We start from the raw sequence: 57,671 nt of genomic DNA, 5'->3' as shown, positions 1-57,671 counted from the left end.
CGTGAGCCTGCACGCCACGCCCGCTGAAGTGGACGACTGCCGCAAGCGCATCGAGGCCCTGGAAACCGAGCTGGGCATCATCGCCCGCGAGAAGGCCATCGGCATCGACATCGGCAAGCGCGAAACCGACGCCACCGAATTCCTGGCCGCCGAGCGCACGCGCCTGGCCGGCCTCGAAGAGCGCTGGAACAGCGAACGCGCTTTGGTCGATGAGTTGCTGGCCCTGCGCGCCAAGCTGCGCGCCGGCATCCGCCCGGTCGAAGGCACGGGCAGCCCGCTGGAGGCCGCGGCCGAAGCCGTGGCGGCCGTGGAAGCGCCGGTGCAAAGCGCCGAGCAAGCCGAAGCCGAGCGCACCGCCCTGCTGGCCCAGCTGAAAGAAGTGCAGGACAAGCTGACCACGCTGCAAGGCGAGACCCCGCTGATCCTGCCCACGGTCGACTACCAGGCCGTGGCCGCCGTGGTCGGCGACTGGACCGGCATCCCCGTCGGCCGCATGGCCCGCAACGAGATCGAAACGATCCTGAAGGTGTCCTCGCTGCTGGCCCAACGCGTGATCGGCCAAGACCACGCGATGGAGATGATCGCCAAGCGCATTCAAACGTCGCGCGCCGGCCTGGACAACCCCAGCAAGCCCATCGGCGTGTTCATGCTGGCCGGCACCTCGGGCGTCGGCAAGACCGAAACCGCGTTGGCCCTGGCCGAAGCCCTGTATGGCGGTGAGCAGAACATCATCACCATCAACATGAGCGAATACCAAGAGGCCCACACCGTGAGCACGCTGAAGGGCGCGCCTCCCGGCTACGTGGGCTATGGCGAAGGCGGCGTGCTGACCGAAGCCGTGCGCCGCAAGCCCTACAGCGTGGTGTTGCTCGATGAGGTCGAGAAGGCCCACCCCGATGTGCACGAGATGTTCTTCCAGGTGTTTGACAAGGGCTTCATGGAAGACGGCGAAGGCCGCTTCATCGACTTCAAGAACACCCTGATCCTGCTGACGACCAACGCCGGCACCGATTTGATCGCCGGCCTGTGCAAGGACCCGGACCTGATGCCCGACCCCGAAGGCATGGCCAAGGCCTTGCGCGAGCCGCTGCTCAAGATCTTCCCGCCCGCGCTGCTGGGCCGCCTGGTCGCGATCCCCTACTACCCGCTGTCCGACGCCATGCTGGGCGAGATCGTCAAGCTGCAGCTCAAGCGCATCAAGAAGCGCGTCGAGGCCCGCTACAAGATCCCCTTCAACTTCACCGAAGACGTGATCAAGCTGGTCGTGTCGCGCTGCACCGAGGGCGAATCGGGCGGCCGCATGATCGACGCGATCCTGACCAACACCATGCTGCCGGATGTCTCGCGCGAGTTCCTCACGCGGATGATGGAAGGCCAGGAGATCAAGGGCGTGAGCGTTGGCGTGACCAACGGCGAGTTTTCCTACGACTTCAACTGAAGTCCAAGCAACTCAACAAACACAGGAGAGTGACATGGCTGGCTACGTGTACAACTGGGGTGATGCCGACATCACCGATGCAATGACGTCCGTGAAGTGCGCGGGCATGATCAGCGAACCGGGTGGAGATGGCTACGGCGGCACCAACTGGTGCTTCACCATCGTGGGCGGGTCGGGCGAACAGTGGCACGCCCACCTCAGTGGCGGCGCGGATGGCCGCACGGTCAACGTGCTGCGCTACAAGAAATCCAGCACCGACCCGGGTGGCGACAACGCCATCAAGTTCCTGGACAAAGGCTCGGGCTTCCCCACCAGCAAGGCGAACATGAAGCGCCTGGCCAGCACTTGCGGCACCGACTACCCCCAGTTCAACAAGCTGTTGACGGCGCTCTCCCAGGCCCTGGAGACCTACGTCATCGCCACACCAAAGTAAGGCCACACCATGAACGTCTTCACCGAGGTTTACAACAAATCCGTCGAGCTGCTGAAAGCGCCCGCCCTGGACGAGAGCTGGAAAGCCATCGAAGCCAACCTCAAGACCTTGCTTGAGGACGACGGCCCCAACGCCGGCAAGGCCAAGGTGCTGGACGACCTGCGCGACCAGCTGAGGAAAGCCAGCAAGGGCAAGGGCGTGGCCAAGACCGCCATGGCCGAAGAAATCATCAAGGCCAGCAAGACCAGCGCCGCGGGCTACCAGGACCGCGCCGCGCTCCTCAAGACCATGCAGCACTTCCACATGGTCGCCAAGAAGGGCGGGCAAAGCATCTGGGTGGTCGATCCGCCCAAGGCTTTTTCCACCTGGCCCTACGACCAGCTGGCGGGCAAGAACGAGGCAGATTTGAAGACGGAGCTGGCGGCCGACACCGAAGTGTTCGGCTCGGGCAACCGCAAGATGATGTCGGACTCGCTTCAGCTGGCCCGCAAGTGGTCGGCCGACGTGCAGATCAAGCTGGGGTCGCCCGACGCCAAGACGCTGGAAAAGGTCAAGCGATGGTTCCACGCCGAAGGCGCTTCGGCGGAGAACGTGGCCGCCACCGCCGCCACGCTGGCCGAGGGCTTCAAGAAGATCCACGCCACCTGCAACTCATCGCGCGTGATCTTCTCGGACCGTCCCCACCTGCGGGCCAGCGGCACCTGGGACAACGTCTACGCTTCCGTCAACGCCGCCGACGTCATGCCCGTCATCTACATCTTCCAGGTGTTCCTGAAAGCCGGCAAGCGCAATGCCCTGGGCAGCATCCCCAAGCTGTGGCTGTGCGCCCTCACAGTCGTGCATGAATTGACGCACAAGCTGGTGCGGACCGAAGACATCCGCTACGACGACGATGGCCTCAAGCCGGGCGACAGCTTCACCGCGGAACAGGCCTTGAAGAACGCCGACAGCTGGGCTTACTTCGCCGCCGACATGGTCGGGGCCCTGAGCAAAGGCACGATCACCAAGGTGCTGGTGTGAACCGGCGAGGAAACAAGGCCATCCGGCACGCGGCCTGCCTGGCCGTGGCCGCGCTCGGCATCACCGCCTGCAGTTGCCCGCCCCAGGCACAGGCCGGCGAACCACCCACCCAGGCCGCCAGCGCTGGCGGCCGTCAGGAGAGAAGCATGGAAAGTGCAAAACGCAGGGTGCCTCAAGTGGCGCCCGTCACCTCAGGCGGCATCCGTTATGAAGCCTTGAAGGGCGCTCGCTCGCGTGGCTTTGCGCAGAACGGCGGCATCATCGCGGCCATCGACACCGCCACGGGCCAAGAGCTCTGGACGCTGGTTCTCTACCAGACCCAGTACGACCCGCAGGAAGAGGCCGATGTGCAGGACGTGTTCATCACCAGCCTGGCCCTGAGCAAGGACGGCCAGCAATTGCTGGCCAAGAGCGAGAACAAGAAGTCGTACTCGGTGAACCTGGCCGACCGGGCCATCACCGTCTTGCCCTGACACACAAGCCAGCCCTTCGTCTTTCAAACCGCCCCCTCAAGGTAGTACCCATGCCTCCACCCAGCACACTGTCCGCGCACGACATCGGCATCAGCGCCCTGAACGAGGCCAACCGCACGGTCCTGGCCCGGACCTTCCAAGGCACCAAGCTGCAGTTCGGCTCGGTCAACAAAGCCTCCACCGTCAAGAGCCTGATGAAGTCGGCCAAGGGCGTGCGCTCGTCCGGCAGCAAGCTGGCCGGCGGGACGACCAAGGCCGCCAGCAGCGGCGGGGGCGGTGGCGGCGGGGCGGTCAAGGGGGCCCTGGGCCTGCCCGGCGTTGAAAAGGCGGTGAAAGAATTCATCGTGCAGTGCGCCGACCTGGACGGCATCCACGAAGTGATCGAGGCCCTCACCGCCCAGGTGCTGCAGGACATCCTCGCCGAGATCGTGCCCGTGCTGGGCATCCTGGTCAGTGGCGGCAAGCTGGCCAAGGCGGCCAAGGCCGTGGCCGACGACGGCCACAACCTCTACAAGTTCAACGATTACGCCTCGGGCATCCGCTCGGGCGATCCACTGGCGGCGGCCCAGGCCGTGAAAACGCTCATCCAGCGCGACCTGGCCAAGCACTCGGTGCAACTGGCGCAGCAGTCCCTGGCCACGGGCGCCAAGATCGCGGGCCTGCTGGCCGACATGGGCACCGCCACCACGGTGGGCATCGGCCTGGCCAACGCCCTGGCCAGCCTGGGCCTGGAGTTGTACGCGCTGGGCGTCGCCATCAAGGAAATGCGCGCCGGCAACCGACGCCTGGGCACGCCTGAGACGCTCGACCTGACCGTCTTCGACGAGTGCCCCATCCTGGGCTGCTACCTGCTCACCTGCGCGGACACGTCCGCGGTGGCCAACTTCTTCGTCAACGACATTGGACAACCCGGCTGGATGGACAAGGTCGAGACGCTGAAGAAGACACAGATGGACCCCTTGCTCAAGATCGCCAGGAAGAGCATTGGCGGCGCGAAGATCCAGTTGACCGGACTGAGCCAGAACAAGGGCACCTTCCCGGACCCGGGCTTCTACGCCAGCATCCGCCGCAAGGCCAACCAGTTGCTCTCGTCCAAAAAGTGAGCACGGCGTGCGTGGTCTGCGGCACCGTGCTCAAGCGGCCGCCCACCACGCCCCCAAGCCCTTACCCCATTTGCCACGCGGTGCCCTGCCGCATGGTCATCGAACAGGCTGGCTCGATGAGCGCGGCGGCTTTTCAGCAGCACCTGCTCTGGCGGTCCCGCAACATCCGGGCCCAGAAGGCGCGTGCCCAGGCCGAGGACCTTCGCCTGAAGGCCAAGTTCGAGGCCGAGGACCAGGAGAACGCCCGCTGGTGGAGCCGGCTGGAAAGGCTGGCCCCAGGGCAGCACCCGCCCGATCGCTTCCTGCCCTTGACCTTGCCCCTGGGACCCGGCCGGCGCAGCAACCTGGCCGAGCGTCGACGCCGCCACTACCGGGATCTGCTGAACCAGCTCATTGCCCAGGCCGTGTCGAGCCAGGATGCGCCACCCGACCTGGCGGAGCACTTGGCACCGGCCGACCAAGGCCCGGCGGCGCGCCTGTCAGAGCAAGTGTGCACCTTGTGCAAGGGCGGCTGCTGCACCAAGGGCGGCGATTCGGCCTACCTGTCGGTGAACACCATCCGGCGCTTCATGGCCTTGCGCCCTGAATTGCGCCCACGCGACGTGTTGTCGGCCTACCTGGACCGGCTCAGCCACCGGACCCAGCAGGGCTCGTGCATCAACCACACCGACCGGGGATGTGGCTTGCCGCGAGAGATGCGCTCGGACGTTTGCAACCACTACTTGTGTGGCGCGCAAAAGGAACTGCACCACCGGCTGGAGGATCAGCCGCCGCTGCTCGGCGTGGTCGCCATCCAGCGGCAGCAGGACCATTGGCACCGACACGACCCGGACTGCGCCAACCCCATCGTGGGTGGCGCCACGGTGACCGAGGCCGGCATCACGCCATGGCCCGAAGCCCCATGACCCGCACCGCGTTGCGGTGTTTGTGGCTGAGCAAGGGCATCAGGCCCAGGGCCAGCAGGCGTTCGCCCACGCCCTCGCTCAGCTTGACCTCGGCGCAGGGCAGCAGTGTTTTTTCGCCATCGCGCTCCAGCACATAGGCGGGCAGGTCTTCCACGTCGAGGTGGTCGCCCAGTCGCATGGCCCAACCTTGCGCCATGAAAGACTGGCCCACCAATTGGGCACAGGCCAGCGCGCCCGATCCCCACAGGCAGGACTCGTGGGCAAAGCCTGGCGCCATTTCTTCGAAGGCGAAGGCATCGATGGCGTCGGTGGCTTGGCCATGCGGCAGGCGCAAGAGCACGCGGGGCGCGGCCAGGCGCACCGATGCGGCCGCCGGACTTTGCCGGAAGGCTGTCCAGCGGGCCTGCGCCTCGGCCGACATGCCGGGCCAGTCGGCCGGGTCCCCCACCGCGCCGAATGAGTCGAGCCCGACCACCGAAGCGTGTGCCGAGGCCATGAAGCTGCCCGACACGCCTTGGGCCAAGGTCCCCAGCGCCGAGAGCAGCGACAGGTCGTTCGCCGTCGGGCCAAAGGCCTGCAGGCCGACGACCAGCGACCACGTGGGCGGCTCGTCGGCATCGCCCTGCTTCATCAGGCTGCGGGCCAGCGGCGTTTGCCCCGCATCACCCTGCGCGGCATCGGCCTGCAGCTCGGCCTGGCTGACGTCCAGCAAATGCAGTTGAAGGTCTTCGTTCAGGTCCAGGCTGCGGACCAGGCCTTGCACGCCGCGCCAGGCGGCTTCCAATGATTGGAAGGCGGGATGGTGCAGCACCGCGCGCATCTGCGCACCACGGGCCTCGTCGCGCGCCGCCTTCGATTGCAGCTGGGCCGGGTCCACCTGCGGCGCCAGGGACGGCGCGACGATGCGCTGGATCAGCGCATCAAGGCCCGCGTTGACCGGTGCCTGCGGCTCGGGCCGGCGTCCCAGCAGGCGCTCCAGGGCTGAGGCATCGCTTTCGCCGGCGGGCGCCACGGTCGAGGCCAATGGTGCGGCCACCAACACGGGCTCGGGCAACTGCCGCAGCAACTGGTCCGGGTGGAAGTCGTCCACCGAGGCAAAGCTCAGGGCCAAGGGCGCGGGCCCGCTGCCATCCAGGGCCAAGGACAAGGCGGGCGCCATGCGCCGCATCACCGTGTCGAGGTTGTCGATGTCCACCGATTGGGGCGTGCGCTGCCCCAAGGGTTTGGGATTGACAAGACCCCGCAAGCCATGCCCGCTGAAGTCGCCCAACACCACGATCCGGAAGGGACCATCGCGCCTCACTGGCGCCGACGTGCCCGTGCCGGGCGCGCCAAACGTGAATCCAAAATCCATTCGTCCTGTCATGGCTCAGCTCCGAAATAATTGCCGACATAATGAGACATGCCCGCCAAGAATCGCCCGAGTTTGCCCGGAAAAAAACTTCAGCATGTCAGCCTGAAGGACGCCTTGCCGATTGCCATGCAATTGCATCAGAACGGCCACCTCGAAGCCGCGCAGCAAATGTACGAGCGCATCCTGAAGCTCACGCCGCGCCAGGCCAACGCCGTGCACTTCCTCGGGGTGCTGAACCACCAGCGGGGCCGCAGCGAACAGGCCGTCACGCACATCCGCCGGTCCATCGAGCTCGACCCCAAGGTGCCCGACTGGTACAACAACCTGGGCAATGTGCTGCTCGAAGCCAAGCGCCTGCCCGAGGCCGCCGATGCCTACGAGAAGGCGGCCGAGATGTCGCCCGGCAACGCCACCATCCTGAACAACCTGGGTGCGCTGCGCCGCGCGCAAGAGCGTTTTGACGAGGCCGAGATCGCCTACACCAAGGCCCTGGCCCTGGACCCCAAGCGCCCTGAAGCCCACAACAACCTGGGCAACCTGCTCCGGCTGCAAGGCAAGACGCAGGAATCGCTGCAGCACTTTTGCGAAGCGCTGATCCTCAACCCCAAGCAGCACCATGCCCGCAAGATGCTGGGCGTGGCCTACTACACGCTCAAGCGCTTCGACGAGGCGGCCCAGGTCTACCGCGAATGGTTGCGGGATGAACCCGACAACCCCGTCCCCAAGCACTACCTGGCCGCCTGCACCGGCGAAAGCGTGCCCGAGCGCGCCGACGACGCCTACGTCGAAGCCACCTTCGATGAGTTCGCCGAGAGCTTCGACGCCAACCTGGAAACCCTCACCTACCGCGCGCCCCAGTTCGTGGCCGAGGCCGTGGCCCGGCTGGGCGGCGCGCCCGCCAAGCAATGGCAGGTGCTGGACGCTGGCTGCGGCACCGGCTTGTGCGGGCCGCTGATCGCGCCTTATGCGCAAAGGCTGGTCGGCGTCGACCTCTCGGGGCAGATGCTGGCCAAGGCCGCGCCCCGTCAGGTCTACGACGAACTGCTCAAGGCCGAACTGACCGCCTTCCTGCAGGCACAACACCAAGCCCATGACCTGATTGTGTCGGCCGATACCCTGTGCTACTTTGGCAATCTGGACGCCGTGTCACGGGCGGCCGCTGGCGCCTTGCGCCAGGGTGGCTGGCTGGTGTTCACCGTGGAAAGCCTGGAAGGTGGCGACCCTGGCGAACAGCACCACCTCAATCCCCATGGCCGCTACAGCCACCGCCGCGCTCATGTCGAGCAGGCACTGGCCCAAGCCGGCTTCGTGAACATGGCCGCCGAACCGATTCACCTTCGCAACGAAGGCGGCGTGCCTGTGCAAGGCTGGCTCTTCACCGCACAACACCCTTAACCACAGGACATCACCATGCCCGCAATACCCCGTGTGATGGAGATCAGCACGCCCCTGGGCAAGGACGTGCTGCTGCTGCGCTCCATGTCGGCCACCGAGTCGCTGGGCCAGCTGTTCGAGTTCAGCATCAGCGCGCTGTCCGACGACAAGTCCATCGCGGTCAACGACCTGCTGGGCAAGCCGATCACCGTCAAGCTCGAACTGCCCACGGGCGGCGAACGCGAGTTCAGCGGCATCGTCACGCGCTTCGGCCAGACGGGCTTCGTGGGCCGGCTCTTCGAGTACCAACTGGTCGTCAGCCCCTGGCTGTGGCTGCTGACGCGCACCCACGACTGCCGGGTCTTCCAGAACAAGTCGGTGCCCGACATCCTCAAGGTGATTTTCGAAAAGTACTCCTCGGATTTCTCGGACAAGCTCACCGGCAGCCATCCACCCCGCACCTATTGCGTGCAGTACCGCGAAAGCGACTTCAATTTCGTCAGCCGGCTGATGGAAGAAGAAGGCATCTACTACTACTTCGAGCACAAGGACGGCAAGCACACCCTGGTGCTGGCCAACAAGGACACGGCCCACACGCCCTACCCCGAGCATGCCGACATGGTCTACCGCGAGTCCCTGTCCGGGGCCATCGACCTGGAAGCCATCACGCGCTGGCAGTTCAACCACGAGATCCGCACCGGCAAGGTCTCGCTGACCGACTACAACTTCACCACACCGTCGACCAACTTGCTGGGCAGCGCCGAGCACTCACGATCGCACGCGCACGCCACCGGCGAGGTCTACGACTATCCCGGCAAGCACCTGGTCAAGGCCGATGGCGAACGCTACGCCAACCTGCGCCTCGAAAGCTACCAGTCGCTGCACGCGCAGGTGTATGGCGAAGGCAATGTGCGCGGCCTGGCCACGGGCTACCGATTCACCTTGAACGAGTTCCCACGCGAGGACCAGAACCGCGAGCACATCGTCACGTCCACCCGCATCCAGATGGGGTTTGGCGAGTACGAAGGCCAAAGCGGCGCGGCACCCTACTTCACCTGCCAGTTCACCGCGCTGGACAGCCGCGAGGTGTTCCGCTCACCCGAACGCGCCATCCGCACCCGGGTGGCCGGCCCACAGACGGCCATCGTGGTCGGCCCCAGCGGCGACGAGATCCACACGGACGAATACGGCCGCGTGAAGGTCCAGTTCCACTGGGACCGTGAAGGCACCAAGAACGAGAACAGCTCCTGCTGGGTGCGCGTGTCGTCGCCCTGGGCGGGCAAGAACTGGGGGATGATCAACATCCCCCGCATCGGGCAAGAGGTGGTGGTCGATTTCCTGGAAGGCGATCCGGACCAGCCGCTCATCACCGGCCGCGTCTACAACGCCGAGCAGACCGTGCCCTACAAGCTGCCCGACCATGCCACGGTCAGCACGATCAAGAGCCAGTCCAGCAAGGGCGGCAGCGCCAGCACCTCCAACGAGCTGCGCTTCGAAGACAAGAAGGGCTCGGAACACGTCTGGCTGCAGGCCGAGAAGGACTTCCTGCGCAACGTCAAGAACGACTCGTCCCACTCGGTGGGCCACGACGAGTTCGTGACCATCAAGAACGACCTCACCGAGAAGGTCGGCAACGACCACCAACTGGAGGTGGGCAAGGACTTCAAGCACAAGGTCGGCGGGGACATGCACCTGCAAACGGCCACCGACCTGATGATCAAGTCGGGCGGCCAGTACAGCCTCAAATCCGCCAAAGACCTGGCGGGCGAGGCGGGCACCGGCGTGTCCTTCAAGGCCGGCACCGACGTGCACATCAAGGGCGGCATGAACGTCACCCTGGAAGCCGGCGTCACGCTCACGCTCAAGGCCGGCGGCAACTCCATCGTGCTGAGCCCGGCGGGCGTGGCCATCGTGGGCGCGCCCCTGGTCAACATCAACTCGGGCGGGGGCGGCAGTGGCGCGCAACCGGTGGCGCCCGCCGCGCCAGCCGACCCGGCCGCGCCCAAGGACTTCGCGGACCCTCTGGCGTCCTGATCCGCCATGAGCCGCTGGACCAACTGGCTGGGGCCACTCGACTGCACCGACAACCTCAAGGCCTTGATGGAGGCCTACGAGATCGGGGTGATGGAAATGCCCGGCGAGGTCTACAAGGAGACCGGCTACCAATTGAGCCAGTTCCTCGACGCCCTGATCCCAGGCTTGATCCAAGCATTGATCGCGCTGGCGGCCAGCACGGCACTGGGCGGTGCGATCGGTGCCGTGGTCGGGGCCTTCTTTGGTGGGGCGGGCGCCATTCCCGGCGCGGTGGGCGGTGCCGCCGTGGGTTTCGACCTGGGGCTGGCGGTGCTGGGCTGGTTGGGACTGGGCTTCCTGGCCTATTCCATAGGGCACAGCCTGGGCGAACTCACCGCCCTGCTGGAGCTGGCCGTGCGCCGCGCCTGGGATGCCCCGAACTCGCCACAGCCTCGCATGCAGATTCGACTGGCGGGCAAAGACTTCGCCCGCAGCGGTGCGATCCTGATCCGGCTGGTGCTGCAAGGCATCGCCATGTGGTTGACCCAGAAAGGCGTCAACAAGATTGGCGAGCTGGTCGCCGAGTTGCGCAAGAGCAAGCTGGGGCCGCGCTTCGCGGCCTGGGTGGAAGAAAACGCAGAAGCCTTGATGCGCGACCCGCGGCTCAAGCCGCACAGGGGGCAGGGCTCGGCGGCCAAGGAGGTGGTGTCGGAGGCGCAGTCGCCGAGCAAATTGGCGAATCGACCAAAGGAGGAGGCGCCACCACCACCACCACCACCACCACCACCACCACCACCGCCACCGCCTCCTCCCCCTAAGAAGACCAGGCTTGACCGCCTGAATGAACTGGCGACCGACCCCGCCCAAGGTGGCAAGGTCACGCCCAAGACCCTGCGTGAGGCTGAGGTCGGCTTGCAGCTTGAAGAACAGGGCAAACTACCCAGCCCCATCACCCGGGATCCCACAGGGTCCTCAGAGTTCATTGATGCCGCAGGGCAAAAGTGGGACGTCAAAGGCTTCAACTCCCAGTACGCGCCCAAGGGCTACAACACCCCGGCCGCCGTCCAGAAGATCAGCGCCGAGGTCGCTGCGGGCGAGAACGTCATCGTCGACACCGCAAAGATGTCGGCCGAACACGTCACGGAACTGCAGCATGCACTGGACGTTGTGGGACTCGCCAAGAACGTCATCTTTTTCTAGGTGCCAGAGATGAGAAAACTGAATAAGCCAGAGTTCGAAGCCTTGGTGGCCGGGCAAAAAACAGGTCCTCAGGACAGCCCCGAGAATGACCTCCGCGACATCGAGGTGTCGGACATCCCCGTCCAGAATCTGGACGGCGTCACCATTGCCATGAGCCGCTTGTCCGGACTATCGTTCGGCCTGGGCAGCAGTTTGCAAGGTGCAACCTGGATCGGCAACGAGATCCTGGACTGCACCTTCTCGGACACCGCGATGAATAAAAGCGAGCTGCTGGACTGCGTCATCGAAGCATGCCGGCTCAATCGCACAAGCCTGTTTCGGGCCGATTGGTCCGGCTCGGTGTTCAAGCGTTGCACCCTGGAAGGGCTGGATCTTTCCACAACCTGCCTGATCAACACCTTGTTCGAGGACTGCACTTTCACGCAGGTGCAGCTTATGCCAGGGGAAATTCTGAACGGTCGGCAAACCGTGGCGTTCGACCCCATCGGAAAACGGCAGAACACAGGGGCCTGAATGGACGACCTGTACCAAGGCACGCTCAGATCACCCAGCAGACCCTGAAAGTCCTGCCCTGCTGAGCCAGGCCCCGGCCTTCACCCGCGCCTTGCGCTTGCGGGCCCAGATCAACACCCCGGTGACCGACAGCATCGCGATCATCAAGCCCATGAACGACAGCAAAATGCGCCCGGGCAGGCCGATGATCCGGCCCGAGTGCAAGGGGAACATGCTCTGCATGAAGATGTCGCCCGCGCTGCCCGTGCCAGGAACGGTGGCCCCCGCGGGCTCCCCGGTGCGTGAATCGAAGTAGAGCCAGGGATTGCCCAGCCCACCATCGCCATGGCTGTTGCCGACCTCGAAGAAGCCCACGCCCCACACCCCGAACTCGGGCGACAGGAAGACCCCGCCCGCCGGCGCCGTCCAGCCACGGTCGCGGGCCTCGGCCTGCGCCTTGGCCACCACGGCGGGCAGGGACACCAGGGGCTCGATGGGCTTTTCCGGAGGGTGGGGCACGCGGCTGTCGAAGGGCGAGGCAGACAAGGTCGAAAACACCGACACCAGGGGCCGCATGACCTGGCCGCCCAGGTTCATCCCGACAGAGGTGATGGCCAGCATCAGCACCAGCAGGTAGACCCACATGGCGCCCGAACGGTGCAGGTCGAAATTGAGCTTGTGGCCGCCCGAGCGCCAGCGGATGGCAAATGACCGCCGCCAAGCGCCCCAGTTGGGGAACGAGATCCACAGGGCAATGCCCGTGTCGATGACCCAGGCGATGGCGATCAGGCCCATCAGCCACACGCCGAAATCGATGCCCCAACCTTCGGGGATGTGCATGCTGTAGTGCAGCTTGTACAAGAAGGGCAGCAGGTTCTCGCGCGAGAGGGACACCTCGCCCCACTGGCGCCTGCCCTGGATGTCGCCCGTGACCGGGTCCACCGCCACTTGGTTGTAGCCAGGCTCGAAGAGCTTGCCCGTCGCCGGGTCAGGGCGCGGCGACACCGAGGCCGTGAAGGTGTGGCCGGGCTCGATCGCCATCGGCATGAAAGTGACGCGCACGCGCGGGTCCGCTGCTTCGATCCTGGCGGCCAGGTCCAGCACGGGCAGGGCCTTGCCCTGGGTGCGGGCCTCGTACAACGCTGGATTGAGCCACGAGTCCAGCTCATGGTCCCAGGAAATGACGGCGCCCGTCGCCCCCGCGATGAACAGGAAAAGCGCCGCGGTCAGGCCAAACCAGCGGTGCAGCAGTACGAGCAGGGGTCGCATGTCGGGCGGTCCAGAAGGGAGACGTCAAATGCGCGATTCTAATGCGAATGATTTGCGTTATGCAGCAACACCCTGCCAGCTTCTTGCGCAAACCCCCGTCAAAACGGACGCTTTTTTCGCTAACCTCGGGGGCCAGCCATTTGGAGTGCCTTTTGTCCACCCCGTCTTCTTTGCCCCAGCAAAAAGCCACCTTGTGGACCCAGCCCGATGCCCATGTCTATGCGGTGATCGACGCCTCGCAGGTGCCCGGCCTGACCGCCCGACTGACCACGGCCGACATCAAGGGCTGGGACTGCCTGCACCGCGGCGCCCTGCCCCCCGACGAAGCCGACAAGGCGCCCTACCTGGTCGAGTTGAAGCCTGAATCGCCCTTCACCGACTGGCTGCTGCAAGAGGCCAGCGCCACCATGGAAAACTGGGGCGTGCTCGTCGTCAGCGCGCTTGGCCTGCGCGCCCTGCGCGAACACCTGCGCGACCTGAACGAGGCCAAGACACCGCAAGGCCAGCGTTTCACCCTGCGCTGGTACGACCGCCGCATCCTGCGCGCCCTGCTGCCCAGTTGCTCGGCGCCGCAACTGCAGCAGTTTTTCGGCCCCATCACCGCCATCGCCCTGCCCACCGTGCGCGACTGGACCTGGTGGCGAGAAAGCGTCGGCCAGTTGATGACCGACACGCGAACCCTGGCAGGATGAGCGCCCCATGCTGTCCCTGAGCCCTCAACAGATGGACCTGCTCGCGCAGGTCTCGCGCGAACGCTTCGTGCAACGCGTCGCCACCTATTTCGCCTTGCAATGGCCCGCCATGCTGGAGCGGCTGGGCGACCGTTACGGCGCCTTCATCGACCTGGCCGTGCAGCACGCGCAAAAGCACGGCCTGGCCGAAGGGCCCTGCGTGGCCCGCTACGTCAACCTCTGGTTCGTGTGGGGCCCGGCCTTTGAAGACAAGCCCGGCTTCGACTGGGCCCAGGCCATCCTGCAAGATGCCAAGCGCAGCGAGTTCACCAAGCCCCACCAGCTGGTGCGCCGCACGCTCGATGAACTGCAACGACTGCACGCCGCCAACGCCGGGCGCCCCAACGCTGCAGGCCTGGCCCCCGCTGATTTCGACGCATCCGACGCCCGCGTGGTCAAGGACCTGGCCGACCTGGGCCGGCTGGGCGATGTGCTGCCCAGCACCCACCATGTGGGCCGACTGAACTGCGACCTCGACGCCATCGACATCGGCACCATCGACACCGCCTGGCGCCACGAGTACCGCCTGAGCGACAAGGACTGGCAACGCGCGCCCGGCCCCGCGCCCGCGCCGCGCCTGCGCATCGACCCACAGCAAGCCGCGCCCACCAAGCCATTGGCGGTGCTGACCCACGCCCCTGGCGAAGGCGGCCTGGCGCGCCTGCAGGTCAAGGCCCGTGCGCTGGGTGGCTGTGGCGACCACACGCACCCCCGCGTCGCCTTCACCGGCCAGCACGGCCTGTGGGAATGGCGTGGCCACGAAGCCAGTGCCGTGAGCTGGCCCGTGCATGCGCCACCAGCCTTGCCCACACCCGATGGCCTGGTCACCGGCATTGCCCGTGAAGACGCGCCCCAACCCTTCACCTTGCAGGTGTCCAGTTGCGGCCTGCGCGACCATGGCGCCCCCCTTGGCGAATTGACCCTGCCCGTGCTCAGCTACCCGGCCGACCAATGGCTGCTGGAACTGCGCCACACGGCCACCCCCGCCACCTGCCGCCTGGAGCGCGACGGCATCGCGCAAAACGCCAGTGCCTGGCAGCGCGGCTTCGCCCAATTGCACGATGACTTCAAGACCAGCACCGACCAGTTGCTGCTGGCCTTCGAACGCACCAGTGGCGCCACCGCCGCACAGATCGACCTGAACCCTGCGCTGATGGCGGGCCAGGCTGGCCTGAGCTGGGGTTGGCGCGAAGGCCCGCAAGGCTTGGCCGACACGCCGGTGATGCGACTGGAAGGCTGGCTCGACATGGTGGCCTGCGCCTTGCAGTTGCAACTCAGTGGCGAACTCAGCCTGGCCGGTGCCAAGGCCCGCCTGCGGCTGCGCGCGCAAGGCAGCACTCTCTTGCGGTGCCGCGTGCAGCGTGACGCCGCCCTGCCCTTGCTGCCCGAGGTCCTGGCCCCCACCGTGGTCAAGCTGCGTTATCCCTTTGAACTGGAGATGGACCCCATCGTCACGCCAGACCACGTCGCCCTGCACCCCACGGCGCCGGCCACGGGTGCCATCGTCGGCGAGGCCGGCCTGCGCGCCAAGCCCGGCCTGGGCGGCGCGCAGCTCTACCTGCAGCTGAAGATCGAGCCGGTGGCCACCACCCTGGCCATCGTCGACCCCGTGCTGGGCGTCTCGCGGCAGGCCCGGCCGCTGCTGCCCGCCATGACCTTGCTGGATTGGAGCCTGGGCTGATGGAACGCTTGCTCCTGCTCCGACTCGAGGCCGCGGGCTGCCAGGCCGAGGCCGTGCTCAATGGCGTGCCCGTGGCCAGCGTCGACGCGCGCACCACGCCCGGTACCCACGTGGCTTGCGTGCCGGTGCACGAATACACCCTGGCCGGAGGCAACCGCCTGAGCCTGGTCGTCAACCCGCACCCGACCAACCTGCCTGTGGGCCCCATGCCGCCGCCCACGCCCAACGTGGCCGATGGCCAGACCTGGGTCAAGCTGCGCTTGCTGTTGCCGCGCCAAGGCCAGCCCGCCAGCGAGAACTCGGCGCGCACCTTGGCCCAGCTGGACTGGGGCCCGGCCGAGCACGAGGTCTTCGAGACCCCCTTGGTGCTGCACCAGACCATGGAGCTGCCCGTGACCTTCCCGCGGTGGCGCTGGCTCGACGCCCCCGTGCCCGAACTCACGCCCGCCTTGAAGATGCAGGCCCTGGCCTTTGTGCAACGCCTGGCCATCGACCTGACGCGCAGCGACCCGGAAGGCTTCATCGCGGCCGCCCGCTTGCGTTTCGAAGAGCTGGGCCTGGCCTACCAGCGCGATCCCGCGGTGGACGTGGCGCGTTTTCGGGCCCATGTGCAGCAACTGGGGGCCAGCAAGGCCTTGCGCATCACGCCCCCCACCGCCGCCGACCTGGTCTTGCGGCCCGTGGCCGATGGCCGCCTGCTCGACTGCCTGCGCCCCGATGGCCAACCCATCCTTCGCACCATGCCCACCGAATCCGGCACCACCCACGCCTGGCCCGTCAAGCTGGCCGTGGTGGATGGACAGTTCTACGTGTTGAGATAAGCTGCCAAACGTGATCACCCTCACCATCCTCACCTTCAACGGCGGCCCCACCGAGCGCCTGTCGGCCACCTTCGATGAACTCGGCGGCACCATCGGCCGGGCCGAGACCAACCAATTGGTCCTGCCCGATCCTGAGCGAACCATCTCCCGCGTGCACGCACAGGTCGCTTTTCGCAATGGCGGCTTTGCGCTGGTCGACCGGGGCAGCAACCCGGTGCTGGTCAATGGCCGGGCCTTGGGCAATGGCGCCGAGGCACCGTTGAAAGCAGGCGATCAGGTTCAGATCGGTGGCTATGTGCTGTCGGTGGAAGCCAGCGCGGGATCGGCCGGCGCCGCCCCGGCGGATCCCTTCGCCGACCTGATGGGTTTTGGCGGGGGCATGGCCGCGGGCGCGCCCGCCTTTGCCAACACGGCCCCGATGGACCCCTTCGCATCGCTGGCCCCCGCCAGCAGCGGTGGCGCGGGCTCAGCCTGGGCCAGTCCGGCGCCCAGCCCCTTGTTCGGCTCGCCAAGCCACGCGCCAAGCCCCGCACCCAGCAGCGCCCCCGCTGGCGGCATCCCGCTGGACTGGGATCCCTTCGCGCCCGACCCCACCCCGGCTTCGAACGACCTGGGCCGCAGCCTGGGCGCCGCCCCCGCCAACTTGCCCGATGACTTCGGCCTGGGCCTCGGCAGCACGTCCACCGCGCCCTTGATCCCCGACGTGGGCATCCGACCCACGGCCGCCGAAGACTCGCTCGACAACCTCTTCGGCCTCGGCCCGGCCAGCCACCGCAGCGGCGACCCGCTGGCCGGATCGGCCCTCCAGGACCCGCTGTCCAAACCCAACACCGCCCAGAACACCGACCCGCTGCGCTCGTTCATGAGCGGCCCGGCCTCGGCCGGCCAAGACGCCATGGCCGACAACGTGTCGGAACTCAACACGCCCTTCATCGCGCCCAAGGTGGTGATGCCCGCTGCGCCACAGGCCAAGCCGCCCGCCGTGCCTGCAGCACCCATCGGCGGCCCGGCTCTGCAAGGCGCCGTGCTGTCCTGGGGCGACCAGGCGGGTGGCGCCGAGAGCCGCACCATCATCCGGCCGGCGAGCAAGCCTCCAGCGGCGCCCATGCCACCCGCCGCGGCTTATACCCCACCCATGCCAGCCGCTCCGCCGCGCGCTCCCGCCACCAGCCCCGCCATGGCCGGCAGCACCGACGTGCAAGCGCTGCTGGCGGCCTTCCGCGAAGGCCTGGGCGTGCCCAGCCTGCAGATCGACGCGCTCACGCCCGAGCTGATGAAGCTCATCGGTCAGTTGCTGCACGAATCGGCCAAGGGCACGGTCGACCTGCTGGTGGCACGCGCCGCCCTCAAGCGCGAGATCCGCGCCGAGGTCACCATGATCGTCGCGCGCGAGAACAACCCGCTGAAGTTCTCGCCCTCGGTCGAAGTGGCGCTGACGCACCTGCTGACCCCGCCCGCACGCGGCTTCATGCAGCCGGCCCCCGCCATGCGCGACGCCTATGACGACCTGCGCGCCCACCAGTTCGGCTTTGTCGCCGGCATGAAAGCCGCGCTCGAAGGCGTGCTCAAACGCTTCGACCCGGCCATCCTGGAAAGCAAGCTCACGCAGAAGTCGGTCATCAACAGCCTGCTGCCCGCCACGCGCAAGGCCAAGCTCTGGGAGGTCTTCCAGGAGCTGTACGGCCAGATTTCCGAAGAAGCCGCCGAGGACTTCCACGACCTGTTCGGCCGCGAGTTCCTGCGCGCCTACGAGGCCCACATCGACCAGCTCAAAGACGGCCAGCACTGACTGAAAGAAGCCCGCCCGTGGAACTCGAAATCGCCATCATCTCCAAGCAAGGCGGCCGCAGCTACAACGAAGACGCCTGCGGCCACTGGAACTCCGACCGCCACCTGTGCTGCGTGATGGCCGATGGCGCCGGCGGCCACGGTGGTGGCGACATCGCCTCCAAGCTGGCCGTGCAGAACGTGCTCAACAGCTTCGCAGCCCAGCCTGGCCTCACCTCACCACAACTGCGCGAACTGGTCGTCGGCACCAACCACGTCATCCTCGACCACCGCATCGACGGCACCGTGCAAGCCAACATGCACACCACCGTGGCCCTGCTGGCCATCGACTTCATCGACCACACCGCGCTGTGGGCCCACGTGGGCGACTCGCGCGTGTACTGGTTCCGCCAAGGCCGCATCCAGACCCGCACGCGCGACCACAGCCTGGTGCAGGCCCTGGCCGATGGCGGCCTGATCAAGCCCGAAGACATGCGCACCCACCCCAAGCGCAGCGAACTGCAATCGGCCCTGGGCACGCCGGCCGAGTACCTGGAGGTGGGCGTGCCCGACCAGGCCGTGGCCATCGAGGATGGCGATGTCTTCCTGCTGTGCACCGATGGCCTGTGGGAGTACGTGGACGACGCCGTGCTGGAGCAGACCTTGACCGACGCCACCACGCCGCAAGCCTGGCTCGATGTGCTGGAAGCCACCGTGCTGACCAACGCGGCCCACAAGCCCAGCCACGACAACTTCAGCGCGCTGACGGTGTGGACCGGCGCCACGCCCGCCTGAGCCACTTCAAAGGAGCCCCGACATGCCCCAACAAACCTGCATGGGCGCCATGATGAAGTGCACCTTCGGCCTGGCCCCCAGCACCTTGATGCCCACGCCCAAACCCATCATGACCAGCCACATGATCGCGGCCAACATCATGGACAACAAACCCATCGTGAACATCCCGCCCTTCGGGATGTGCACCTGCCCCGGCAACCCCACGGTGGCCGCCGCCACCGCCGCGGCCCTGGGCGTGCTGACCCCCATGCCCTGCGTGCCCAACACGCCTGCGCCCTGGGCGCCAGGGGCGGCCACGGTGATGTTGCAGAACTTCCCGGCGCTGGACAACGTGTCGATGCTCACCTGCATCTGGGGCGGGGTGATCACGTTTGCGAATGCGGGGCAGACCACGCACATGATCCCTTGAAGTCCTTCACCGCTTCCTGAAAACGGCCCTATTCCACGGAAACCCCCACTGCTTTCCGAAAAAATGGGCCGCGCACCACCCTGGGCCTACATCCGCCCGCCAGCTTGACGTTATCAGCAGGGCATCAATCCTGAAGTACTGACGACTGATGTGAACCACTCACTTCCCATCAGATTGTTCAGGAGCTTCCATGGCCCGTCCCTTTCGCCCGACCACCCTGGCCGCGTTGACCGCCGCCTTGCTGCTGCCCCTGGCCTCGCGCGCCGAAGAAGCCGCCATGGCCACCGACCGCCCTGACATCGTCGAATCCAGCGCCGTGGTCGGCCTGCACCGCTTCCAGGTCGAAACCTCTTTCGCGTCCGAAAGCAACAAGGTTGATGGCGTCAAGACCACCACGCGCATGACGCCCACCCTGCTGCGCTATGGCATCACCGAGAACACCGAGCTGCGCCTGGAAACCGACGGCTTCCTGCGCGATGGCCAGGACCACGGTTTCAGCGACGTCTCGCTGGGCCTGAAGTGGCACACGCACGATGGCGATGACGCCACCGGCAAGCCCGCCATCGCCTGGCTCTTCCACGCCGACCTGGACAGCGGCAGCCAGGCCTTCCGCGGCCATGGCGTGCGCCCGTCGGTGCGCATGGTCGCCGAGTGGGAACTGCCCCACGACCTGTCGCTCGGCATCATGCCCGGCGTGCTGCGCGACACCAACGACGATGGCCGACACTTCGTCGCCGGCATCTTCGCCGTCACCTTGGGCAAGTCCTGGACCGACGATTTCCGCACCTTCGTCGAAGTGGCCGGCCAGCAACTGACCTCGACCAAGAACGGCGGCGCGGTCGTCACCTACGACGCAGGCATGGCCTACATGCTCAGCCCCACCATGCAGATCGATACCGCCGTCTCGATCGGCGCCAACCACCACACGCCAGACCGCCTGTGGACGGTCGGCTTCTCGGTCAAGTTCTGACCCCTTGCACGCCTTCAAAGGGCCCCCAACATGAAACTCACCATCCGACAGAAGTTGCTGGGCTTCAGCCTGACGGGCCTGGGCCTGATGCTGTTGATCGGCATCACCGGCTATTCGGCGGTCTACAAGCTGACCTCGGACAACAGCCAGATCGCCACCATCGGCACAGCCTTGCGCGCGCAGATGGAGGCCGACATGATGCACGACGCCCTGCGCGCCGACGTGCTCAGCGCCATGCTGGCCTCACTGCAAAAGGACGAAGTCGAGGAGAAAGCCACCAAGGCCGCGCTCACCGAGCACATCCAGAATTTCCGCGAGTCGTTCCAGGCCCTGGACGCGCTGCCCCTGGACGACGCCATCGTGAAGGCCTCTGCCCAGGTCCGCCCGGCCTTGAACGCCTACCTGGCCAGCGCCACCGAAGTCATCGGCCTCGCCTTCAGCGACCGCGACGCGGCCCAGGCCAAGCTGCCCGCCTTCAAAACGGCTTTCGAAAGCCTCGAGAAATCCATGGGCGATTTGGGCGACCTGATCGAAGCCCAGAGCAAGACGGCCCAGGCCGCCAGTGAGCACACGGCCAGCATCGCACGCGGCGTCATGGTCGGCGCCGTGCTGGTCGCCAGTGTGTTTTTCTTCGTGATGGGGCACCTCGTCAGCCGGGGCGTGGTGCTGCCCATCGGCCGCGCGGTCAAGGTGGCGCAATCGGTGGCCAGCGGCGACCTGACCTCGCACATCGACACCCGTGGCAATGACGAGACCGCCCAGTTGCTGACCGCCCTCAAGGCCATGAACGACAGCCTGGTGCTGACCGTGGGCACCGTGCGCCAGAGCAGCGAGAACATCGCCACCGGCTCCAGCCAGATCGCCACCGGCAACGCCGACCTGAGCCACCGCACCGAAACCCAGGCCAGCAACCTGCAGCAGACCGCCGCCTCGATGGAAGAATTGAGCAGCACGGTGCGCCACAACGCCGACACCGCGCGCCAGGCCTCGCAACTGGCCAGTTCGGCCAGCGACGTGGCGGCCAAGGGCGGCAGCGTGGTCGCCCAGGTGGTGGACACCATGGCCCAGATCACCGAGGCCAGCCGCAAGATCAGCGACATCATCGGCGTGATCGACGGCATCGCCTTCCAGACCAACATCCTGGCGCTGAACGCCGCCGTGGAAGCGGCCCGCGCCGGCGAGCAGGGCCGCGGTTTCGCGGTGGTCGCCAGCGAAGTGCGCAGCCTGGCGCAACGCAGCGCCAACGCCGCCAAAGAGATCAAGGGCCTGATCAACGACAGCGTGGAGAAGGTGCAGACCGGCTCACGCCTGGTGGACGATGCCGGCCAGACCATGGGTGACATTGTGAACCAGGTGCGCCGCGTGACCGACCTCATTGGCGAGATCAGCTCCGCCACGCACGAGCAGACCAGTGGCATCGAACTGGTGAGTGGCGCGGTGAGCCAACTGGACCAGGTGACTCAGCAGAACGCCGCCCTGGTGGAAGAATCAGCCGCGGCGGCCGAGAGCCTGAAGCACCAGGCCGCCGAGTTGGTGAAAGCCGTCAGCGTGTTCCGGCTGGCCCAAGGCTGAGCCAGCCTTCGGGTCGTCAGGTCAGTTTTGTCGGCCGATCTCGACGCGGCGGTTCTCTCCCGAGAACGGGTTGCTCGCGTTTTTCAGATCCTTGGTGCCCACACCCACCGAAGCCAGCAGCGAAGCGTCCACGCCCTGTTCAACCAGGTAGGACTTGACCGCATCGGCGCGCTTTTGTGACAGCACCAGGTTGGCCTCGGCCGAGCCGGACGCATCGGCATGGCCTTCGATCTTGACCAAGCTGCCCGAGCCCTTCTTGGACTTGAGCACTTCGGCGAACACGTCCAACTGCTTTTTCAGCGAAGGCGGCACTTCGGCCGAGCCCAGCTGGAAGGACGAGGCCGGCAGGGAATAGCGCACGGCGGGCTTGAACCCCATGCACTTGAAGCCGTTGGCTTCCAGTTCCTTGCAGGCGTCTTCGGGGAACAGGCCTTCCTTGATGGCCTTGGCGTCGGGCACCTTGGTGCCGATGTCCAGCGCGCCATCGGCATGGGCGGGGGAAACCACGCCGCCGGCCAGCACGATCAGGGCGGCCACAGCGGGGACTGCGAAAGTAGCGAATTTCATGGGGCAATCTCCCGAGGTCAAACAATGGAGGCGCCCCGGACACGCCGGGGGCTCAAGCTGACATCATAGAGACTTCAGCGTGCACTGTCCGCCCTGAATCGAGGGGGACGGGCCCGGGCTGCGTCTAGTGGGTGACAGGGGTGCGGTGCAGGTGCAGGCCGCTCTGGGCGCCATGCAGGCTGCCGTCGCGACCCATGTCGAGGTGCTCACCGGTCGCCAACTTGTACTCGACGACGCCCGTGGGCTCCCATTGCACGGCCGTGTCCAGCCAAGGATAGGCTCGCGCCAGCAGTTCGTAGCCGTAGACCTTGTGCGCCCGGCCCTGGGCGTCCTGGGCCGAAAACGATTCCAGTCGGTGGAGCTTGATGTCCATGGTGTGGTCCCTCCATGAAAAGCGGCCCGGCGGGGCCGAAGTCAACCTGTGGTGATTTTGCGCCGCGCACCCCGAAACTGCACGCGATTTTTGAGGTGCTAGGGGGGTCTCCCCGCCCTGCAATGCCCCTTCCGTAACGTACAGTTCAAGATCAGCCCTACACACGATTCGGATATGACCTGGCACAACAAGGTGGTTTGGACGGAGGGCATGTTCCTCCAGCCGCAACATTTCCAGCAGCACGATCGTTACCTGGCACATCAGCTGGATGCCCGATTGGCTTCCAGTCTCGGCTACGGCTGGGGTTTCTATTCCCTGGTGCTCGACGAAGCCGCCCTGGCGCAGGGCAAGATCGCCCTCGCCTCGGCCAGCGGCGTGCTGCCCGATGGCACCGCTTTCCACATCCCTGGCCATGACGCCGCACCCGCCGCGCTCGACGTGCCGGCCGATGCCCGCAATGAACTGGTCGTGCTGGCCGTGTCGCTGGCCCGCCCGGGCGTGGCCGAATCCGACGCCGAAGATTCGGGCGGCTCCATGCCCCCGCGTTTCCGCGTGGCCGAGGTCGATGTGGCCGACACCAACGCCACCGCCGAACGCGACGCGCCCTTGCAGATCGGCCGCCTGAACCTGCGCCTGATCCTGGCGCGCGACGCCAGCGAGGGCTACACGCACCTGGGCGCCGCCCGCATCGTCGAGCGCCGCGCCGACAACCGCCTGATCCTCGACACCACCTACGTGGCGCCCACCCTGCACGCGCCCAACAACGCCATCCTGGACGGCTATGTGCGCGAGATCCACGGCATGCTGCACCAGCGCGGCGAGGCCCTGGCCGCCCGCATGGGCCAAGGCGGCCGCGGCGGCGTCGGTGAGATCGCCGACTTCCTGCTGCTGGAAACGGTGAACCGCAACGAGCCCGTTTTCGTGCACCTGCAGAAGCTGTCGGTGCTGCACCCCGAGCGCCTTTACGAAACCTGCCTGAGCCTGGCCGGCGATCTGTCCACCTTCCGCGACAAGCGCCGCCCCGCCAACCTGCCCGAGTACAAGCACGACGACCTGGCGCCCTGCTTCCGCGCCGTCATGCAAGATCTTCGCCAATCGCTGTCGATGGTGATGGAGCAGACCGCCATCCCCATCGAGCTGCAGGACCGCAAGTACGGCATCCGCGTGGCCACCATCCCCGATGTCGAACTGCAGCGCAACGCCAGCTTCGTGCTGGCCGTGGGCGCGCAGATGCCGGCCGATGCGCTGCGTGTGCGCTTTCCCACGCAGGTCAAGATCGGCACGGTCGAGCGCATCCGCGACCTGGTGAACCTGCAACTGCCGGGCGTCACCTTGCGGCCACTGCCGGTGGCCCCGCGCCAGATTCCCTACCACGCGGGCTTCAACTACTTCGAGCTGGACACGCGCGGCAACGACATGTGGAAGCAGCTGGAAACCTCGGGCGGCCTGGCCATGCACATCGCTGGCGAGTTCCCGGGCCTGGAGTTGCAGTTCTGGGCCATCCGCGGCTGACGCGGCCGCCAAGCCAATCATTCAAGCGGTCCCTTGACCTTGCGTTCCTGAGGTTGCCATGAGCGAAGAAGATCCGTTCGCCGCGTTCGAATCCGACCGCACCATCATCAAGCCCAGCGCGGGGCGCAAGCCGGGGGCGGGTGCTGCTCCCCCTGCGGCGGCCGCGCCTTCTTCTGCGCCCATTGGTGGATTGCCGCCGGGTGCCGGCTCGGTCACGCTCGACGCGCTGATGAGCGCCAGCCTGAACCCGCTGGTCTCGGCCGCCGCACCCTTGCTGAACGCCGCGCCGCGCATCCGCGCCATGGCGCAGCACCCGAATCCCGCCGGCTTGAAAGACGCGCTGGCCGATGGACTCCGCAAATTCGAGGCGCAATGCCGCCAGCGCGGCCTGCCGAATGAACAGGTGATCGCCGCGCGCTACGTGCTGTGCACGCTGCTGGACGAATCGGCCGCGAGCACGCCCTGGGGCAGCTCGGGTGCGTGGTCGGCGCAGAGCCTGCTGGTGCAGTTCCACAACGAGGCCTGGGGTGGCGAGAAGGTCTTCCAGCTGATGTCCAAGCTGGCCGAGAACATCGAGACCAACCGCGACTTGTTGGAATTGCTGTACGTGGCATTGGCCTTCGGCTTCGAAGGCCGCTACAAGGTGCAGACCGATGGCCGCGCGCAACTCGACAGCGTGCGCGTGCGCCTGGCCGACCTGTTGCGCAAGAGCCGTGGTGGCTACGACAAGACCTTGTCGCCGCACTGGCAGGGCGTGCCCGCGCAGACCACTCGGCTCAGCGATGGCCTGCCCATGTGGGTGGTCGGCGCCATCGTCGGCGTGCTGCTGATGTTCGCCTTCATCGGCCTGCGCTTCGGCATCAACAGCCAGTCGGACGCGACCTTCTCCGCACTGCAAAACCTGGACGTCAAGGCCGCGCCAGTCACCGCGCCACCACCTCCTCCGGTGGCGGCGCCGGCACCGCGCCTGGCCGGCTTCTTGAAGCCCGAGATCGAAGCGGGCCTGGTGGCCGTCACCGACCTGGCCGACCGCTCGGTGGTGGTCATCAAGGGCGATGGCTTTTTCGAGCCCGGCAGCGCCGACATCGCCGACCGCGTCAAGCCCCTGCTGGTGCGCATCGCCGATGGCTTGAACGGCGTGCCCGGCCAGGTGCTGATCACCGGCCACACCGACAACCAGCCGATCCGATCGGTGCGTTACCCCTCCAACTGGCACCTCTCGCAAGAGCGGGCCAACTCGGTCAAGGCCATGCTGGCCACCAACAAGGTCAAGCCCGAGCGCATGCGCGCCGAAGGCCGGGCCGACGCCGAACCGGTCGAGGACAACGCCACGCCCGCAGGCCGCGCCAAGAACCGCCGCGTGGAAGTCACGCTCTTCGTGCAACCCGCCGCTGCTCAATGATTTTCAGGATCGCCGCATGAAAAAGCTGCTGCAAGTGCTCTTGCACCCCCTGCTCCTGGCTGTGCTGGGACTGCTCGCGCTGTCGGCCATCGTCTGGTGGGTCGGGCCGCTGATCGCCATTGGTGAGTCACGCCCTTTTGATTCAGTGTGGGTGCGTGTGGCGATCATCGCCGTGCTGTTCCTGCTGCTGGCGGCCAAGGTGGCCTATGGCGCCTGGCAGCGCAAGCGCACGAACGCGGCGCTGGTGCAAGGCATGACGGGCGGGCCTTCGGCGTCTGACCGTGAAGTGGCCACGCTGAACGAGCGCTTCACGCAGGCCATGGGCGTGCTGCAAACCTCGCGCAAGCCTTCGCTGTTCAAGCGCAGCCAGCACCTGTACGAACTGCCCTGGTACATCTTCATTGGCGCGCCGGGCTCGGGCAAGACCACGGCCTTGATGAACGCGGGCCTGAACTTCCCGCTGGCCGAGAAGCTGGGCCAGGCTTCGGTCAAAGGCGTGGGCGGCACGCGCAATTGCGATTGGTGGTTCACCGACGAGGCCGTGTTGATCGACACCGCCGGCCGCTACACCACGCAAGAGTCCGACAGCAAAATCGACGCCGCCGCATGGGATGGCTTCCTGGCCCTGCTGAAGAAGACGCGTCCGCGCCGCCCACTGAACGGCGTCATCCTGACGGTCAACATCCAGGACCTGCTGCAACAAGGCGTGCATGAGCGGCAAGAGCACGCGGCCAAGCTGCGCGCCCGCCTGCAAGAGCTGCACGACAAGCTGGGCTTGAGTGTGCCCGTGTACGTGCTGGTCACCAAGGCCGACCTGATCGCCGGTTTCAACGAAAGCTTTGGCGAGCTGAACAAGGAAGAGCGCGATCAGGTGTGGGGCTTCAGCCTGCCCTACAACGCGGAGGCACCGCTGCAAGACAAGGACACGCCGCTGGGTGATTTCAATGGCGAGTTCACCGCGCTGGAACAGCGCCTGCGCGACCGCCTGATCGACCGCATGGACGCCGAGCGCGAGGTGCTCAAGCGCGCCGCCGTCTTCGCCTTCCCGCAAGAGTTCGCCAGCCTGAAGCCTGTGCTGTCGGATTTCCTCACGCAGGTCTTCACAGGCGGTGGCCAGTTCGAGCAACGCCCGCTGCTGCGCGGCATCTACTTCACCAGCGGCACGCAAGAAGGCACGCCCATCGACCGCGTCATGGGCACCCTGGCCCGCGCCTTTGGGGTGGAGCGCAAGGTGGCCTCGCTGTCCAGCGGCAAGGGCAAAAGCTTCTTCCTGCACCGCCTGCTGCGCGACGTGGTCTTCGCCGAGCAAGGCCTGGTCGGCGTCAACAAGAAGGAAGAACAACGCCGCACCGTGCTGCGCATCGCCGCCCTGGCCGGCATCGGCGTGCTGGCCACCGCACTGCTGGTGGGCTGGGCCGTGAGCTACAGCCGCAACAAGGCCTACATCGCACAGATCCAGGGCAAACTGCCCGAACTGCAGCAGGCCGTGAACGCCATCCCCCCTGCCAACACGGGCGACGTGACGCCACTGCCCGCCATCCTCGACCTGGTGCGCAATGCCGCCCACCCCGCCGAGTTCGACATCGCCCACCCGCCCTTGCTCAACACCTTGGGCCTGTACCAGGGCGACAAGCTGGACGCGGGCGCGCAGCAAGGCTTCAACCACCTGCTGCAGCACGCGCTGATGCCGCGCGTGGCCAAGCGCCTGGAAGAGCGACTGCGCGGCGCCAACAAGGACAACCTGGAGTTCGCCTACGAGGCGCTCAAGGCCTACCTGATGCTGTACACGCCCGACAAGTTCGACGCGGACACGCTCAAGGCCTGGATCAGCATCGACTGGGAAGTGAACCTGGCCAACAGCTTGACGCCTGAGCAGCGCGCGGCCTTGAATTCGCACCTGGACGCGGCCTTGGCGCAAGGCGCGCCACAACCCACCGTGGCCATGGACGCCAACTTGGTGGCCAGCGTGCGCGACATGCTCGTGTCATACCCATTGGAATACCGCGTCTACAGCCGCCTGAAGCGCGCGCAGACCGGCGCCGACATCCCCGAGTTCACGGTGGCCAGCGCCGCTGGGCCGAACGCCGCACAGGTGTTCGAGCGCACCAGCGGCCAGCCATTGACCAAGGGCATCCCGGGCCTGTTCACGCGCGATGGTTACCAAAAGGCCTTCCAGAAATCGGTCGAGAAAGCCACGCTGCAACTGGCCACCGAAGAAGGCTGGATCCTGGGCACCAAGACGGACCCCGCCAAGCTGCGCGACATCGCCTTGACGGGTGAGCTGCCCAAGCGCGTGCGCCGCCTGTACCTTGAGGATTACGTGAAGACCTGGGACGCCTACTTGGCCGATGTGCACCTGGTGAAGCTGACGGGCCTGGACCGCAGCATCCAGGTGGCACGCGTGGTGTCGGCCGTGGATTCGCCGCTGGCCGCCTACCTGCGCGCCGTGGCCCGCGAGACCACGCTGGTGCCCGCGCCTGCTGCGGCCGCGGGGGCCAATCCCTTGACCGATGTGGCCAATAAAGCCGAGGCCGCCCGCAAGGAACTGGCCGCGCTCAGCGGTGCGCAGCCCCTGCCCGCCGCCGACGTGGCCGCCGGCCCGATCGAGCGCATCGTCGATGACCACTTCGCCGAGATCCGCCGCCAGGTCACGGGCCAGCCCGCGCCCATCGACGAAACGATGAAGATGTTCAACGAGGTCTACGTGCAACTGTCGGCCGTGGACGCCGCCGCCAAGAGCAAGTCGCCCCCGCCGCCCGCGGGTGGCGCTGACCGCATCAAGGCCGCGGCCGGCCAGCAGCCCGAGCCCATCAAGTCGATGCTGACCGCCTTGTCGGATGCCGGCGCCTCGCAAAGCCGTGTGGCCGAACGCGCCAGCCTCAGCGACGAGATCAAGCCCATCGCCGAGTTCTGCGCGCGCGCCATCGCGGGCCGTTATCCCTTCAGCGCCAGCTCGCAAGCCAACGTCATGCCGGACGACTTCGGCCAGTTCTTCGGCCAAGGCGGCCTGATCGACGACTTCTACCAACGCAAGCTGGTCAACCTGGTCGACACGGGCACCAACCCCTGGTCGCTCAAGCCGCTGACCGATGGCACGAAGCCGCCATCACCACCGGCCCTGGCCGACTTCCAGCGCGCTGCGCGCATCAAGGACGTGTTCTTCCGCAGTGGCGGCAAGGCCCCTTCGTTCCGGGTGGACATCCGCGCGCTGGAGTTCCTGGATGGTGGCAAGGAACTGAACCTGGACATCGATGGCCAGGTCACCAAGTTCGCTGCGGGCAACACCACGCCGGTCACCGTCAACTGGCCCAGCCAGCGCGTGGCCTCGCAGATCAAGCTGTCGGCGGGTGGCGCGGGCGTGACCTTCGATGGTCCGTGGGCGCTGTTCCGCATGTTCGACCGCTTCGAGGTGCAGCCCTCGGGCCAGCCAGAACGCTTCACCGTGGTGGTGAATGTGGATGGCAAGCGGGCCAAGCTGGAAGTGACGTCGAGCAGCGCGTTCAACCCCTTCCGCTTGCGCGAGATCCAGCAGTTCAGGTGCCCGGGGGCTTTCTAAGGGGGGGACTGCACGCGAACGCTGGCCGCCAGGCTCGGCCCCAGCACCTCGCCCAACCAGGCCATGAAGGCCTGCACACGCTTGGGCAGGTGGCGCCGGTGGGCGTACAGCAGTGACACAGGCATCGGGGCTGCAGTGAACTCGGGCATCACGGCCACCAGCTTGCCTTGGGCGATCCACTCATGCATGCCCAGCGCGGGCGCCTGGATGAGCCCCAGGCCGGCCAAGCAGGCGGCCTCATAGGCATCGGCACTGTTGACCGTCACCGCACCCGGCATGTCGTGGAAGCGCACCTCGTCGCCATCCATGTATTCCCAGCCCAAAGGCGGCGAACCCAAGGTGCTTGTGTACTTGACCAGGCGGTGGCGGGCCAGATCAGCCAAGGTGCGCGGCGTGCCATGCTTTTGCAAATAGGCCGGGCTGGCACAGTTGACCAAGGGCAACTCGCCCAGCTTGCGTGCCACCAGGCCTGAATCGCGCAAAGAACCCACGCGCAGCTTGCAGTCCATGCCTTCGCGGATCAGATCGACCCGCCGGTCGGTGGTGCTCAACTCGACCTCCAAACCGGGGTGCGCCGCCAGGAACTCGGGCAAGCGGGGGATGACGACTTTGCGCGCCAGTCCGATGGGCAGGTCGATGCGCAGGCGCCCGCGCAAAGCCACCGGGGTTTGCTGGAACAGGGCCTGCAAGTCGTCCGCATCGGCCAGCAGGGACTGGCAACGCTCGAAGAACTGCTCACCATCGGGTGTCAGCCGCACGGTGCGCGTGGTGCGCTGGAACAGGCGCGTGCCCAGTTGCGACTCCAGCTGCGACACGATGGTGGACACGCGCCCCTTTTGCAGGCCGAGTTGTTCGGCCGCGCGGGTGAAGCTGGTCAGTTCGGCCACTTTGGCGAAGGTGCGGAGGGCATCGAGTTCCATGGCCGCATCATGCCGCATTGTTCTTATTTGCAAAACAGTCAGATCTGCGATGCGCACTTTATCGCCACATTGTTCTCTTCTAAAGTCCATTCATCGACGCAACGTTTTCCTTGAAAGGCCCTGATCATGAACACCACCACAAACCACACCCCCATCTCCCTGATCACTGGCGGCAGCCGTGGCCTGGGCCGCAACGCCGCCCTCAAGCTGGCCGAGCAAGGCAGCGACGTCATCCTGACTTACCGCAGCAATGCGGCGGAGGCACAAGAGGTCGTCCAGCAAATCGAAGCAGGGGGCCGCCGCGCCGTGGCCCTGCCGCTGGACGTGGGCCACAGCCAAGGCTTCAAGGCCTTCGCCGACCAGGTGAAAACCGCGCTGGCCACCACCTGGCAACGCGAGCGCTTCGACCACCTGGTGAACAACGCCGGCATCGGCATCCACGCCAGCTTCGAGGCCACGACCGAAGCGCAGTTCGACACCCTGGTCAACATCCACCTCAAGGGCCCCTTCTTCCTCACGCAGACCTTGCTGCCCCTGATCGCCGATGGCGGGCGCATCCTCAACGTGTCCAGCGGGCTGGCGCGCTTCAGCCTGCCGGGCTACGCGGCTTATGCGGTCATGAAGGGCGGCATCGAGGTGCTGAGCCGCTACCAGGCCAAGGAGCTGGGCGCGCGTGGCATCGCGGTCAACACCATCGCCCCGGGCGCGATCGAAACCGACTTTGGCGGCGGCGCGGTGCGCGACAACGCCGAGCTCAACAGCTTCGTGGCCTCGCAAACCGCCATGGGCCGGGCCGGCGTGCCGGACGACATCGGCGGTGCGGTCGCCTCGCTGCTGTCGCCCGGCAACCGCTGGCTCACCGGCCAGCGCATCGAGGTGTCGGGCGGCATGTTCCTGTGAGCGTCCGGCCAGGCCAGGGGAATGCCGGCGTCGCTGGCCGCCAAAGCGGACCTCGGTTCAACCACACTGACCGGCGTCCGGTGCGGCCGCGCTGGCCCCCCGCGCGGGCACGGACATCACCCAGCCCCGCAAGGTCCTGACGACGACCCGGCCACAGCGGTCTTCAATCACCTCGCCGCGCTCCATCTTCTCCACGCCACCTTCGGAGTAGCGCACGGTCTTGTGGGCCTTGGCCTCGGTTTTGGACCGCCCGGCATCGGCCACGCCCAGGCGCAAAGACTGCGCGAACAGGCGAACACTTTCATCCTTGAGCAGGACGCCCTGGTCGGCACCCCAGAGCGCCTGAAGGTCCGCGGCCTGCCTGGCTGGAGACACCACTCTGACGGTGTTCTGGTAGAACTCGCCCGGCGCGGCGTCGGGCTTGCGGATGCGCAGCAGGTTCTCGAGCACGATGGCTCTGCGGTCCTGGGTCATCGTGAACACCGGCATGCTGTCGATCACCCACCCCGGTCGGTCCTCGGACGCCGCGTCGATCAACTGGCGCGGCTCGCCCATCGACGCCTGGTCCAGGCCCTTCTGCATCAACTCCCGGTGGTGAAAGCTTTGCAAGATGTCCTGGTAGGGCGCCAACACCTGGTCTGCCTGCTTTTGCAGCTTGGTGAGTTCGGCGGACTTCACGGATTCCATGATGACGCCGTGCGTGACGATCGCCGCCAAAAAACCCGCGACGCCCAGGCCTGGATAGACCATGGCCCCTGCGTCCCCGCCCGCGCGGTCGAGGCTCGACACCCCATGGAAGGTGACCTGGTCGGTTTTGGGCAAACGCAAGGCCCAGGGGATCACCGGAACCAGGACCGGCGCCGCGGCGGGCTGAACCACCATTTCGGCCGAAGGGCTGCCCACCGGTGGCGGCACCTCCAGGGTTTCGGCCTGCGCGCCCGCCCCCCAAGCCACCATGGCCATGGCCAGGCCGGACCACTTCAGCGCGTTCACTTCGCGGCCACAGGCACGGGGGCCACAGGCACCTCGGCGGCCTTCAAGGCGTCGCTCAAGGGGTTGAGGAACTGGTCCTTGCCAAGCTCAAGCACCTGGAAGTAGGCGTTGGTGAGTCCGGGGAAGGCGGTCGGCTCGTCCCACTCTCCGCTCGCGGCGCGCGTCACGTTCACTTCGCGGTACCACTCGTAGGCATTGGTCTTCAGGTTGACCAGGTAGCCTCGGCCACGCAACAAGGCCTTGGGGGCGCCCACGGGGATGTAGGACGAGTAATTGCGCGTGAAGCCCACGGTGTCGATGGTGAAGACCACCAGCTTGTCCACCGAGTATTTTCGCGACAGGGCCGAAAAGTCCTTGCGGGCGATGTCGGGACCGGTGGCGCTGCTGCTCGACAGCGCATCCAGGTCCAGGTTGTCGCCGATCACGACCGCGTCCACGCCCTTCTGGCGCAGCAGGTCGACGGCCTGGTTCTTCAAGGTGGGCAGGTCTTCGTGCGTGAGGGTCTTGGTGTGCGACGTCAGCGACGAATTCATCATCTCGGCGCCAGCCAGGCACAGCAGGCAATCGGCACCTGGGAAGAAAGTGTTGACCTTGGGCAAGGCAGACATGACCACGCCAACGCGGCCGCTTTGGGGGCTCAGGGCCGCAGGCGCCAGGGCCACGGGTTTTTGAGGGGGCGATGCACAACCCGCCAGCACCAGAACAACCACGGCCAAAGCCGATGCGAATCGAACGTTCATTGAAAACACTCCCTGACCACAGATACAAGATGAAACAACCTTGCCATTCTGCTATAGGCCCCCCTGCTCGACGACCACCCAGCCAAGGGGTTCGCCACCCAGGGTTTCCAAGCACCCCTTACAGTCCATGGCTCGACCACGACGCCACGGGCGCATGTTCACTTTCTACCGAGCTTCCTTTCGCCAATTGCTGCTGGCCGCCTTCCTGCTGATCGCCGGCCTGCTGGCGGCCGCCTCGCTGGGCGGCCTGTTCACGCTGGAACGCCTGATGGTGCAGAGCCGCTCGGCGGCCGAACGCGCCGTGCAGCTCACGGCCGGTGCCCAGCACCTGGCCGAGCGCAGCGTGGCCATGGAACGCGCTGCCCGCCAGTACATGGTGCTGGACGACCCCGTGCTGTTGCGCCGTTTCGAGGACGCCAGCAAGGACGCCAACCGCGTGCTCGAAGAACTGCTGACCCAGCAACTGCCGCCCGCCCTGGTCACGCGCTGGCGCGGCCAGCATGCCGTCATCACCGACCAGTTCAACGGCCCCAAGGCCACCGCCCACCAGCGCGAACTCGACCTGGCGGCGCAGTTCCGCGAACTGGACCTGACCAACGCCGCCATCGCCGAGCAGGTGCGCAAAGACAGCGAGCAACGCAACCACCGCCTGCAAGACGAACTGGAAGCCGGGCGCGCAGCCCTGGCCCGCCAGGTGCTGATCGCCATCGCCCTGGCCGTGCTGATGGCGCTGGGCTTTGGGGTCTGGCTGGCCCGGCCTTTCAAACGCCTGGAGCGCGCTGTCGTCGGGCTGGGCGAAAACCGCCTCGACCAGCCCGTCAGCATCCAGGGCCCGAGTGACGTGCGCTCGCTGGGCCAGCGCCTGGAATGGCTGCGCCTGCGCCTGCGCGAGCTGGACGACGACAAGTCGCGCTTCCTGCGGCATGTGTCCCATGAATTGAAAACGCCCTTGGCCGCCCTGCGCGAAGGCGTGGCGCTGCTCGAAGACGGCGTGGCCGGCGAACTGAGCGCCGACCAGCGCGAGATCGCCAAGATCCTGGGCCACAACACCGCGGCCTTGCAAAGCCAGATCGAGGACCTGCTGCGCTTCAATGCCGCCGCCTTCGATGCACGGCGCCTGAGTCGGCGCAAGACCGACCTGGCCCAGCTGATCCACGGCCTGGTCGATGCCCAGCGCCTGCAATGGCAGGCACGTCAGCTGCGCGTCGACATCGACGGCGGCCCCTTGCAGGTCGAGGTCGACCCCGAGAAATTGGCCACTGCTTTGGGCAACCTTTTGTCCAACGCCATACGCTTCAGCCCCCTCGGCGCTACCATCCGGTTCTCTCTGACCCGGTCACCCGGCGTGGCCCGAATCGACATCGTGGACCAAGGCTCCGGTGTTGCCGACAGCGACAGCGCCCGGGTGTTCGAACCTTTTTACCGCGGAGAACGCCAGCCCGAAGGCGCCGTGCGCGGGACCGGCATCGGCCTGTCCATCGTGCGCGAATATGTCGAGGCGCATGGCGGCCGCGTGGACCTGCTGCCCGAAGGACCGGGCGCCCATTTTCGAATCGAGCTTCCGAATGCCCTCACCTGATCGCCTGCCCAGCTTGACCCGCTCACGACAGCGTTGCCTGGCCGCGTGTCTGGCATTGGCCCTCGGCGCCGTGGGCTGCACGGCGGTCAAGCCACCGCCCGCGCCCCAGGTCGCCGAACCGCCGCCCGCCCCCGAGATCGTCTATGTGCCCACGCTGGAAGCGGTCGACAGGGCCGCCCGGCACCTGCTGGCCTACCAGGAGACCCTGTCGCGCCTGCCCACCGCCGACCTGTCGCGCGAACTCGGCCGCCTGGGCGATGGCGCCAGCTCCATCCAGGCCACCATGGACCTGGCGCTGGTGCTGGGCCTGACCCGCGCCCCTGGCGACCTGGCCAAGGCCCAGAGCCTGCTGGACCAGGTGCTGGGCAACCCTTCGACCGAAGCCCAGGCCTGGCACGGCCTGGCCCGCCTGCTGGCCGCCCGCTATGCCGACCAGCGCCGTGCCGAGGACCAGATCGAACGCGTCAACCAGCAATTGCGCGATGCGCAGCGCGACAACCAGCGCAAGCTCGACCAGATCAACGAAAAGCTGGAGGCGCTGAAGTCCATCGAGCGCAGCCTGAACAGCCGCAACAACGCCGGCCCCGGTCCGGCCGCGCCCCAGGCCTCGTCCGCCAAACCCGCGGCCAAGCCATGAGCGCCCACGTCCTGCTGGTCGACGACGATGCCGACATCCTGCGCCTGCTGTCCATGCGGCTGACCGCAGCCGGTTACCGCGTCACCGCCGTCGAATCGGCCGAAGAGGCCCTGTCGCAACTGGCGATGGAGCGGCCGCAGTTGGTGCTGAGCGATGTGCAACTGCCCGGCAAGGATGGCCTGGCCCTGTTCGACGCCATCCGCGCCAAGCACCCGTCGCTGCCGGTGATTTTGCTGACAGCGCACGGCACCATCCCCGACGCGGTCGAGGCCACCTCGCGCGGGGTCTACACCTACCTGACCAAGCCCTTCGATGGCAAGGCACTGCTGGAGACCATCGGCCAGGCGCTGGCCCTGGGCTCGGCGGGCGACGCCGGCAAGAGCAACGCTGCCAACGAAGCCTGGCGCGAAGACATCGTCAGCCGGTCCAACGTGATGGCCGAGCTGCTGGCCGAGGCCAAGCTGGTGGCGGGCTCGGACGCCAGCGTGTTGATCCGCGGCGAAAGCGGCAGCGGCAAAGAGGTGCTGGCCCAGGCCATCCACCGCGCCAGCCCGCGTGCTTCACACCCATTCGTGGCCGTCAACTGCGGCGCCATCCCCGAGAGCCTGCTCGAATCGGAATTGTTCGGGCACATCAAGGGCGCGTTCACCGGGGCGGTGGCCAACCATGCCGGCCTGTTCCAGGCGGCCAATGGCGGCACCTTGTTCCTGGACGAAATCGGCGACATGCCCGTGGCGCTGCAAGTCAAGCTGCTGCGCGTGCTGCAGGAGCGCGTGGTTCGGCCCGTGGGGGCCAGCCAGGCCATCCCGATCGACGTGCGCATCATGTCGGCCACCCACCGCGACCTCGACGCCGCCATGGCCGAAGGCGAGTTCCGCGAAGACCTGTACTACCGCCTCAATGTGGTGTCGCTGAGCCTGCCGACCCTGGCCGAGCGCCGCGAAGACATCCCCCTGCTGGCCAACCACTTCCTGGCCAAGCTGGCGGCCAAGTACAACAAGCGCGTCAACGGTTTCGCGCCGGATGCCGTCAAGGCCCTGGCCACCGCGCCCTGGCCGGGCAATGTGCGCCAGTTGCACAACGTGGTCGAACAGGTCAGCGCGCTGGCCACCACGCCGCTGATTCCCCTGGCGCTGGTGCAGCGGGCTTTGCGCGTGCCGAGCGCCGAGGTTCTGACCTTCACCGAGGCGCGCCTGCGCTTCGAGCGCGAGTATCTGGTCGACCTGCTCAAGCTGACCGACGGCAGCGTGGCCGACGCCGCGCGCCTGGCCGGCCGCAACCGCACCGAGTTCTACCGCCTGCTGCAAAAGCATGGCTTGACCCCGGGCGTGTTCCGCGCCGATGGGCCAGTCGCTGATTAGCGACAAGACTTTTCCTTTCTGAATCAACAACTTGGCAGGCCTTACCGACTGCCGAGTCGGGTTTGCCCGACGCTTTTTGCGCTGCATTGCGGCATTTGCCGACAAATTGACTGAATGCACAGCGTAAGTGATTGATTTACATGGAATTTATGGCGTGGCACACACATTGCGATAGGAAGGTCAATCCGACTTTCTTTCTCCGCTTTGAGCCACGCCATGACCACCGCCAAACCCCGCACCGCCACCTGGACAGTCCATGCGCTGTTCAGTGGCCTGTTGGTGGGCGCGGCGCTGCTGGCCTTCGCGGGCCAGGCCAAGGCCTTCGGTTTCAAGGACGTGGCAGCGCAGGCCCAAAAACTGGCAGAGCAACCTCACCAGCCTCACCCATCGACCCTGCCGGATGAGCTGAAGGCCCTCAGCTACGACCAGTCACGCGACATCCGATTCAAGCCCGAACGCGCCCTGTGGCGCCAGGACAAGCTGCCCTTCGAGCTGATGTTCTTCCACCTCGGCCGGCTGCAGAACGAGCCCGTGCTGATCAACGAGATCACGCCCGACGGCAAGGCGCGCCACATCGCCTTCAACCGCGACGATTTCGACTACGGCAAGAACAAGCTGTCGCCGCAGACCTGGGGCGATGTCGGCTACGCGGGCTTCCGCGTGCACTACCCGGTGAACACGGCCAACTACAAGGACGAGGTCATCGTCTTTTTGGGCGCCAGCTACTTCCGCGCGATCGGCGCCCAGCAGCACTACGGCCTGTCGGCGCGCGGCCTGGCCATCGACACCGTGGGCGGCCAGAAAGAAGAGTTCCCGCGCTTTTCGGAGTTCTGGATCGAAAAGCCCAAGGCCAATGCCAAGTCGCTGGTGGTTTACGCGCTGATGGAATCGCCCCGCGCGACCGGCGCCTACCGCTTCGAGGTCAAGCCCGGCGCGGACACGGTCACCGACGTGCAGTCGCAGCTCTACCTGCGCGGCCCGGTGGCCACGCTGGGCCTGGTGCCGCTGACCAGCATGTTCTTCTCGGGCGAGAACCAGCCCCGCCCCGGCGACATCCGCCCCGAGGTGCACGACTCCGACGGCCTGATGGTGGCCACGGGCGACGGGGAATGGCTGTGGCGCCCCTTGGGCAACCCCAAGCGCACGCTGGCGACCTCGTTCGCGATGACGTCGCTGCGCGGTTTCGGCCTGATGCAGCGTGACCGCAATTTCGCCAGCTACGAAGACGCCGAGGCCCGCTACGACCGCCGCCCCAGCGCCTGGATCACGCCGCAAGGCCACTGGGGCCCGGGCCGCGTCGAGCTGGTGCAGCTGAACACGCCCGATGAGACCAACGACAACATCGTCGCCTACTGGGTGCCCGAGAAGCTGCCCGCGCCCGGCCAACCCTTGAACCTGAACTACCAGATGCGCTGGCAGAGCGAGCAACAGCAGCGCCCGCCCACCGCCTGGGTGACGCAAACGCGCGTGGGCCGCGGCCTGAACGAGCTGGCCGCCAACGAGCAGCAGTACTTCATCGACTTCGCAGGGCCAGCGCTCGACAAGCTTCCCGCCAACGCGGTGCTCAAGGCCAGCGTGAGCAGTGATGCCAACGGCGAAATCGTCGAACGCAATGTGTACCGCAATGGCGGCAGCCGCACCTGGCGCCTGACCTTGCGCATCAAGCAGATCAAAGAGTCGCAGCCCGTTGAGCTGCGCGCCTTCCTCCAACACGGCAACGACACAGTGAGTGAAACATGGACCAACGTCATCCCTCCCCAATGAGCAGTGCGTCCCGGTCAGCCAAGGCCGCGAGCGCCTTCGGGCCCAGCATGCCCCCGCATGCGCGGGGTTCGATGGTGCCCAGGCCCTGGCGCGGTTTCACGCGCGGGCTGGTCGATGCCGTCCGGGGCCGTGCCCATGGGCATGACACCAGCGCCAACACCGGCATCGCCGTCGCCGCCTGGGAACAGGCCGCGCGCGCCCGCCGCCGCGTGCTGCTGGCCTTGATCGTGTTGAGCACGGCCCTGTCGACCACCGTGCTGGCCTGGTCGCAACCCACCTACGAGCACCCCGCGCTGCAATGGGCGCAGATCGGCTTGTTCTCGCTCTTGTTCGCCTGGGTGTCGGCGGGCTGCATCACCGCCGTGATGGGCTTCTGGGTGCTGGTCAAGGGCGACAAGCACGCCTTGTCGAAGAACACCGCGAGCAATCGGCCACTGAGCCCCAGCGCCCGCACCGCCGTCATCATGCCCATCTGCAATGAAGACGTGAGCACCGTGTTCGCCGGCCTGCGCGCCACCTGCGAATCATTGGCCACCACGGGCGCCGACCGCCTGTTCGACGTCTTCATCCTGTCGGACAGCAGCGACCCCGCCGTGCGCGCCGCCGAACTGGCCGCGTGGTCCGAATTGCGCGCCAGCCAAGGCAGCGACCGCATCTTCTACCGCTGGCGCCAACGCCGCACCCAACGCAAGGCCGGCAATGTGGCCGACTTCTGCCGCCGCTGGGGCAAGAGCTACCGCTACATGGTCGTGCTCGATGCCGACAGCGTGATGAGCGGCGATTGCCTGGTGACCCTGGTGCGCTTGATGGAGACCCACCCCACCGCCGGCATCCTGCAGACCGCCCCACAAGGCGTGGGCCTGAACACCGTGCATGCGCGTGGTCAGCAGTTCTCGTCCCGCGTGACGGGCCGCCTCTTCACCGCGGGCATGCAGTACTGGCAATTGGGCGAGGCCCACTACTGGGGCCACAACGCCATCATCCGCGTCGAGCCTTTCATGAAGCATTGCGCGCTGGCCCCGCTTGAAGGCCAGGGCGGCCTGAGCGGCGAGATCATGTCGCACGACTTCGTCGAAGCCGCGCTGATGCGCCGCGCCGGCTACCACGTCTGGCTGGTGCCCGACCTGGTCGGCAGCTACGAACAACAACCGCCCCACATCCTGGCCGAGCTGCAACGCGATCGCCGCTGGTGCCAGGGCAATCTGCAGAACGCCCGCCTGATCACCGAGCCCGGCCTGCACGCCGTGCACCGCGGCATGCTGGTGACCGGTGCCATGGCCTACCTGTCGGCTCCGCTGTGGCTGGTCTACGTGGCGCTGGGCGCGATGCTGTGGCTGGTGGGCGGCAACGTCTTCTTCACGCCGGACGGCAACCTGACCCTGGGCGTGATGAGCCTGTGGGCCGGCACCATCGCGATGCTGGTGTTGCCGCGCCTGCTGGGCGTGGTGGCCTTGGTCATGAAGGACGAACAGCGCTTCTATGGCGGCACGGGCAAGCTGGTCAAGAGCGCCTTCATCGAGTTCGGCCTGTCGGCCATGCAGGCCCCGCTGCGCATGGTGGCGCACACGATCTTCGTGGTCGCCGCACTGACCGGTCTGAAGCTGGAATGGAAGTCGCCCCCGCGTGAAGCCACCGACGTGAGTTGGCAAGAGGCCCGCCAAAGCTTTGCCAAAGCTGGCATGAGCGTGCTGGGCGTGGCCGCCGTGCTGGCCCTGGTCCACCCACCCGCCCTGCTGTGGCTGCTGCCCGTCGGCATCCCCTTGCTGCTGGCCATCCCCTTCACCGTGTTGACCAGCCGCACCGCTTTGGGCGAGAAGGTTCGCCAGTCCGAACTGCTGTTGGTGCCTGAGGAGTCTTGGACCCCCTCGGTGCTGCGCCGCGCCTGGAACTACGCGCAACAACCTGCCCAACCACTGGGCTGGACCGAGGTGCTCGAGAACCCCCGCCTGTGCGCGGTGGTGAGCGGGGCCATGGGTTCGCGCCGCACCTCGCAAGGCCTGCGCGGCCATGCCCGCCGCGAGCGCATCGAACAACTGGCGACCCAGGGCACCAAGCCCACGCCGGCCGAAGTCATGCGCTTCTTGAGCGAGCCGGGCAGCCTGCAGCAACTGCGCGCGGCGGTGCTGTTCCCACGCGCGGGCGCTGAATCACGCCTGTCGTCTTCCTCGCACGCTTGATCCGACGCGGGCCGGCCTCTTCAGCGGGGCCGGCGCAGCATCGGGAAAATAGGCGGCGAACTGCCCACCTGGAGCCGCGCCAGCACCTCGAAACCATGCCGCTCGTACAGCGGCACATTGCGTGGGTTGGTCGACTCCAGGTAAGCCAGTTGGCCATCGCGGTCGCACGCCGCCAAGGCGTGTTTCATCAATGCCGCACCGTGGCCCTGGTTCTGCCGAGACGGGTCCACCCCGATCAGGGGCAGGTACCAATGCGGCTCCTTGGGGTGGTGCAATCCCATCTGTTCCAGCAGCGGGAAGACATCGTTCTCAGCCTGCGCAGACACCGTGCTTTCAACGATGTCCGTCACCGCTTCGTCGTCCATGTCGGCGCCCGGCGGCAACCACAGCGCGGCACCGGCAAAGCCTGGCGCGACGTGGGCACTGCCCAAGGCAAACGCCCGCCCGCCAAACGCCTTGACGAAGGGCGGGAAGTTCCGCAAGTAGTGCTGGGGATCGGGCCAGGTCCAGCGCACAGCCGGGTCCGTGCTGAAGGCGAGCACGAGGGCGCTGATGACGGCGGCTTCGTCCGAGGCCGTGGCGGTTCTGATCATGGTGACGGGCTTCCCTGATGAAGGCGGGGCCATCGGGAGGGCCCGGGCGCCACCTTAGCCGACTTTGGGACACTGCAGAACCCGCCCCAACCCAAGGAGAACGACATGGCTCATTACGTTGATGGATTCGTGGTCCCCGTGCCCAAGGCCAAGCTCGACGAATACCGCAAGATCGCCGAAACCGCCGGCCAGGTCTGGAAGGAACATGGCGCCCTGCAGTACTGGGAATGCGTGGCCGACGATGTGAAGCCCGGCAAGCTCACGTCCTTTCCGCAGAGCGTGCAGCTCAAGGACGACGAGGTCGTGGTGTTCTCGTGGATCCTCTACAACACGCGCGAAGAGCGCGACGCCATCAACGCCAAGGTGATGGCCGATGAGCGACTCAAGAAAGAGATGGACAACATGCCCTTCGATGGCGCCCGCATGTTCTGGGGTGGCTTCAAGAGCATCGTGGAGCTTTGATCTGAACGGCAGGCGCCGTTTTTTCGGTCATCATGCTGGAGCGCTCAACATCCCCTTCGCTCCTTTACATGACCGCAACGCCCCCCATCCCCGGCTGGTACGGCAAGCTGCCCACCCTGGGCGACTTCGCCTCGCGCCGCCTGGAAAGCAGCTTCATCGACCCTTGGGACGCCTGGCTGGCCGAAGGCCTCACCGGCCTGCGCGCCCAGGACGAAACCACCTGGCTGGACCACTACCTGGCCAGCCCCGTGTGGCGCTTCGTGCTGATGCCGGGTGTGATCGGCCTGGGCACGGCCATGGCCGGCGTGCTGATGCCCTCGGTCGACCGGGTGGGGCGCTACTTCCCGCTCACGCTGGTCGCGCCGATCACACCCACGCCGTCCAACGCGGCCGACACCGAGGCGCTGCTGGCCTGGTTGCACCAACTGGACGACGCCGCTGCCGACGCCCTGCACGAAGACTGGTCGATCGACCAGCTCGAAGCCGAGCTGGAACGGCTGCCCCCCCCCACGCCAAACACACCCGCCTCACAGGGCGCGTCGGCGCTCGATGCGGTGTTGCAAGGCCAATCGCCCCATGCCAACCTGCCGACCGCCAGCCGCGCCGACCTGCAAGCCCTGCTCGCCCACAGCAGCGCCACGCAATGGCAAGCCGCCGCCCAAGGCCTGGCCTTCTGGTGGGCCGAATCGGCCGAAGGCGCACCGCGCAGCCTGGTTTCGCGCGGTTTGCCACGGGGCGACGGATTTGCCGCCCTGCTGGGCAGCGCCGCCGCCTAGAATCACCCACGCATCACCAGCCCGAGGTCTTGAGCAGCGCATGAGCGATTCACCCGACGACGACCGCACCGTCATCAAGCCGGTCACCCGCCTGCAGGCTCCGCCCGCCGCCGCGCCCACCCCCGCCGCCCACGACGACCACGGCAATGCCCTGCCCGTCGGCACTTACCTGGGTGAGTTCGAGATCACCAGCATGCTGGGCGAAGGCGGCTTCGGCATCGTCTACATGGCCTGGGACCATTCGCTGGAACGCCGCGTGGCGCTCAAGGAATACATGCCCTCGGCCCTGGCGGCGCGCAGTGGCGGCACGCAGGTGTCGGTCAAATCAGAGCGCCACCGCGACACCTTCGAAGCGGGCCTGAGGAGCTTCGTGAACGAGGCCAAGCTGCTGGCCCAGTTCGACCACGCCTCGCTGGTGAAGGTGTACCGCTTCTGGGAAGCCAATGGCACGGCCTACATGATCATGCCCTTCTACGAAGGCCAGACGCTCAAGCAGGCCCTGAAGGACATGAACGGCCCACCCGACGAGGCCTGGCTGATGGGCATGCTGGCGCCCCTGACCGAGGCGCTGGAAGTGATCCACGCCGAGCAGTGCTTCCACCGCGACATCGCGCCCGACAACGTCATCCTGCTCAAGGGCAGCGGCCGCCCGCTGCTGCTGGACTTCGGCGCCGCCCGCCGCGTGATCGGCGACATGACGCAGGCCCTGACCGTGATCCTGAAACCTGGCTACGCCCCCGTCGAGCAATACGCCGAAGTGCCGGGCATGAAGCAAGGCGGCTGGACCGACCTCTATGCCCTGGCCGCGTCCATCCACTATGCCATCCTGGGCAAGACGCCGCCACCCGCCGTGGGCCGGCTGATGAGCGACCACTATGTGCCGTTGTCGCAGCAGGTGGCGGGCAAGTACAGCGAACGCTTCCTGAACGCGATCGACCAGGCCCTGGTCGTCAAGCCGGAAGACCGCACGCAAAGCGTCGCCGAACTGCGCGCCAACCTGGGACTGGGTGGCGTCGATTTCAACCCCATGGTGACGCAGCCGGTGAAGCTGGCCACGCCTGGCGTGCAGGCGCCAGCGCGCACGCCGCCCTCGGCCACTGGCCAGAAGACGGCCTCGCCCTCCGCCCAATCGGCCACCCCGGCGTCATCGCGCACCGGGCTGATGATCGGCGCGGGCGCCCTGGCCTTGGCAGCCGTGGGCGGCACCGCCTTCTGGCTGTTGACGCCATCGTCACCCTCGCCTGGCGCCAAGGCCCCCGTGGTGGCCGACACCAGCCCGGCCGCTGTCACGCCACCACCCGCCGTGGTCGCAACACCACCGGCGCCCGCGCCAGCCCCGGTGGCCACGACGCCCCCGGTGATCGACGGCCTCTTCGATGCCCTGCGCGAGTTCGACCGCATCATCGGGGCGCAAACGCCCGGCTTCGGCGTGGAGGCGGCCTCGGTCAAGCCCCAGTTCCGCATCGGCAAGGACCGCCTGGGTTTCACCGTCAAGTCCGCCCGAGAAGGCCACGTCTACGTGCTGCTGCAAAGCACCGAAGGCGAGTTCATGCAGCTCTTCCCGAACAAGATGGCGCGCAACAACCGCATCAAGGCGGGCCAGACCCTGAACCTGCCGCAAGCGACCTGGCCCATGGACGTGGCCGGCCCCGCGGGCACCGACCATTTCCTGGTGATCGTCTCAGCGCAGCCGCGCAACTTCGACGCGGCCGGCTTGAAGAACGATGGCGGCTTCGGCATGTACCCCAAGCCCGACGCCGCGCTGGACATCGCCAAGCGCCACACCGGCCCGGGCTCGGCGTTCGCGGGCACGGTTCAATGCCAGGGCGGCCCGGGGTGCGATGACGAATACGGCGCTGCCAAATTCTCGTCGGAAGAGGTGCCGTGAGCCCGCCCGGGCCCACCCATCACTTGCGGTAGTGGTCCAGCGTGGGTGGCGGCGTGTAGCCCAGCTCACGCGCACGTGACTCGAACTGCGCGGCCAGCAGGGGCTGGTCTTGCCCACGGTAGTACAGCGCCAGCTCGTAACTGGCGATCCCGTTGCCCAGGGCCGAGGCAAACTGCATCCAGCCCTCGAAACGGTTGGGGTCAGTGCTGACACCGTCCTGGCCCTGGCGGTACATGCGCGCGATCCGCGCGGCCGCGTCCTTGTCGCCCCAGGCGGCCTTGCGCAGCTCACGCAGCAGGCTGTCCGGGCTTTCGGGCTTGGGGCTGAAGGCGCTCTTGAACAGGCGCACGTCGTTGCGCTGCATGGCCTTGGCCGCGTCGGTCGCGCCTTCGCGGGCCACCTGCGCCGAACCGGCCAGCTTGCCGCCGGGAAAGCGCTTCAGGTATTCATCGGCGCGCTTGACGACGTCGCCTGGCCAGTAGCTTTCCTCCACCTGCTTCCACAGGGTTTTCTCGTCGACGTTCTCGAACGCGACCTCGCCCCCAGGCGCTGCTGGCTTGAGCGCCAGGCGCGTGCGGATCTGGGTGTTCTCGGCGATGAAGGGGAACTGCGCCACGGCGCGGATGGCCTGGATGGGGTGGTTCAGCATGGTCTGCTGCACGTCCAGCTTGACCAGGCGGAACAGGTCGGAGAAGGTGGTGTCGTCCGAGGCCGATTGCATGACCTTGACCAGCGAAGCCGTGTAGAAAGTGTTCTGCGTTTCAACCGCCGGGGCGATGGCCGGCTTGCCAGCACCCGTGGCGAAGGCGATCAGGCAACCCAGCGGCGCCTCGACCTGGTTGAGGCCGCCTTCGGCGCGCAGCGAGGTGCGGCAGGCATCGATCACGACCATGCTCAGGCCCTTGGGACGGTGCGGCAGCGCATCGACCAGGTCGCGCTTGAGCATCAGGCCATTGCCCAGCAAGGTGTCCTCCTTGCCGCTGGGGTTGGTGCCCGCGCCCAGCAGCAGGTTCTCGGCATCGACCTGCATGCCGTGGCCCGTGAAGTAGAACAGCACGGTCGCGTCGGCCGGGGCACCCTGCACGCGTTTGGCGAACGACTGCATGGCATCGCGCAAGACCTTCACGTCCTTGTCGGACACCACGGTGACCTCGAAACCGCGCTTCTCCAGCACGGCCTGCACGTCGCGCAGGTTCTTGTGAACTGGCGGCAGGTCGAAAGGCGAGGGATACGCGCGGTTGCCCACCAGCAGCGCGAAACGCGGCGCCGAAGATTTGCCGGAGGGCGCCGCCGCGGCATTGCCATAAGCGTAGTCGGCCCCCAGGGTCACCGATGGCAAGCCCAGGGCCAGGGGCAGGACAATGACTTGGCGGCGGTTCACGGTTGGTTTCACGGTCGGGCTCAAAGGTGGTCGAACTTCAAACTGTATGCCAAACGCGTGTCGGCGTGGCCAATCATTGACAGCCCAGCGTGGCCGTGGGGGTGCAGGTGGCGGGCATGCGGATGGACTCGGAGCCCTCGGTGGCCGGGCGGCCGGCGCCCACCTCGGCGATCACGCCGGTGCGCAGGCGCGACGACACGTTCTCGGTGCGCACGGCTTCGTCGAAACGGGCCCGGCGGGATTCCTCGATCACGGCGGTGACCGCGCTCAGGGCCCCCACTTCCTGCGGGGTGGAGGGCACGCGCCCATTGAAGTACACCTGGATTTCGCTGGCCTTGCTGGTGCCATCGTAGAAAGGCACGTTGCCATCGGAGCCGCCCAGGTAGACCGCCGAAGAGCCGGCGCCCGCGCCCTTGGGCCGCACGGTCAGGTAACCGCCCTGGGCGCCGCCCACGTCCACCTGGATCCAGCTGCTGGTGGCGGGCGTGCCGAACTGGTTGATGACGGTGGGCTGCTTGAGCACCAGGGTCAGCGCCGCCACCGAGCTTTCGATGCCCTGCGCGTTGATGTAGGGCAGGCGCGCGCGGACCTTGGTGCCAGCGGCGGTGCTCAAGGTGTTGGCCGTGAGCTTGACGGCATCGGCCTCGATGCCGGCGGCGCGGATCTGGTTGGAGTCCACCCGCACGAAGCTCAGCGGCAAGGTGCCACTGCCGGCGAAGCGCGCGGTGTTGCCGTCGCCGGCCGGGCCGCTGACGGCCTTCAGATCGCCAGCGATGTCGTTGGTCGTGTGGTCGACCAGGATGGAGCCCCGGTTGGCCGCCTGCAGGTCCAATGTCGAGCCGCCAGCGGTGGTGATGGTGCCGCCGGTCTGCCGGATGGCTGCAGCGGCTTCCTTGACCACCAGGTTGCCGGTGACCAGGCCCGGGCGCGCGCTCAGCTCCGGATCGTTGAAGGCCACGCCCGCGCCGGGTCCGGCACCCGCCGCCAGCACCAGCGTGCCGCCGCCCAGGGTGAGCGAGTCGGACAGGGTCAGCACGCCATCGGTGCTGATGTGGCCGCCCAGGCCCAGGTTGACCACGCCCAGCGCCAGGTCGCCGGCCGTGTGCAGGGTGACGGTGGACGCCACCAGGGACAGGATGCCGCTGGTCGTGACCGGGTCGTTGTAGGTTTGCGCGCCCGTGGTGCGCACGGCGCTGGCGTCGATGCGGGTGCTGCCCGGCGCGTCGGTGGTCACGCTGGCGAGTGCCGTGGTTCCGCCCACATTGCCCTGGAAGCGGGTGACGCCCGCGGTGTTGACCGTCAGCGCGTGCGCGCCATCGACGGTGGACTGGAAGCGCACCTCGCCCGTGCCGCTTTGCAGCGTGGTGTTGCCCGCCAGGGTCAGCGCGCCGGACAGGATGTCGACGGCACCCGTGTTGCGGCCAATGACCTGCTGCGTGAAACCAGAGGTCTGGTTCAGCAAGGCCTGGGTGATCTGCAGGTCGCCCGCCGCGCCGGCCAGGCCGATGGAGGTGGCGCTCAGCGGCAGGATGGACAGCACGCCCGACCCCGAGATCGCACCGCCCGAGGTGAGCGTGTTGGCGACCAGGGTCAGGTTGCTGCCCCCGGTCACGCCGCCCGCGAACTGCTGCGTGGCCGCCGAGAAGGTGGTGTTGCCCACGTAGGTCACCGCATCACCGAAGGTCAAGGCGCTGCTGGCGCGGACCTGGCTGGCGTTGAAGTGCGTGCCGCCACCCGCATCGGTGCTCAGGCTGCTCAAGGCCGTGGAGCCTCCCACGTCGCCCTGGAAGCTGGTGACGCCCGTGGTGTTGACCGTCAGCGCGTGTGCGCCATCGACCGTGCCACCGAAACTCACCGCGCCGGAGGCACTTTGCACCTTGGTGTCGCGGGCCAGCACCAGCGCGTTGGCATTGATCGCCCCGGTGCCATCGGTGCGGCCGATGGTCTGCGAGGTGAAGCCACTGACCTGGTTCAAGGTGGCCTGGGTGATCTCCAAGGCGCCCACGCCACCGGCCAGGCCGATGGTGGTGCCAGCGCCGGTGGGCTGCAAGGTGAGTTCGCCGCTGCCGGCCAGCGCACCGCCCAGGGTCAAGGAGTTGGTGGAGAGGGTCAGGTTGGTGCCGCCACTGGCGCCGCCTCCCAGCGACAGCGTGGGCGCCGCGAGGCTGACGTTGCCGCTGTAAACCACCGCATCGCCGAATGCCAAGGCCGTGGTGGCGCTGAGCGCACTGCCGCTGTCCAGGTGCGTGCTGCCGGCCGCGTCGGTGCTCAAGGAGGTCAGGCCGGTCACGTTGCCGAAGGTCGTGACCCCGGCGGTGTTGGCGGCCAAGGCGTGCGCGCCGGTCAGCGCGCCAAAGGCGATGGCGCCCGTGCCGCTTTGCACCGTGGTGTCGGCGCTGAGGGCCGAGGCGCCCACGTTAATGGCGCCCGTGCCATCGGTGCGGCCGATCACGCGCTGCGAAAAGCCCGAGACCTTGTTCAGGTCGACCTGCAAGGCGCCCGCGCCGCCGCTCAGGCCGATGGTCGTGCCCACGCTTTTGGGCGCGATGGTGAAGGTGCCCGTGCCGGTGATGTCGCCCACCACGCTGATGGCATCGCCCGACAGGTTCAGGTTGTTCGCCCCGGTCAGGTCGCCGCTGAAGGTCAGCGATGAGCCGTCGAAGGTGGCCGCGCCACTGGACACCTGGACATCGCCCGCGTAGCTTTGCGCGCCGGTCGTGGTCAGGCCGTTGGCGCCGATGAAGCGCGTGGTGCCCGTGCCGGTCTTGGTGAGGCTGCTCAGGCCGGCGATGGAGCCGTTGAAGTCGACCAGGCCCGGCGTGGCAATGGACAGGGCGTGGCTGGCGCCCACCAGGTTGGCCAGGCTGACGCTGTTGGCGCTCAGCGCGGTGTTGGCCGACAGGGTGACCGGGTCGCCATAGGTCTGCGCGCCCGTGGTGCTCACCTGGGCCGGCAGGACCGTGCTACCGCCTGCGGTCGTCGTCAGGCTGGTCAGCGCCGTGTTGCCACCCACGTTGCCGTGGAAGGTGGTGGTGCCGCTGTCATTGACCAGCAGGGTGCGTGCCCCATCGACGGTGCCATTGAAATCGACCGTGTTGGCCGTGACCGTGGTGTTGGCGCCCAGGGTCACCGCGCCGCCATAGGACTGCGCGCCCGTGGTGCGCACGCTGCCGCCATTGAGGTTGGTGGCGCCTTGGGTGGACAGGCTGCTCAGGGCCGTGGTCGCGCCCACGGCGCCGCCCAGGGTGGTGGTGCCCGAGGCGTTGATGGCCAGGGACTGGTGGCCGTCCACCGTGCCGCCCAAGGTGACGTTGGTGCCGGTGAGCGTGTTGTTCACACCCACCCCCAGCAGGGTGTTGCCAGCGTAGGTTTGTGCTCCACTGGTCGTCACGCTGCCGCCGTTGAGCCGGGCCAAGCCCGCCACGTTGAGGGACGTCAGCGCCGAGGTGCCGCCCACCGTGCCGTTGAAGTAGGTGCCACTGGCGGTGCTGGTGCCCAGCGCGTGGGCGCCATTGAGCGCGCCGCCAAAGAAGACGTAGTCGGTGTTGGACGTGAAGCTGCTGTCGGCCCCCAAGGTGGCCGCGCCCGCGTAGTACTGGAAGCCCGTGGTGCGCACCCCGCCGTTGTCGAACTGCGCCGCGAAGTTCGGGTTGGTCAGGTACAGGTAGCTCAAGGCCTGGCTGCCGCCGACGGCCTGTGCGAAACGCGTGTTGCCCGCGCTGGTCGTGATGGTGAGCGACTGGCCGCCCGCCGACGCGCCATTGACGGTGTTGCCGAAATTCACCGCACTGGCGTTCAAGGCGCTGCTGCTGTCCAGCACCACCGCATCGCCATAGTTCTGGGTGCCCGAGGTGCTGACGGAGGCGCCCAGGCGCGTCGTGCCGCCCACGTCGGTGGACAGCGTGGTCAGGCCCGTCACGTTGGCCGTGATGCGGGTGGTGCCGCTGGTGTTGAGCGCCAGGCTGTGCGCCCCGCTGACGGTCGACATGCTGATGGCCGACAGCACATGGATGTCGCCCGTGCCGCTGAGCAGCGTCAGGTTGGTCGGCAATTCGAAGCTGCCGCCAACGGTGCCCAGCGTGATGGTGCCGGTGCCGTCGGCGCGGCCCAGGGTCAGGCTGGAGAAGCTCGCGAAGTCGTCGAAGGTGTTCTGGTCCACCACCAGCTCGCCCCCGCTGCCCGCCGCCTGGACCAGGATGTTGCGGCCCGCGGTGTAGGTCGCGAGCTGCGCCGCACCGGTGCCCGACAAGGTGCCATTGACGACGAAGGCATCGGCCAGCAGGCCCAGGTCGTGGGTGCCGGCGGTCAGGTTGCCGTTGAAAGTCAGGGACGTGCCCGTGAAGCTGGTGTCGTCCAGCAGGTTGACCGAACCGCCGTAGGTTTGAGCACCGGTGGTGGTGATGTCGCCTTCGGTGTAAGTCTGCCCTCCCACGTTCAGGCTGGCGATGTTGACCGTGCTCATGAAGTAGGCGTAGCCGCCCAGCGGGGTGATGGCCAGGTGGCGGGCGCCGTCCACGGCGCGCTCGAAGGTCAGCGTGGTGCCGTTCATCGCCACGTCGTTGGCCAGGGTGACGGTGCCCTTGTAGCGCTGCGAGCCGGCCGTGAAGATGCTGCTGGCGCCCACCCGGGTCGGGCCATCGACCACCAGGCTGTTCAGGCGGCTCACGGTGCCAATGTCACCGTTCAGTCGCACGGTGCCGGTCGTGGTGGCGGCGTTCAGGGTGTAGGCGTTGTCGACGTTGGTGTCGATCTGGCCGAAGACGATGTCGGCCGAACCGTTGCGCACCGCCAAGCTGCGGTTCAGCGCCGTGCCGCCGGTCATGGCGCCGAAGGTGATGTCGCCTGTGCCATCGGTGCGGCCCACGGTCAGGCTGCCAAAGCTGGCGAACTTGTTGAGCAGGGCGCTGGTGACCTGGAAAGCGCCCGCGCCGCCGGCCACGCCGATCGTGGTGCTGGCCAGGCGCGCCGCGATGCTGGCGTTGCTTGTGCCGGTGATGCTGCCGGTGACGTTCAGGGCGTCGGCGAAGACCGACAGGTTGTTCGCGCCAGCGGCCAGGCTGCCGTTCACCGTGAGGTCGCTGGCCGTGAACGTGGTGCCCGAGGCATGGCCCAGGTTGACCGAAGCGGCCGTGTAGGTCTGGGTGCCCGTCGTCGTCATGGCACCGCCATTGACGTCGACGGACGCGGCGGTCACGCCCAGGCTGCTCAAGGCGGTGCTGCCGCCCACGGCGCCGTCAAAGCGTGCTTGGCCCGCGCCCGCGTTGACCGCCAGGGCTTGCGCGCCATCGACCTTGTCGCGGAAGCGCACATTGGCGCCATGGCTGTTCACGGTCACCGCGCCCCCCAGGGTGACGGCGCCGGTGTAGTCCTGCGCGCCCGTGGTGTTGACGTCGGCGCCCAGCGTGGCCTGGCCTTGCACACTCAGGGCCCCCACGCCAGCGATGGCCGCCGTGGTCTTGATGGCATCGGCCGCCACATTGCTGCTCTTGATGGTGAGGTCGTGGGTGGCCCCGCTCACGCCGGCCAGGCTCACCTTGGCGGTGCCGGCATCCATCGTGACGTTGCTGGCCAGGGTCGTGGTGTCGCCGTAGGTCTGGTTGCCGGTGGTGGTGACGTTACCGCCCAGCGTGGATTGGCCTTGCACGTCGAGCGTGCGGAGGTTGCCGATGGTGCCCGTGGTCTTGATGGCATCGGCCGCGGCGTTGGCGCTCTTGAGCGTGAGGTCGTGCGCACCGCCGCCGTCCACGCTGGTCAGCGAGATCTTGCCGGGGCCAGCCTCCATCGACACGTCGGCGGCGGCCAGCGTGACCGCGCCGCCATAGGTCTGGTCGCCAGCGGTCTTGACCAGGCTGGTGTTGACCGTGACGGGACCGTTCAGGCTGAGGCTGTTCAAGGCATCGGTGCCACCGATCAGGTCGTTCAGGCTGATGGTGCCGGTGGTCTGCGCCTCCAGCGCAAAGGCCCCATCGAGCTTGGCGAAGGTGACCGCCCCGGTGGAACTGCGGACCACGGTCTTGGTCGGCAGCACGAAGTCGCCAAAGCCGACGGTGTAAGCGTTGGCCGCGTTGCCCACCACGATGCTCTGGTAGGTGCTGAACTTGTCGAGCAGGGCCTGGCTCAGTTGCAGGGTGCCGGCGCCCGCGGGCAAGCCACCCGCCACGCTGATGCTGCCCGTGTCGGACAGGGGTTCGAAGGTGGCGTTGGCGGTGCCGGTGGCGGTGCCGGTCAGGGTGATGGCGTCCGCCCTCAAGCCCACGTTGTTGGCGCCGGCCGCCAGGTTGTTCAGGTTCAGGTCGGCGCCCTTCAAATTGACCGGCGCGGCCAGGGTCAGCGTGCTGTCGTAGGTCTGGCCACCCGTCGTGGTGACGTTGCCGCCCAGCGTGGCCTGGCCTTGCACGCTCAACACCGCCGCGTTGGTGATGGCGCCCGTGGTCTTGATGGCATCGGCCGCCACGTTGCTGCTGACCACCGTCAGGTTGTGCGTGCCGCCATCGACCGCCGCCAGGGTGATGGTGCCCGCGCCCGCGTTCAATTGCACATTGGCGCCCAGCGTGGTGGTGTCCGTGTAGGCCTGGTTGCCGGTGGTGGTGACGTTGGCCCCCAAGGTGGACTTGCCCTGCACGTTCAGCGCGGCCGTGTTGCCGATGGCGCCTGTGGTCTTGATGGCATCGGCCGCCACATGGCTGCTGACCACCGTCAGGTTGTGCGTGCCGCCATCGACCGCCGCCAGAGTGACCTTGCCCGCGCCGGCGTCCAGTTGAACGTTGGTGCCGAGGGTGGCCGTGCCGGTGTAGCCCTGGTTGCCCGTGGTGGTGACGTCGCCGCCCAGCGTGGCCTTGCCTTGCACGCTCAGCACCGCCGTGTTGGTGATGGTGCCGGTGGTCTTGATGGCGTCGGCCGCGGCGTTGCCGCTGACCAGCGTCAGGTTGTGCGTGCCGCCGTCCACCGAAGTCAGCGAGACCTTGGCGGCGCCCGCGTCCAGCTGCGCATCGGCCGCGAGCGCGACCGGCCCCGTGTAGGTCTGGTTGCCCGTGGTGGTGACGTTGCCACCCAGCGTGGCTTTGCCTTGAACGCTCAGCACCGCCATGTTGCCGACTGTGCCGCTGGTGGTGATGGCATCCGCCGCGGCGTTGGTGGTCAGCACCGTGAGGTTGTGCCCGCCGCCATCGACCGCCGCCAGTGACACCTTGGACGCTGCCGCGTCCAGCTGCGTGTTGCCGGCCAGCGTGGTCGTGCCCGTGTACGCCTGGTCGCCAGACGTGGTCACGTCGCCACCCAGGGTCGACTTGCCCTGCACGTTGAGGTTCACCACATTGGTGATGGCGCCCGTGGTCTTGATGGCATCGGCCGCGGCGTTGCCGCTGACCAAGGTCAGGCTTTGCGCCTGGCCATTCACCGCCGCCCCCAGCGACAACTTGCCCGCGCCCGCGTTCAGCGTGACAGGGCCGGCCGCGGCGGTCAGGTTGATGCCGCCACTGGACAGCGCGCCATCCAGGGTCAGGCCGTTGCGGGTGATCACGTCCGCCTTCAAAACGATCTGGTCGCCGGCCGTCAGTTGCAGCCCGAAATTGCCCGTGTTGGCCGAGGCATCGATCGCCGATGACACGGTGATGGCCTTGTCGGCGGTCAGGTGCACATTGGCCAGGTCGAGTTGCGCGACCACGGCTCCGGCGGTGATCTTGCTGACCGTGCCGGCGCCGCCGGCGTTGGCGTTGAAGGAGGCGGTCGTCAGGTCCACGCCCCCCGCGTCGTTGTTGAGGTCGGGGCCGGCGGCCACGATCTCGATGTTCCTCGGGTCGAGCAAGAGCGTGCCCTTGGCCCCCCCGGCGCCGCCGCGCAGGTCGGTCTGGCCCCGGTAGTCCAGCGTGTCGTGGCCGGACACTTCCGCCCGCCCGCCGTTGCCGCCCAAGGCGCCGCCGCGCGCCGAGATGTTGCCCAGGAAGCGCGTGTCGCCATCGGCCCAGACCACCACCTGGCCGCCATCGCCCTGCGCGGTGGCATCGGCCTGGATGCGCACATCCCGGCCCACCAGCGTCTGGCTGGCGCGCCGCGCCGTGCCCTGGCCCTGGAAGTCGCCGCCCACCTTGACGCTGCCGCCGCCGGCCGCGCCCGAAGCATCGATGCTGGCCTGCCCGAACAAGCCGACCCGGTCCCCCAGGATGCTGACCGAGCCGCCCTGCTGCCCCGCTTGCAGGCCCGACACATCGACCTGCCCGGTGACGGAGGTCACGCCATGGTCGCCACCATCGATGACCACGCGGCCCTGTTTCATGCCCAGGCTGCGCGCCTGCACCACGCCACTCATGTTGAGCACGGTGTCGGCGAACTGGCCGCGCGCGGCGGCCATCAGCTCGACCGAGCCGCCATCGGCCTGGATGCGGCCGAGTTGCGACAGGCGCGCGCCGGCCTCCTTGCCCTCGACTTCGAAGAACAGCAGGCCGTCGCCTTCGACGTCGACCAGGAGTTTGTCCGCGGCTGCCAAGCCCACACGGCCATTCGTGGCATTGATGTCGCCCTTGTTGATGACCTGGCGTCCTGCCAGCACGACCAAGCCTTCATTGGCGTTGATGGTGCCGTCATTCCGGACCACACCAGCGAGCGCTCCACGCCCATCGGTTGGATTGGACGTCAACAAGATGCGGTCGTTCAGGAAATCATGGAGCGAGAGGCTCATGGTGGTCGCCACCAGGCTGCCCACGTCCACGCGCGCATGCTCTCCAAAGACGATGCCGTTCGGATTGATCAGGAACACTCGCCCATTGGCCTGCAGCTGCCCCAGGATGAAGCTGGGGTCGTAGCCGGTGACCTGGCCCACGAAGGTCGACGTGGTCGTGGGCTGCTGGATGATGACCTTGTTGCCCACGCCGATCGAAAAGCTGTCGTACTGGACATAGGCCTTGTGGCTGCCCTGGTTGATGTTGAGCGTGCTGGCGTTGGGCTGTGTGGTGGTCACGTCGCCGTAGACCACCTTGCCCTGCGATGGCAGGGCCTGGGCCAGCACACCTTCGGACAGGACGAGCAAAGCGGCCGCCAACGGCAAGGGCCTCAAGGCGAAACATCCGCGACGAGCGAGGCGGCGGGCATGGGTCAGGGTGCTGCGGTTCATGGTCGGCTCTCGCTCAGAAATACTTGGTCATCACCGCATAGGCGCGGGGCATCTTCTTGACCGGATCGCTCGTGCCTTCGCCGTTGAGCGGCCAGGCCAGGTTCAAGCGCAAGCCAAACGATTGGGGCCGGTCCCAGATGGCCCCGATGCCGGCGCCGCTGAGCGTGGCCGTGTTGACCGCGCCAGGCAGGGCGCTGAGCGAAGGCAGGCTGGGGTCGTGGCGGAAGGTGGCGTGGCCGACGTCGTAGAAGGCGCTGAACACCATCTCGCGCGAGACGCGGCCGAACCACGAGTCCAGCGGCAGGAAGCGCAACTCGGCGGTGAACAGATCACCCTCGTCGCCCGTGCCTTCGCCCGGCGCAAATGCGCGCACGCCCGAAGGCCCACCCAGGCTGAAGCGCTCGGTGGTGTCCAGGTTCTGGAAGGCGCGCTGGCCCTTGTAACGCACGTACAGCAGCAGGCGGTTGCTCACCAGGTTCTGCAAGCGCGAATAGCCCGCCGTCACTTTCTGGTACTCGGGCGGCGTGTCGCTGGGCACGAAGCCCTGCTGGTAAGTGAGGTGCCCGTGCAGGGCGCTCAGCTCGTAGGTGTTGACGCCACCGGTCAGCATGTTGTCGCGGAAGTCGCCCACCACGCCGATCTGCACGTCGTCGCTGCGCTTGCGGGTATTCAGGCCGATCTCGCGGCGGTCTTCGAATGCCTTGTGCTCGAAACTGGCCAGCGCGAAGAGGTTGAGGTTGCGCGAACGCACCAGCGGGTACAGGCCAAAGACGTTGGCCGCCGTGGCATCGCCGTTCAGGCCCACGGGGAACGCGTCCTTGTCGAGTTCGTACCGCACCTTGGAGGCCGAGGCCCCCAGCTTCAGGCCATCGGAGCCCACGGGCAGCACGTAGCTGATCAGGCCGAAGGCCATGCCGCCGGTGCTGGTGCTCATGGCGTTCAGCACCAGGCCGTCGCCGCGCCCCAAGGGGCTGGCGACGGTGCCGACCAGGTTGAAGCGCCCGGTGCCGGAGTAGCGCGACCCGTAGGTGTCCAGCTCGGCCTTGCCCGAGAAGCGCGCCTCGCTTTGCGGGGACACCACCAGCGAGGCCGTGCCCGGGTAACGCCCGGCCTTGACCTCGAAGCGCGCGCGGATGCCTTGCAGGTCGTTGACCATGAAGACGACGCGCTCGACATCGCGCACGCGCAGGATTTCGCCGGGGCGCAGGCGCGTCAGGTAACGTTCGACCACCTCGCGCTGCACGATCATCTTGTCGGGCCACTGCAACAGCACCTGGTCCAGCCGGCCTTCCATCACCGCGATGTGGATCACGCCGTCCTCCTTGGGCGACTGCTCGGGCAGGTAGGCGTGCCCCAGGTAGTAGCCCAACTCGCGCTGCATGTAGCGCGACACCGCGGCAGCGGCATCCACCATGTCTTCGTAGCTGCGGCCCTGGCCGGTGTAAGGCGCGGTGAGCTTGGCCAACACATCGCGCGGCACGTCGTTCAAGCCATCGACCGCGTAGGCGCTCACGTCCAGGGTGATGTCGTCGGAGGGTTTGCCCAGCTCCTTGGGCATGGGTGCCGGGGTGGGCACTTCGGCGGCGCTTTCAGTCGGCGCCTGGGCGGCGGCGCGCCCCTGCTGCAGCTGTTGGGCCGAGGGGATCACGCCCGGCGCGGGTTCCACGGCCTGGGACCAGGCGGCCACTGAAGGCAAAGTCAGCAGCACCAGGGACAGCCCCCGGGAAAGAACGCTCGGCAGACGCACAGTGAGATCCTTCAAAAGTGGTGCGGGCATGGTGACCGCCCTCGACTGGCGCCCTGGTACAACCCAAGCGCAGGTTATAACCGTCGCCACCCGTTTACGCACTCCCTAAGCCCTGGGGGTTGGACGCGCACCATGAACCCCACTTCCCCCTTGAAATTCGCGGCGAATCTGTCATGGCTCTACACCGAGCTGCCCTTCCTGGACCGCTTCCAGGCGGCGGCACGCGATGGTTTCCAGGGCGTGGAGTGCCTGTTCCCGCACGAACACCCGGAAAGCGAGATCCGGGCCCGCCTGCGTGACCTGGGGCTGGCACTGGTGCTGTTCAACGCCGCCCCAGGCGATTGGGCCGCTGGCGAACGCGGCCTGGCCAGCCTGGACGGGCGGGAAGCCGACTTCCAGGCCAGCGTGCTCAAGGCCCTGGACCTGGCCCGGCGCCTGGCCTGCCCCCGCGTGCACCTGATGGCCGGCCTGTGCGCCTTGGATGACCGCCCCCGCGCCCTGGCCACCTATGAGCAACGCCTGGCTTGGGCCGCCGACCAAGCCGCCAGCGCGGGCCTCGTCGTCATGATCGAACCCATCAACCCGCGCGACATGCCCGGCTACCTGCTCAACCGCCAGGCAGACGCCCAGGCCCTGGTCCAGCGCATCGGCTCCCCCCACCTGCAAGTGCAGCTCGACCTGTACCACTGCCAGATCGTCGAAGGCGACATCACGCAGCAACTGCGCCAGGCCCTGCCCACCGGCCGGGTCGGCCACCTGCAAATCGCCGCCGTGCCCGACCGGGGCGAACCGGATGCCGGCGAACTGCACTACCCTCACGTCTTCGCCGAATTGCGCGCCCTCCGGTGGGAGGGCTGGATCGGCTGCGAATACCGCCCTCGCCAGCGCGGGCCGGGCGGCACCTCCGCCGGCTTGAACTGGCTGCGCGACGCCACCGCCTCGAAAGAAGGTTCTCCATGATCCCGATGATCCCCCCCACCGTCAGCACCCGCGACGGCCTGGCTCTGGTCACCCGCCACTGGCCCCTGCCCAATGGCGTGGCCCCGCGCGGCGTGGTCTGCCTGGTCCACGGGCTTGGCGAGCACATCAACCGCTACGAGCACGTCGCCCACCACCTCAACACCTGGGGCTGGGCCGTCGTCGGCCACGACCACCGCGGGCATGGCCGCTCACCAGGCGGTCGCGGCCGCCTCGCGCAGGGCGACGACCTGCTGCACGACCTGGCCTCGGTGCTGGACACCATCCGCCAGGCCTACCCAGGTCAGCGCCTGCTGATGATCGGCCACAGCCTGGGCGGCCTGATCGCCGGACGCTTCGTCGCCGCCCAGGCCAGCCCGCCCGAGGCCGCGCCCTGGGCCCGCCCCGTCGACCTGCTGGTGATGTCATCCCCGGCCCTCGACCCGGGCCTGAGCTGGTT

General features: G+C 67.3%; 43 protein-coding genes (1 of these 43 running past the window's edge). 32 read left to right on the top strand and 11 right to left on the bottom strand.

The features are described 5' to 3' along the window. The 6 genes in view from tssH to ACREB4_RS11330 are tightly spaced (at most 50 nt apart) and all read left to right on the top strand, a layout consistent with a single transcriptional unit that may run on beyond the window. Nucleotides 1-1,438 carry the 3' portion of a type VI secretion system ATPase TssH gene (gene tssH, locus ACREB4_RS11355; protein ID WP_431588329.1) on the top strand. The gene continues 1,298 nt to the left of window position 1, outside the view, so 1,438 of the gene's 2,736 nt are visible here — the last part of the coding sequence; its start codon lies beyond the left edge, outside the window; it ends in the stop codon at nucleotides 1,436-1,438. A 34-nt stretch (nucleotides 1,439-1,472) separates the two neighbouring features. Then, entirely contained in the window at nucleotides 1,473-1,871 is a 399-nt protein-coding gene (locus tag ACREB4_RS11350; protein WP_431588328.1) for a hypothetical protein, read from the top strand. A 9-nt stretch (nucleotides 1,872-1,880) separates the two neighbouring features. After that, entirely contained in the window at nucleotides 1,881-2,891 is a 1,011-nt protein-coding gene (locus ACREB4_RS11345) for a M35 family metallo-endopeptidase (RefSeq protein ID WP_431588327.1), read from the top strand. Beyond that, nucleotides 2,888-3,364 (top strand): hypothetical protein, encoded by a 477-nt coding sequence (locus tag ACREB4_RS11340; protein WP_431588326.1) that lies wholly within the window; start codon nucleotides 2,888-2,890, stop codon nucleotides 3,362-3,364. The genes ACREB4_RS11345 and ACREB4_RS11340 overlap by 4 nt, the downstream gene beginning before the upstream one ends. A 50-nt stretch (nucleotides 3,365-3,414) precedes the next feature. After that, nucleotides 3,415-4,467 (top strand): hypothetical protein, encoded by a 1,053-nt coding sequence (locus ACREB4_RS11335; RefSeq protein WP_431588325.1) that lies wholly within the window; start codon nucleotides 3,415-3,417, stop codon nucleotides 4,465-4,467. Beyond that, the gene (locus ACREB4_RS11330; protein WP_431588324.1) at nucleotides 4,464-5,372 is read left to right on the top strand and encodes a hypothetical protein; all 909 of its coding nucleotides are present in this window, start codon (nucleotides 4,464-4,466) and stop codon (nucleotides 5,370-5,372) included. The genes ACREB4_RS11335 and ACREB4_RS11330 overlap by 4 nt, the downstream gene beginning before the upstream one ends. On the opposite strand, the gene ACREB4_RS11325 is transcribed toward ACREB4_RS11330, so the two are convergent. Then, nucleotides 5,347-6,726 (bottom strand): type VI secretion system contractile sheath domain-containing protein, encoded by a 1,380-nt coding sequence (locus tag ACREB4_RS11325; RefSeq protein ID WP_431588323.1) that lies wholly within the window; start codon nucleotides 6,724-6,726, stop codon nucleotides 5,347-5,349. The two genes, ACREB4_RS11330 and ACREB4_RS11325, sit on opposite strands and share 26 nt — an antisense overlap. Nucleotides 6,727-6,774: 48 nt before the next feature. Between ACREB4_RS11325 and ACREB4_RS11320 the strand changes: the two genes are divergently transcribed. From ACREB4_RS11320 to ACREB4_RS11305, 4 genes are read left to right on the top strand one after another with little or no spacing between them, the layout of a single operon-like run. Then, nucleotides 6,775-8,121 (top strand): tetratricopeptide repeat protein, encoded by a 1,347-nt coding sequence (locus ACREB4_RS11320; RefSeq protein ID WP_431588322.1) that lies wholly within the window; start codon nucleotides 6,775-6,777, stop codon nucleotides 8,119-8,121. Nucleotides 8,122-8,136: 15 nt separating this feature from the next. Beyond that, entirely contained in the window at nucleotides 8,137-10,134 is a 1,998-nt protein-coding gene (locus tag ACREB4_RS11315) for a type VI secretion system Vgr family protein (RefSeq protein ID WP_431588321.1), read from the top strand. A gap of 6 nt (nucleotides 10,135-10,140) precedes the next feature. Further along, on the top strand, nucleotides 10,141-11,313 hold the full coding sequence (locus tag ACREB4_RS11310; protein ID WP_431588320.1) for a DUF6861 domain-containing protein: 1,173 nt from the start codon (nucleotides 10,141-10,143) through the stop codon (nucleotides 11,311-11,313). A gap of 9 nt (nucleotides 11,314-11,322) precedes the next feature. Continuing rightward, nucleotides 11,323-11,826, top strand: coding sequence for a pentapeptide repeat-containing protein (locus tag ACREB4_RS11305; protein WP_431588319.1), 504 nt, complete (start codon nucleotides 11,323-11,325; stop codon nucleotides 11,824-11,826). 30 nt (nucleotides 11,827-11,856) lie between these two features. On the opposite strand, the gene ACREB4_RS11300 is transcribed toward ACREB4_RS11305, so the two are convergent. Beyond that, nucleotides 11,857-13,074 (bottom strand): PepSY-associated TM helix domain-containing protein, encoded by a 1,218-nt coding sequence (locus tag ACREB4_RS11300; RefSeq protein ID WP_431588318.1) that lies wholly within the window; start codon nucleotides 13,072-13,074, stop codon nucleotides 11,857-11,859. 152 nt (nucleotides 13,075-13,226) lie between these two features. Between ACREB4_RS11300 and ACREB4_RS11295 the strand changes: the two genes are divergently transcribed. The 8 genes from ACREB4_RS11295 to ACREB4_RS11260 all read left to right on the top strand — a co-directional run bounded on the left by ACREB4_RS11295 (nucleotide 13,227) and on the right by ACREB4_RS11260 (nucleotide 21,820). Beyond that, on the top strand, nucleotides 13,227-13,766 hold the full coding sequence (locus ACREB4_RS11295) for a DUF4123 domain-containing protein (protein WP_431588317.1): 540 nt from the start codon (nucleotides 13,227-13,229) through the stop codon (nucleotides 13,764-13,766). A 7-nt stretch (nucleotides 13,767-13,773) separates the two neighbouring features. Then, nucleotides 13,774-15,486, top strand: coding sequence for a hypothetical protein (locus ACREB4_RS11290; RefSeq protein WP_431588316.1), 1,713 nt, complete (start codon nucleotides 13,774-13,776; stop codon nucleotides 15,484-15,486). Then, nucleotides 15,486-16,307, top strand: a complete 822-nt coding sequence (locus tag ACREB4_RS11285) for a hypothetical protein (RefSeq protein WP_431588315.1) — start codon at nucleotides 15,486-15,488, stop codon at nucleotides 16,305-16,307. The genes ACREB4_RS11290 and ACREB4_RS11285 overlap by 1 nt, the downstream gene beginning before the upstream one ends. Before the next feature lie 10 nt (nucleotides 16,308-16,317). Beyond that, complete coding sequence (gene tagH, locus ACREB4_RS11280; RefSeq protein WP_431588314.1) at nucleotides 16,318-18,096, top strand: type VI secretion system-associated FHA domain protein TagH; 1,779 nt, start codon at nucleotides 16,318-16,320, stop codon at nucleotides 18,094-18,096. Between the two features lie 17 nt (nucleotides 18,097-18,113). Next, entirely contained in the window at nucleotides 18,114-18,869 is a 756-nt protein-coding gene (locus tag ACREB4_RS11275; RefSeq protein ID WP_431588313.1) for a PP2C family protein-serine/threonine phosphatase, read from the top strand. A gap of 22 nt (nucleotides 18,870-18,891) precedes the next feature. Beyond that, the gene (locus ACREB4_RS11270; protein WP_431588312.1) at nucleotides 18,892-19,278 is read left to right on the top strand and encodes a DUF4280 domain-containing protein; all 387 of its coding nucleotides are present in this window, start codon (nucleotides 18,892-18,894) and stop codon (nucleotides 19,276-19,278) included. Nucleotides 19,279-19,468: 190 nt separating this feature from the next. Then, nucleotides 19,469-20,248 carry a transporter gene (locus ACREB4_RS11265; RefSeq protein WP_431588311.1) on the top strand — a complete coding sequence of 260 codons (780 nt, stop codon included), beginning with the start codon at nucleotides 19,469-19,471 and terminating at the stop codon, nucleotides 20,246-20,248. Between the two features lie 30 nt (nucleotides 20,249-20,278). After that, complete coding sequence (locus ACREB4_RS11260) at nucleotides 20,279-21,820, top strand: methyl-accepting chemotaxis protein (protein ID WP_431588310.1); 1,542 nt, start codon at nucleotides 20,279-20,281, stop codon at nucleotides 21,818-21,820. Nucleotides 21,821-21,841: 21 nt separating this feature from the next. On the opposite strand, the gene ACREB4_RS11255 is transcribed toward ACREB4_RS11260, so the two are convergent. Further along, nucleotides 21,842-22,387: an OmpA family protein gene (locus ACREB4_RS11255; RefSeq protein WP_431588309.1), complete on the bottom strand. Its 546-nt coding sequence runs from the start codon at nucleotides 22,385-22,387 to the stop codon at nucleotides 21,842-21,844. A 124-nt stretch (nucleotides 22,388-22,511) separates the two neighbouring features. Beyond that, on the bottom strand, nucleotides 22,512-22,760 hold the full coding sequence (locus ACREB4_RS11250; protein WP_431588308.1) for a hypothetical protein: 249 nt from the start codon (nucleotides 22,758-22,760) through the stop codon (nucleotides 22,512-22,514). A gap of 174 nt (nucleotides 22,761-22,934) precedes the next feature. Here ACREB4_RS11250 and tssK point away from each other — a divergent pair, with 174 nt between their 5' ends. The 3 genes from tssK to tssM are packed head-to-tail and all read left to right on the top strand — an operon-like array spanning nucleotide 22,935 to nucleotide 29,230. Continuing rightward, entirely contained in the window at nucleotides 22,935-24,272 is a 1,338-nt protein-coding gene (gene tssK, locus ACREB4_RS11245; protein ID WP_431588307.1) for a type VI secretion system baseplate subunit TssK, read from the top strand. 58 nt (nucleotides 24,273-24,330) lie between these two features. Continuing rightward, nucleotides 24,331-25,674: a DotU family type VI secretion system protein gene (locus ACREB4_RS11240; protein ID WP_431588306.1), complete on the top strand. Its 1,344-nt coding sequence runs from the start codon at nucleotides 24,331-24,333 to the stop codon at nucleotides 25,672-25,674. A gap of 16 nt (nucleotides 25,675-25,690) precedes the next feature. Then, a complete protein-coding gene (tssM, locus tag ACREB4_RS11235) occupies nucleotides 25,691-29,230 on the top strand; it encodes a type VI secretion system membrane subunit TssM (protein ID WP_431588305.1) in 3,540 nt (1,179 codons plus the stop codon). Here tssM and ACREB4_RS11230 read toward each other — a convergent pair. Continuing rightward, nucleotides 29,227-30,150: a LysR family transcriptional regulator gene (locus tag ACREB4_RS11230; RefSeq protein ID WP_431588304.1), complete on the bottom strand. Its 924-nt coding sequence runs from the start codon at nucleotides 30,148-30,150 to the stop codon at nucleotides 29,227-29,229. The two genes, tssM and ACREB4_RS11230, sit on opposite strands and share 4 nt — an antisense overlap. 126 nt (nucleotides 30,151-30,276) lie before the next feature. Between ACREB4_RS11230 and ACREB4_RS11225 the strand changes: the two genes are divergently transcribed. Continuing rightward, on the top strand, nucleotides 30,277-31,050 hold the full coding sequence (locus ACREB4_RS11225; protein WP_431588303.1) for an SDR family NAD(P)-dependent oxidoreductase: 774 nt from the start codon (nucleotides 30,277-30,279) through the stop codon (nucleotides 31,048-31,050). Nucleotides 31,051-31,107: 57 nt separating this feature from the next. Here the strand turns inward: ACREB4_RS11225 and ACREB4_RS11220 are convergent, their stop codons facing one another. Both ACREB4_RS11220 and ACREB4_RS11215 read right to left on the bottom strand, forming a co-directional pair. Beyond that, nucleotides 31,108-32,043: a hypothetical protein gene (locus ACREB4_RS11220; protein WP_431588302.1), complete on the bottom strand. Its 936-nt coding sequence runs from the start codon at nucleotides 32,041-32,043 to the stop codon at nucleotides 31,108-31,110. Beyond that, complete coding sequence (locus tag ACREB4_RS11215) at nucleotides 32,040-32,783, bottom strand: hypothetical protein (protein WP_431588301.1); 744 nt, start codon at nucleotides 32,781-32,783, stop codon at nucleotides 32,040-32,042. The genes ACREB4_RS11220 and ACREB4_RS11215 overlap by 4 nt, the downstream gene beginning before the upstream one ends. Nucleotides 32,784-32,910: 127 nt before the next feature. On the opposite strand from ACREB4_RS11215, the gene ACREB4_RS11210 reads away from it, so the two are divergent. From ACREB4_RS11210 to mdoH, 5 genes are all read left to right on the top strand, one after another. Next, nucleotides 32,911-34,362 carry a sensor histidine kinase gene (locus tag ACREB4_RS11210; protein ID WP_431588300.1) on the top strand — a complete coding sequence of 484 codons (1,452 nt, stop codon included), beginning with the start codon at nucleotides 32,911-32,913 and terminating at the stop codon, nucleotides 34,360-34,362. Next, the gene (locus ACREB4_RS11205; protein WP_431588299.1) at nucleotides 34,349-34,999 is read left to right on the top strand and encodes a hypothetical protein; all 651 of its coding nucleotides are present in this window, start codon (nucleotides 34,349-34,351) and stop codon (nucleotides 34,997-34,999) included. Before ACREB4_RS11210 ends, ACREB4_RS11205 begins: the two co-directional genes overlap by 14 nt. Beyond that, complete coding sequence (locus ACREB4_RS11200) at nucleotides 34,996-36,360, top strand: sigma 54-interacting transcriptional regulator (protein WP_431588298.1); 1,365 nt, start codon at nucleotides 34,996-34,998, stop codon at nucleotides 36,358-36,360. Before ACREB4_RS11205 ends, ACREB4_RS11200 begins: the two co-directional genes overlap by 4 nt. A gap of 216 nt (nucleotides 36,361-36,576) precedes the next feature. Then, nucleotides 36,577-38,124 (top strand): glucan biosynthesis protein G, encoded by a 1,548-nt coding sequence (locus ACREB4_RS11195; protein WP_431588297.1) that lies wholly within the window; start codon nucleotides 36,577-36,579, stop codon nucleotides 38,122-38,124. Then, entirely contained in the window at nucleotides 38,097-40,301 is a 2,205-nt protein-coding gene (mdoH, locus tag ACREB4_RS11190) for a glucans biosynthesis glucosyltransferase MdoH (protein WP_431588296.1), read from the top strand. Before ACREB4_RS11195 ends, mdoH begins: the two co-directional genes overlap by 28 nt. Before the next feature lie 20 nt (nucleotides 40,302-40,321). Here mdoH and ACREB4_RS11185 read toward each other — a convergent pair whose 3' ends face one another. Further along, on the bottom strand, nucleotides 40,322-40,894 hold the full coding sequence (locus ACREB4_RS11185; protein ID WP_431588295.1) for a GNAT family N-acetyltransferase: 573 nt from the start codon (nucleotides 40,892-40,894) through the stop codon (nucleotides 40,322-40,324). 105 nt (nucleotides 40,895-40,999) lie between these two features. Here ACREB4_RS11185 and ACREB4_RS11180 point away from each other — a divergent pair, with 105 nt between their 5' ends. From ACREB4_RS11180 to ACREB4_RS11170, 3 genes are all read left to right on the top strand, one after another. Then, nucleotides 41,000-41,356 carry a DUF1428 domain-containing protein gene (locus tag ACREB4_RS11180; protein ID WP_431588294.1) on the top strand — a complete coding sequence of 119 codons (357 nt, stop codon included), beginning with the start codon at nucleotides 41,000-41,002 and terminating at the stop codon, nucleotides 41,354-41,356. A gap of 68 nt (nucleotides 41,357-41,424) precedes the next feature. Beyond that, entirely contained in the window at nucleotides 41,425-42,132 is a 708-nt protein-coding gene (tagF, locus tag ACREB4_RS11175; protein WP_431588293.1) for a type VI secretion system-associated protein TagF, read from the top strand. 40 nt (nucleotides 42,133-42,172) lie between these two features. Further along, nucleotides 42,173-44,020 carry a serine/threonine protein kinase gene (locus ACREB4_RS11170; RefSeq protein ID WP_431588292.1) on the top strand — a complete coding sequence of 616 codons (1,848 nt, stop codon included), beginning with the start codon at nucleotides 42,173-42,175 and terminating at the stop codon, nucleotides 44,018-44,020. A gap of 19 nt (nucleotides 44,021-44,039) precedes the next feature. Here ACREB4_RS11170 and ACREB4_RS11165 read toward each other — a convergent pair whose 3' ends face one another. The 3 genes from ACREB4_RS11165 to ACREB4_RS11155 form a co-directional block, all read right to left on the bottom strand. Continuing rightward, nucleotides 44,040-45,413: a caspase family protein gene (locus tag ACREB4_RS11165; RefSeq protein WP_431588291.1), complete on the bottom strand. Its 1,374-nt coding sequence runs from the start codon at nucleotides 45,411-45,413 to the stop codon at nucleotides 44,040-44,042. Nucleotides 45,414-45,474: 61 nt separating this feature from the next. Next, on the bottom strand, nucleotides 45,475-54,507 hold the full coding sequence (locus tag ACREB4_RS11160; RefSeq protein WP_431588290.1) for a filamentous hemagglutinin N-terminal domain-containing protein: 9,033 nt from the start codon (nucleotides 54,505-54,507) through the stop codon (nucleotides 45,475-45,477). A 13-nt stretch (nucleotides 54,508-54,520) separates the two neighbouring features. Then, the gene (locus ACREB4_RS11155; protein WP_431588289.1) at nucleotides 54,521-56,284 is read right to left on the bottom strand and encodes a ShlB/FhaC/HecB family hemolysin secretion/activation protein; all 1,764 of its coding nucleotides are present in this window, start codon (nucleotides 56,282-56,284) and stop codon (nucleotides 54,521-54,523) included. Between the two features lie 102 nt (nucleotides 56,285-56,386). Here ACREB4_RS11155 and otnI point away from each other — a divergent pair, with 102 nt between their 5' ends. Next, a complete protein-coding gene (gene otnI / locus ACREB4_RS11150; protein ID WP_431588288.1) occupies nucleotides 56,387-57,214 on the top strand; it encodes a 2-oxo-tetronate isomerase in 828 nt (275 codons plus the stop codon). Then, nucleotides 57,211-57,671 (top strand): alpha/beta fold hydrolase (locus ACREB4_RS11145; RefSeq protein WP_431588287.1); only part of this gene is annotated, 461 nt, incomplete at its 3' end. The genes otnI and ACREB4_RS11145, both read left to right, overlap by 4 nt.

Origin of the sequence: Aquabacterium sp. (assembly GCF_050725395.1) — a bacterium.
GTDB lineage: Bacteria > Pseudomonadota > Gammaproteobacteria > Burkholderiales > Burkholderiaceae_C > Aquabacterium.
This window is presented reverse-complemented; position numbering and strand designations above follow the sequence as displayed.

Coding starts and splice junctions, on each gene's coding strand:
- ACREB4_RS11310 (WP_431588320.1), top strand. CDS start 10,141: ATGAGCCGCTGGACCAACTGGCTGGGGCCACTCGACTGCACCGACAAC.
- ACREB4_RS11335 (WP_431588325.1), top strand. CDS start 3,415: ATGCCTCCACCCAGCACACTGTCCGCGCACGACATCGGCATCAGCGCC.
- ACREB4_RS11290 (WP_431588316.1), top strand. CDS start 13,774: ATGCTGTCCCTGAGCCCTCAACAGATGGACCTGCTCGCGCAGGTCTCG.
- ACREB4_RS11205 (WP_431588299.1), top strand. CDS start 34,349: ATGCCCTCACCTGATCGCCTGCCCAGCTTGACCCGCTCACGACAGCGT.
- ACREB4_RS11180 (WP_431588294.1), top strand. CDS start 41,000: ATGGCTCATTACGTTGATGGATTCGTGGTCCCCGTGCCCAAGGCCAAG.
- otnI (WP_431588288.1), top strand. CDS start 56,387: ATGAACCCCACTTCCCCCTTGAAATTCGCGGCGAATCTGTCATGGCTC.
- ACREB4_RS11195 (WP_431588297.1), top strand. CDS start 36,577: ATGACCACCGCCAAACCCCGCACCGCCACCTGGACAGTCCATGCGCTG.
- ACREB4_RS11170 (WP_431588292.1), top strand. CDS start 42,173: ATGAGCGATTCACCCGACGACGACCGCACCGTCATCAAGCCGGTCACC.
- mdoH (WP_431588296.1), top strand. CDS start 38,097: ATGGACCAACGTCATCCCTCCCCAATGAGCAGTGCGTCCCGGTCAGCC.
- ACREB4_RS11285 (WP_431588315.1), top strand. CDS start 15,486: ATGGAACGCTTGCTCCTGCTCCGACTCGAGGCCGCGGGCTGCCAGGCC.
- ACREB4_RS11155 (WP_431588289.1), bottom strand. CDS start 56,284: ATGCCCGCACCACTTTTGAAGGATCTCACTGTGCGTCTGCCGAGCGTT.
- tssM (WP_431588305.1), top strand. CDS start 25,691: ATGAAAAAGCTGCTGCAAGTGCTCTTGCACCCCCTGCTCCTGGCTGTG.
- tagF (WP_431588293.1), top strand. CDS start 41,425: ATGACCGCAACGCCCCCCATCCCCGGCTGGTACGGCAAGCTGCCCACC.
- ACREB4_RS11215 (WP_431588301.1), bottom strand. CDS start 32,783: ATGAACGTTCGATTCGCATCGGCTTTGGCCGTGGTTGTTCTGGTGCTG.
- ACREB4_RS11265 (WP_431588311.1), top strand. CDS start 19,469: ATGGCCCGTCCCTTTCGCCCGACCACCCTGGCCGCGTTGACCGCCGCC.
- ACREB4_RS11225 (WP_431588303.1), top strand. CDS start 30,277: ATGAACACCACCACAAACCACACCCCCATCTCCCTGATCACTGGCGGC.
- ACREB4_RS11255 (WP_431588309.1), bottom strand. CDS start 22,387: ATGAAATTCGCTACTTTCGCAGTCCCCGCTGTGGCCGCCCTGATCGTG.
- ACREB4_RS11260 (WP_431588310.1), top strand. CDS start 20,279: ATGAAACTCACCATCCGACAGAAGTTGCTGGGCTTCAGCCTGACGGGC.
- ACREB4_RS11200 (WP_431588298.1), top strand. CDS start 34,996: ATGAGCGCCCACGTCCTGCTGGTCGACGACGATGCCGACATCCTGCGC.
- ACREB4_RS11160 (WP_431588290.1), bottom strand. CDS start 54,507: ATGAACCGCAGCACCCTGACCCATGCCCGCCGCCTCGCTCGTCGCGGA.
- ACREB4_RS11345 (WP_431588327.1), top strand. CDS start 1,881: ATGAACGTCTTCACCGAGGTTTACAACAAATCCGTCGAGCTGCTGAAA.
- ACREB4_RS11350 (WP_431588328.1), top strand. CDS start 1,473: ATGGCTGGCTACGTGTACAACTGGGGTGATGCCGACATCACCGATGCA.
- ACREB4_RS11250 (WP_431588308.1), bottom strand. CDS start 22,760: ATGGACATCAAGCTCCACCGACTGGAATCGTTTTCGGCCCAGGACGCC.
- ACREB4_RS11325 (WP_431588323.1), bottom strand. CDS start 6,726: ATGGATTTTGGATTCACGTTTGGCGCGCCCGGCACGGGCACGTCGGCG.
- ACREB4_RS11315 (WP_431588321.1), top strand. CDS start 8,137: ATGCCCGCAATACCCCGTGTGATGGAGATCAGCACGCCCCTGGGCAAG.
- ACREB4_RS11240 (WP_431588306.1), top strand. CDS start 24,331: ATGAGCGAAGAAGATCCGTTCGCCGCGTTCGAATCCGACCGCACCATC.
- ACREB4_RS11185 (WP_431588295.1), bottom strand. CDS start 40,894: ATGATCAGAACCGCCACGGCCTCGGACGAAGCCGCCGTCATCAGCGCC.
- ACREB4_RS11210 (WP_431588300.1), top strand. CDS start 32,911: ATGGCTCGACCACGACGCCACGGGCGCATGTTCACTTTCTACCGAGCT.
- ACREB4_RS11230 (WP_431588304.1), bottom strand. CDS start 30,150: ATGGAACTCGATGCCCTCCGCACCTTCGCCAAAGTGGCCGAACTGACC.
- ACREB4_RS11305 (WP_431588319.1), top strand. CDS start 11,323: ATGAGAAAACTGAATAAGCCAGAGTTCGAAGCCTTGGTGGCCGGGCAA.
- ACREB4_RS11270 (WP_431588312.1), top strand. CDS start 18,892: ATGCCCCAACAAACCTGCATGGGCGCCATGATGAAGTGCACCTTCGGC.
- tssK (WP_431588307.1), top strand. CDS start 22,935: ATGACCTGGCACAACAAGGTGGTTTGGACGGAGGGCATGTTCCTCCAG.
- ACREB4_RS11300 (WP_431588318.1), bottom strand. CDS start 13,074: ATGCGACCCCTGCTCGTACTGCTGCACCGCTGGTTTGGCCTGACCGCG.
- ACREB4_RS11320 (WP_431588322.1), top strand. CDS start 6,775: ATGCCCGCCAAGAATCGCCCGAGTTTGCCCGGAAAAAAACTTCAGCAT.